The sequence below is a fragment of the Paenibacillus thiaminolyticus genome (assembly GCF_003591545.1).
In the GTDB taxonomy this organism is placed as follows: Bacteria; Bacillota; Bacilli; order Paenibacillales; family Paenibacillaceae; genus Paenibacillus_B; species Paenibacillus_B thiaminolyticus_A.
Window position 1 is genome coordinate 1 of sequence record NZ_QYZD01000017.1, and the last position, 57,671, is coordinate 57,671.

Genomic DNA, 57,671 nt, shown 5'->3' on the forward strand with positions numbered 1-57,671 from the left:
CCGCTTACGTTCACTCCCCCAATCAGTCAGGAGCGGTATATGTGTTACACTGCTTATGCGCACTGTCCCCAACGGTCAGGAGCGGTATATGTGTTACACTGCTTATGCGCACTGTCCCCAACGGTCAGGAGCGGTATATGTGTTACGCTGCTTTTGCGCACTCTCCCATTCAGTCAGGAGAGGTCTACGTGTCACGCCGCTTATACGCACTCTCCCATTCAGTTCAGGAGAGGTCTACGTGTTATGCCGCTTATACGCACTCTCCCATTTAGTCAGAAAAGGCCTGCGTGTTAGTCGCTAACGTGACTCTTCAAGTCCTCCCCAAAGCGAAAATGCAGCCGTGGACGGAAATCTGAGCCGAAGGGAGATTGCTTCAATGAATATTCAAAAGGGGCTGACCTGAGCGGATGGGAGAATGATGAAAAGAGCATTAGAGGTAGGGAACTGCCCAGGCGGCAGGCCGGTGAAATGAGTAGCTGTGGACGGAAATCTGAGCCAAAGGGAGATTACCACGAAGGATATCTGACGGAGCAATTATGCTGTAAATTTGTAAGATTGGTTAGACGTAAGGTGGAATATGTTGTGATATGATGGGGGGAAGAATGAGGAAAGCTGGTGCTTGCATTGAGAGTATTTCGTGGTCTTGTGAATCTCATTATTATTATTATACTTTGGGCGATTCTTAAAAATATTTGGGAGCCTGCTGCTTATATATTTGTGCCATTGCTTGCCATTGTGATGTTCTCCGGGCTGAACAACAGAACGGAGCAGGGGAACGCAGCAGGGCGGCACGATGAGCAGGCGGAAGCTCTGAATGAATGGGACCGGCATGATAATGACGGAGATGAGTACGATGAAGATGAGTATGGCGAAAATGAGTGCGATGAGGATGATGATGAAGAGGATGAAGATGATGAGGAGTACGACGAGCTTGTCGAGGATGCCGCGGTCATCGTAGCACAGGCGGGCTACGCTTCTCTTGAACTGTTGGAGGCCGAGCTTGACATTGGTGAGGAAGATGCCGAGTACATACTGAATGAATTGGAGGAGTATGGGATTGTTGATGAAGCTTCAAGCGATAGTTCTGTGCGGAAGGTGCTCCTAACACCGGCGGGTGTACAGGCGCTCGTGAACTCATGGCATGAGTATGAAGATGATGAGGAATACGATGGAGACGACGAGGACGAGGCGTGTTGGCATAGCTTGAGAGATGAAGGGGTGAAGAATGCGGCAGCGGTCGTGGTTGACGTGGGCTATGCTTCGGCAGAGCTGCTGCAGTCCCACCTAGCTGTCGATAGAGAGCGAGCGACGGAATTGCTGCATATTTTGGAGGATTGTCATATCGTCGGTCCAGCGAATGGACATCGCATCGAACGAAGCGTGCTTGTGACTCCTGCGTGGATGGAACGAGAGCTTGGGGAGGAAATAGACGAGGAAAAGGAAGCGAAGAATGGGATAGCAGGATTGCTTCAGCAACTCGACGCTCTACATGGCATGGAGGCGGCCAAGCTACATATCCGACAGTTAGTTGATGTCTTGTCAGAGATGAACGAGCGGGAGGATCGCGGGTTCGATACCTATGAACTACGGATGAATATGATTTTTGCTGGTCTGCCGGGCATGGGTCAGATGACGATCGCGCGTATTGTCGGCAAATTATTATATGAGATGGACATTCTCTATGAGGGGGAGGTTGTGGAGGTTCCTTTCTTCGAACTGCTAGGGTCAGATACATTCACAACCTCTACACAGGTTCACGATGCTCTTAACGGGGCTTCCGGCAACGTTGTTGTTATTCCCGATTTATACCGGCTGTCTGAGCCTGGTGCGCCGGAACAAGGCGGTGAGGCGATCCATTCTCTATTAAGCTACCTGGATCAGTGCAACGAGGAGATCGTTGTCATTTTGAGCGGGGCGCCGAATAAACTTAATAGCTTACTGGACAAATATATCGGAATCCGCACCTTTTTCCCGTATTTGATTCCGTTTTTGCGAACGGCTACGACAGCCGGCGGGAACATTGCGGATGCGAGGGCCGAGCATTTTTCCCGGTTTGAACGTCCTTCCTTACCAGAAGAACGAGTCGTACCCGAGATGCCGCCTTTAGTCTCACCGCCACGGGAGCATGCAGGGATGGAGACTGTTGCTCCGCAATCCGAACCGGTTCGGCAGAACGAGGTGGGACTTGAGCAGGATGGGGTTCGGCAGAACGAGGTAAGACTTGAGCAGGGTGGGGTTCAGCAGTATGAGGAGAGGCTCGAACCGAATGTGGTTCAGGCAGAACGGTTCGACTGGGAGGCGGAGCTGAGCCGTATCGAAGAGCTGCATGGACAGCGCGCCACGCTGGCTGAATGGGCGGAGCAGCTCCATGCCTACCACGAGCGAAAGGCCAAAGGCATGTATGCGGATGCCCCTCCGGCCTGCTTCGTGTTCAAGGGGGGGACGGAGTCTGGCAGAGCATCGCTGGCTCAATGTCTGGCAGGCCTGTATAAGCATTATGGCATTGTATCCCGGGGACATGTCGTAACCGCGGAGCTGCGGGACATACGTTCATTGCAGGAGCTTAATGAACAGCTTCAGAACCGTCTGCAGCAAGCGGAGGGAGGATTGCTTGCCGTCCATATTCACGAACTGGGCTCGGCCGCCGATCGGGTACAAGCGGAGCGGGCAGTGGCGGATGCGATGATGAAGGCGACCGATAAGATGAATGCAGACAAGGTTATCGTCATTGAAGGGACAGAAGAAGAAGTGAAGGCGTTCCTCGATGTCAGTTCGGTGCTGCGCATGCGATTCTCCAAGCAGATCGAGCTGGAGCGGGTTGCTGCTGGCAAGGCTTAACAATCACATTCAGGTGTAAGAAGGAAGAGCCGTTGAGGACAATATCTCGATGGCTCTTTGGCCTGCCGACGAGTTTCTGAATGCAGAGGAGGCCGCCAAGCAAGATGCAGTCTAAGCTCGCTTGATGCCGTGCTGCGTTGGATCCTGAATGGAGGTAAAAATGAATTTATTTAGTTTGTTGGTCATAGTTCCAATTGACTATATAGCCAGGCCATTTGGTATAATTAACCGGTAAACATGTGGAAGGATTCTTCAAAGGGGGAGAAGCATGAACCGGTTGTGAATGATGAAAAAGACGATGTGCGCCGTGCTCGTTTTGCTGATTATGGCACAAGCGATACCGCTAACGGCAGGAAAGGCCAAGGCGGAAGCGGAAGATGGACGTATGTTCATGTTCTGCCCTTTTTGGCGTTGAAGCAGTCATGGCCTTGTTCTATCTTATCAAGCGATGAAGCGAGGTAGACTTTTCCATGAAAACCCTATTCGATACGATCCATGAAAACATACGCCTTGATGAAGGCACGCATGTCATTGAGCAGATGCTTATCGCCTGTTATATGAAGCCGGGCATTGCGACGAAAGAATTGGCCCGGCGCACGATGCTGCCGGTTCCGCTTGCGACGGCCGCCAAGAAGGAGCTTATCCGCGCCGGCCTGCTCCGGCAGGACAGAGGAGTGCGCTGCACGCCTGCAGGCGATGCCTGGGTTGAGCAGGAGTGGGATTATGATGGGCTCGCTATCCCCCTGTACCATGCCTTGCTCAAGGACGATACGGCCAGGAGGACAGTATTGGCCGACTGGTGGAATGAGTGGAGGGGCATTTATGAAGCCCGGCCGCAAGCGGACGTGCAAATCGATCAATCGAAATGCACGATGGAGACCAGTCTAAAGCGGGCGATGCTGTGCTTGCGCGAGCACGCGTTGATTGGCAAGCGAGTGCTCTGCATCGGCGACGACGATCTGGTCAGCATTTCGCTAGGCCTGCTGCTGAAGCGGCTGTTCCCGGGGAGAAGCAGTCTGAGGGGCAGGATTCATGTCGTCGATATCGACGAGAGCGTTTTGCAATATATTCACGATGTCGCGAAGCGGGAGCGGCTGCCGATCATATGCCATCATGCGGATCTCCGCCAGCCGCTGCCGGAGGAATTGCACGGCCGCTTCGATTGCTTTTTCACGGATCCGCCGTATACGATGCAGGGCATGAGCTTGTTCCTGTCCAGGGGCATCAGTGCCCTCAAGCGGAGCATAGGGCTCCCTATGTTCCTGTCATTCGCGCATAAGCCACCCGGCTTCACGCTGGCGATGAAGCAGGAGTTCATTCGCATGGGGGTGATGGCACAGGAGATTATCCCGCATTTCAATGAATATGAAGGAGCGCAAATGATTGGCGGCCACGGGCAAATGATTGTGCTGAAGTCGACGGAGCGGACCGCTCCGGGCCAAGAGGAACGCTATGAAGGAGCGATATACACCGGTGAATTCAGGCGGACGGAGCGTCTGTACCGCTGCAAGCAGTGCTTCGGTACGGTCAGGGTCGGTCAGGATTTGGAGATTGGCACGATTGAACAGTTGAAGCAGCGCGGTTGCTCCCGCTGTGGGGGCTTTATCTTCGAGCTTGTAAAAAGCAGTGCGGGAGGGAGCCGCACTGCCCGCAGCCCATCAGCGGTAACACGGATAGTTGAACACGGCGGAAAAAAGAACACCGCTCTGCCGGGCAAGGGCATACGGACCGGTGTCCCTATGAGGCTCACACGCGGACGGTTTCCCGTTGCCGGACTGAGCATGGTTGGTCCGGCGACGAGGCGGCGCCGGATAAGGCGGCGCACTCCCTGAACGCGAAATGTCTGCACCCTTGACAGCGTGCCATACTGATGCGCGTCAGGGCGTAGTCGATGGCGGCGCCCGTCCGATCGAAGAAATGGTCGGCCCCGATGCGATCGGCCAGTCCGGTCCGGGATAGCAGCGTCCGCGGCTGGTCATGGATGCCGGTCACGAGCACGATGCCGCCTTGACGCTGCACGCGGCCGACGAGAGCCGATAGATTCGATTCGGCGGTGGTATCCATGTACGGGACGCGGCCCATACGCAAAATCAGCACAAGCGGGGTGTCTGCGGACTGATCCGCCAGCGACTGCTCGAATGACTGGGCCGCTCCGAAGAATAGCGGGCCTTCGACCGTGAACATGCTGATTTGCGGACAATGCCGGCCGTCCTTCACGATTCGGGAAGAGACCTTGGCCTTCCGGTCGGCCGGGTCGGGCAGCACCTTGGCGACCGTGACGCCTTCGCTCATCCGCTTCACGAACAGCACGACGGCCAGCACGAGCCCGGCCTGCACCGCCACCGTCAGGTTGAAGAAGACGGTCAGCAGGAAGGTGACGGCCAATATGAGCGAATCGGCGGTTCGGGTCCGCAAAATATGCAGAAAAGCTTTGCGTTCGCTCATGTTCCAGGCCACGACCATCAGAATCGGCGCCATGGCGGCAAGCGGAATATTCGAGGCATACGGCGCGAAGAACAGCAGCACCAGCAGCACGACAAGGGCATGCACGACCCCTGACACGGGAGAGACGGCTCCGTTCCGGATATTGGTCGCCGTCCGGGCGATAGCTCCGGTGGCGGGAATGCCGCCGAACAACGGCGTGATCATGTTGGCGATTCCCTGCCCGACGAGCTCGCGGTTGCTCTTGTGCCGATCGCCAGTCATGCCGTCGGCGACGACAGCTGACAGGAGCGATTCAATGCCGCCGAGCATCGCGATAACGAAGGCGGGCTGCAGCAGATGGACGATGCGATCCCAGCTGATCGCCGGCACCCGGAATTCAGGCAAGCCGGCCGGAATGTCGCCGAAGGTTGAGCCGATCGTGGCGACTTGGCCAGGGAAGAACCAGGCGGCAGCCAAGCTGGAGATGAGCAGTCCGATCAGCGATCCGGGAATGCGGGGCAGCCATCTCGGCGTAATCAACAGGACGGCAAGGCAGAGAGCAGCGGTCACTACGCTATATAAATTGAGCGACGGCAGCTGCAGGACAAGGGCGCGCATGTCGGCGATGAAGCCGCCCTGCTTGTCGACGTGCACACCGAGAAAATCCGCGATCTGCCCCGTAAAGATGATGACCGCGATCCCGGAGGTGAAGCCGATCGTGACCGGCCGCGGGATGAAGCGGATGACGGCTCCGAAGCGGAACAGACCCATCAGCACCAGCATGAGTCCAGCCATGAAGCCGGCGATGAGCAGGTTTTCGTATCCATATTGCAGGACGATGGCGAACAAAATCGGAATGAACGCGCCCGTCGGCCCCCCGATCTGGAAGCGCGAACCGCCCAGCAGCGAAATAAGCAGGCCCGCCACGATCGTCGTATAGAGCCCGTACTCCGGCTTGACGCCCGAAGCAATGGCAAACGCCATCCCTAACGGAATGGCGACAATGCCGACAATGCTTCCAGAAATCATATCTTTCTTCAGTGACTGCACGGTATATCCGGCATAACGTCCGCGCAACAACGGTTTCATTCACTTTCCCCACCATTTCTAAATATCTGATTATTTGAATATACAAAAAATCATATATTTCATTTCCGCTTCTGTCAAAGCCGGTGTAGCGCCGTGTATGGCGTCCAGAAAGGGAAAAGAGAGGAAACCCGAGTCCGTTACTCGAATCCCTCTCTTTTATGAAGATTCTTGCTTTTTGATGTTTTGCAGCATCGAAATCGAGTTGACAAGATGATTGTCGAAGATGCGCTTCGCCACCTGGAGCAGATCCTTAATCATCGGATCGCGCAGAGAATAAATAACCGAGGTTCCGTCCTTGACGCCGTAGACGACGTTCTTGCCGCGCAGGACCGCCAGCTGCTGCGAGACAGCCGATCCTTCGATGCCGAGGATCGACTGGATTTCGTTCACCGTCTTGTCGCCCTCGCATAGAACCTCCAATATTTTGATTCTCAAGGGGTGTGCCAACGCTTTGAAAAACTCGGCTTTGAACTGTTGAATGTCCGGATACATGGCGTACTCCCTTTGTCATGGAAAGAGTAGATATAGAATAGTGTACCACAAAACGGACGCTTCTGGAAAATGGAGGCCCAGGTGCGGGCGGCTTCCTCAGGAAGAGAGCGGAGGGGAATCATGGCCCTCTGCCGCCGCATGCTTCTTCTTCAAAATAAACCCGGTGCTCGCCGAGAGCAAGTACATGGTCCCGCCAACGATATATACTGCCTGCGGTCCCCACATATCGGCCACAGTCCCGGCGAACAGGACCGACACCCCGAACAGGACATAGGTAATCGTGCTCTGCGCCGTGAATACATTCGGCTGCTCGGCGAGCGGGGTGTATTGTTGCACATAGGTCCGCTGGGCGATATCGCGCAGCTGGTAGAACGGGCCCATCAGCAGGACGAGGGCCAGGGCGATGAAGGCTTGCGTATTGAACGCGTAGCCGTAGGCGAACAGGCTCACCCCGAAGGAGCCGACAATAATTGCGCTCACGAGATGGCGGTGGATAAGGGCAGACAGCTTGAGCGTAATCAGCCCGCCGATAATGGTGCCTGCATAGTAGGTGGCATTAATATAGCCCCACCATGCTTCATCCTTCTGCAGCACTTCCTGCGCGAAGACGAGCGTGACGCCGCCAATCCAGATGCCGCCCGCGATTCCTTCGACGATATCCATCCACGTGATAATCCGCATCTGCGGATGCGTGAAGAGAAAGGTCCAGCCGGCCAGCATGGATCGGGATCCTTTGGCCTTCCGTTCGATCTGTCCCTTGTGGGACAGGCGGACGAGAAAGAGGCAGCCTAGGAGCAGCAGCCCGGAGGACAGCTGCAGCACAAGCGAGTGGCCGAGCTTGGCGACGAGAATGCCGCCGGCGGTCCAGCCGAGCAGCGACAGCATCTGCATGCTGGTGGAGACGAGGCTGTTGGCCTGTACGCGCTTGTCCTCTTCAACAAGGCGCGGATAGAGCGCATTGGCCGCGGCGGAGGCGCAGCCTTCGACATAGCCGATAAGCACGATGCCGCCGAACGCATAGCCGAGGAATGCCGACGCAGGCAGAATCGATGACAGAGGCGCCAGAGAGAAGGCGACAAGCCCAGACAGCGCGCATTGGAGCAGCAGGAACAGCCGGGTCACGTTGGCGACCGTCAGCTTCGTGTACCAGAATGGCAGCGAGAAGCTGCTCGACAGCACGGCGATGGAGCGGACGAAGGAGACCGCTCCGGCGAAGGCCGCCGAGCCGGTTAATTGGTATACGGCGGCGATCAAAGTCATCATATAGAGCGATCCGGCCAGATTGGCAAACGATCGGCTCGATAAGAGCGAGTAAAAGGAACGATTCAAGCAAACACCTCATTGCATCGGCGGTTCGCTCGGAAGCCGTGGACCGGCCTTGGCGAATCCCGTGTTAAAGTAATTTTTTCCTATTATAGCATGTTGGGGAAATTAGACTACTTATTTTTTTCTAATAATTATTCTACTTTACTTGCCGCCCTCAGCTTTTTTTTTCTATGAACTGTCTTTCCTTTATTCGATGTTCCTGATATATTAAACCGTAAATCATAATATACTTTTGAAAAAAAATTTCAGAATGCATTTGCTTGAAGCGATCAGATCATCTGAACAGTATGCCTGCTCGAGGACATCACCAACAGGAGGGAAATACGATGATATTGAACGAAGTGCGGCAGGAGCTGCTTCGGCTGCTTGGCCCGGATCGCTTCCGTGACGATATGGAAGCGCTTATCACGCATTCGTATGATGCGACACCGATGCTTCAGACGATGCCGGATGCGGTCGTCTACCCGGACTCAACGCAGGATGTGCAGCATATTCTCCGTCTGGCGAATGAGTACCGTATTCCGATTGTTCCGCGGGGAGCGGCCAGCAATCTATGCGGCGGCACGGTACCTGTGTCCGGAGGCATCGTCGTGGCGATGACCCGGATGAACAAGCTGCTGGAGCTCGATACCGATAATCTGACGGCCACGTTCCAGCCGGGGCTGAATACGAAGCAGTTCCACCGCGAGGTCGAGAAGAAGGGGCTCTTCTATCCGCCCGATCCGAGCAGCATGGTGATCTCGACCTTGGGCGGCAACATTATGGAGGGCGCCGGCGGCTTGCGCGGCTTGAAGTACGGCACGACCAAGGACTATGTCATCGGTCTGGAGGCGGTTCTTCCTTCCGGTGAGGTCATCCGGACGGGCGGTAAGCTGTACAAGGATGTCGCCGGCTACGACTTGACGAAGCTGCTCGTCGGGTCCGAAGGGACGCTCGCCATCGTAACGGAGGCGACGGTGAAGCTTATCCCTGCGCCCAAAGTGAGACAGACGATGCTGGTTGCTTTTGAAGACATTTATGCGGCCGCGCGCTCCGTCTCGCGGATTGTGGGCGCCGGCATCATTCCCGCGACGCTGGAGTTCATGGATCAGCCGACGATACGGGTCGTGGAGGAGTACAATCATATCGGCCTGCCGACGGATATGGAGGCGGTGCTCTTGATTGAGCAGGACGGGCAGGAGCAGCTTGGGGTGGGGAAGGATATGGAGGCCATCGCCGCGATATGCCGGGAGGAAGGAGCGGCCCGCATCGATATGGCGCGGGATGAGCATGAGGCGGGGCAGTTGATGAAGGCGAGGCGCAGCGCGCTGTCGACCTTGGCGCGCATCCGGCCGACGACGATATTGGAGGATGCGACGGTGCCCCGTTCCCGCATCGCGGATATGGTCTTGGCCATTAACCGGATCGCGGCCGAATACGAGCTGAATATTTGCACCTTCGGCCATGCCGGGGACGGGAATCTGCATCCAACCTGTACGACAGATGCGAGAGACAGCGCGGAGATCGAACGGGTGGAGCAGGCGTTCGCCGATATTTTCGAGGAGGCGATCCGGCTTGGCGGCACAATCACCGGGGAACACGGCGTCGGCACCGTCAAGGCACCTTATCTGGAATGGAAGGTCGGAGAGGCGGGCATCGCCGTCATGAAAGGCATCAAGCAGGCGTTCGATCCGAACGGCATCATGAATCCGGGTAAAATCTTCGCCAAGCCCGCGCGCAAAAGGCTGGTGATTACCCGATGAGCAGCGGCAGCATGACCAACAGCGAGAACAATAAGGTGAATAATAGTATGCAAAACAGCATGCACAGCAGCGTGAACGGCATCATGCACAGCAGCGTGAACGGCAGCATGAACGGCATCCGGGATAAAGAAAGCGGGCAACGTCCGGCGGGCGCTCTGCAGCAGCAGCTGGCCCAGGCGCTCGATTACGAGCAGCTGATGAACTGCATGCGCTGCGGATTTTGCCAGCCGTCCTGCCCGACGTTCCGGGAGACCGGCCTGGAGGCCGCTTCTCCGCGCGGGCGTATCGCCCTCATGAAGGCGGTGGCGGACGGGCTGATGGAGCCGGACGCGGCGTTCAAGCAACAGATGGATCTGTGCCTGGGCTGCCGTGCCTGTGAACCGGTATGCCCCTCCGACGTCAAGTATGGCCAACTGCTGGAGCAGACGCGGGAGGTCTTGTTCGAGCATACGGAGCCGCAGCCCGGAGCGGTACCGCTGCGCCGGCTGCATAAGCTGGCGCAGCCGGTCTTCAAGCGCCACCGCCGCTTGCGGCTGATGAGCACGATACTGCAAGCGTACCAGCGCTCCGGTCTGCAGCGGCTGGCGCGGCGGGGCCGCATGCTGCGCTGGCTTCCGCAGCATATGCAGACGATGGAGCGGATTATGCCTCAGGCCGACAGCCGCGGCGTCGTGAAGCGGGCCGGCGGGGGCCGGTTCCCTGCGAAGGGAGAGCGCATCGGCACGGTCGGGCTGTTCCGCGGCTGCATTATGGACGTTCTGTTCACGGAGACGAATGTTAATACGGTGCGTCTGTTGACGGAGTCCGGCTACGATGTCGTCATTCCGGAGGAGCAGTCCTGCTGCGGCGCTTTGTTCTCCCATAGCGGCGACCGGAGGACGGCGCTGGAGTTCGCGATGCAGAATGTGAAGGCGTTCCGGGAAGCGGGCGTGGATTACATCGCTACCAATGCAGGCGGCTGCGGGGCGACGCTGATCGAATATGATCATCTATTGGCGGATGAAGCGGAATGGGATGAACCGGCGCGCCAGTTTTCCAAGCAAGTGAAGGATATTAGCGAGCTGCTGCTGCGCTCGGGCCGCTGGAGCGATCTGGCGGATCCGGCCAAGCAATCCCCGGCTGCGGATTCCATTACTTCCGTGACGGTCACGTATCAAGATTCATGCCATCTCCGCAATGTGATGCGGGCCGGCGACAGTCCGCGCCGCTTGCTGCGCATGATTCCGGATACGAAGTTCGTAGAGCTGGAAGGGGCGGAGATCTGCTGCGGTTCGGCAGGCATTTATAATCTGGTGCAGCCGCAGATGGCGAACGATATTCTCGACGCCCGAATGGACGCGGTGGACGAAACGCAGGCATCCGTTATCTTGACGAGCAACCCGGGCTGCCTGCTGCAGATGAAGGCGGGAGTGGAACGGGAGCAAGCGCATGACCGGATTCAAGTTATGCATATCATCGATTATTTTGCGGAAAAAGTGTTGAAATAATATTTTATATTTTTATAGGTGGGAGGAATGTGCGTGAATGTCATTCCATTGCAGGCCGAGTGGCTGGCTCCGATGCTTGACTTATGGAACCGGGAGTTGGGCGGGCATTTTCCGATGCGAGAAGAGCTGCTTCGGCAAAATACGTTTGAAGATGTCAATGTCTATGCGCCGGGCTCATGGCTGGCTCATAGCCCGGATGGAACGCTGCTTGGCTTCGTCGTAGCGAAGACGTGGCGGGAAGAAGATCGCGGCATGAAGCTCGGGGAAGGCGGGGGCTGGATTCAGGCCTTGGTCGTTCGTTCCGAGGCGAGGGGCCGGGGGCTGGGAAGCCGGCTGCTGGCGCTGGCGGAAGAAGCGCTGCAAGCGACCGGGGCGAATAAGGTCTTTATGGGACGGGATCCGTGGCATTATTTCCCCGGAGTTCCGGCAGCGCTCGACTCTGCCCGCCCATGGCTGGAGCGGAGAGGCTACCGCTTTTTATATGAAGTGCATGATCTGTATGCAAGCGTGAAGGATGAACCAGTTGTTCGGCCGGACTATTCCGGGGACGTGCAGGCGAGATTGCTGGAATGTAGCGATCGGGAAGAAATGCTGCGTTTTTTCCGTAGATGCTTCCCTGGCCGCTGGTATTATGAGGCGCAGTGCTATTGGGAACGCGGAGGGCAAGGCAGGGAATTCCTTGGCCTGTTCACGGAGAGCGGAGAGATGATCGGCTTCTGCCGCGTCAACGACGAAGCTTCCCCGTATATCGCGCAGAATACGTATTGGGCTCCGCTCGTCCCGGAGCCGCTCGGCGGAATCGGTCCGCTCGGCGTAGACAGCCGTTATCGCGGCAAAGGCTACGGGCTGGCCTTAGTAGAGGAAGGTATCGCCGAATTGCAGGCGCGCGGGATGAAGCATCTCGTCATCGACTGGACGGAGCTCGTTGATTTTTACGCCAAGCTAGGCTTTCAGCCGTGGAAGAGCTACGATCTGATGGCGAATTCGTGGAGCGAGGATTCGCAGGGCTGAGCGCTCTGACCGGAACAGGGAGAAGCTGTGACCAACACATGAGCACCCCCGGGCGATGCATTGCGGCATAACTAGGTGTGTGGTGGTCGGGCGGTCCCGCAGGCGGTCTGCCCATTTTCCGCCGCAATATGAGATTGTGTTCACTTGAGTCTCATCCGCGGCGGTTCTGCTCCCGATCGCTCTCTGGCGACGAACGCGGCTGCTGCGACCTACTGATCGGATACGAATGGCATTTGGCCGTCCCGCACGGTAAGATAGAAGACATCAGGATGCGATAGCAGGTACGGACAAGCATCCGAACGCGTGTCCGCGCGGAACGAAAGGGGGAACCACCCATGTTTGCTTCACCGACGAAAGGCGGCCTGATCATGCTGTCCGATATGCTGGGCAAGCTGCCTCCGTCCGAGAAGAAAATCGCGTCGTATATTTTGGCGCATCCCGTAGAGGCGATCTCGCTGACCGCTTCCGAGCTGGGAGAGAAATGCCATGCCAGCAGCGCTGCCGTCATCCGCTTATGCAAATCGCTGAAGTTAAAGGGCTTCCAGGAATTGAAGCTGCGCATCGTCGGAGATTTGAATAAGTCGGAGAGCGAAGGGTACCGCGACATCAAGCAGAATGAGCAGGTCGACACGGTATTGGCGACCATGACGAACAACAGCATTCAGGCGCTGCGGGAGACATCGGAGATTGTCAATCTTCACGATATGGCCGCGGTGGCCGAGCTGTTGATCAGGGCGCGGAACATTCATTTCTTCGGCGTGGGGGCATCGTCGATTATCGGCATGGATGCACAGCAGAAATTTCTCCGGATTAACAAGCCGGCGACCGCGTTTACGGATCTGCATGTGGCTGCGATGAATATCGCGAACATGACGGAGGAGGATGTCGTGTTCGGCATTTCCTATTCGGGAGAGACCTTGGAAGTGGTCGACCTGCTGAAGCTGGCCAATGCGAAGGGCTGCCAGACGGTGAGCCTGACCCACTACGGAGATTCGCCGGTCGCCGCGGAAGCGGGCATCAATCTGTACATCTCGGCGACGAAGGAAGCGACGTTCCGCAGCGCCGCGACGTCTTCCCGGCTTGCCCAGCTGCATATCATCGATGTGCTGTTCATGTGTGTCGCCTCCCATCAATATGAAGAGACCGTGCAATACTTGGATCAGACGCGGGAAGCGATTCGATTCATCAAGGATCGGCACGGTTAATTCAAGGACAACCCGATACTCCTCGCCACGGCCCCTCCCGTGACTTCATGCCGCGGGAGGGGCTGCGCGATCCGAGGCTTCCGCACCGCCGCCGCCTGCCTGCATATAATGTAATCCGCCCAAATGATGCTGGCGGCAGGCAGAACACGGCAAGGAGGGAACCCGGATGATGGATCGGCCGTCACTGATGAAGCGAAGAGACGAAAGGGCGAGCGCTTATACGCACGGCATCGGAATGATATGCAGTCTCGGCGCGTTGGCTCTGCTTGTGGAGGCGGGGATAAGCCATGGGACGGTATGGCATATCGTCAGCGCGGGCGTGTATGGGCTGACGCTCGTGATGATGTTCACCATATCGACGTTCATACACAGCGCCCCCGAAGGGAAGCGCAAGGCATGGCTGAAGATGGCGGATCATATGTCCATTTAGGTATTCATTGGCGGGAACTACACGCCGTTTCTGCTTGTCTACATGCGGAATGAATTCGGCTGGAAGCTGCTGGGGGCCATCTGGGGGACGGCGATTGCCGGCATCATATTGAAGCGATACTATATGGGGCGGTACAAGTGGATCTCGACGATCGGTTATCTCGCGATGGGCTGGCTCATCGTCGTGGCCTGGCCGGAACTGTCCGCCGTTCTGTCGCCGGCCGGTCTTATCCTGCTCGTAGACGGAGGAATCAGCTATTCAGCGGGGATCGTATTTTTCGTATGGGAAAAGCTTCCCTATCACCATGCAATCTGGCATCTGTTCGTGCTGGCGGGAGCGGGACTGCATTTCGTATGCATTTACCGCTATGTTATGCTCGGATGATATATAAGGAGGTGCGCCATGCCCCGCAGGAATGCGGCCAGCATGACGCCTCTCTCCATGGCGAATATTACAGATGGCGCTCCGCGTAAATGCGCATGGCGTCGCGCAGCGTCTCCGCCAGAGCGGGATGAAATCTCTCGTACAGCTGGCGGAAATCGGCGTGGTCCACGTACAATTCGCCCAGGCCGGTATAGACCTCGCGCGTCGGGGTGTAGAAGCGGCTCACCCATTGGAAGTGATCGGCGATAACCTCCTGAATCAGGTCGCTTTCCGGTGGACGGCCCTCGCGAATGAGGGCGGCGATGCGCTCGTGTATACGCTCGGACTCCTGCTGCACGTCCTGCCATTCGCTGCCCGACCAGGCGTTGGTGCGCGCCTCGCTCTCCCGGATATGGCGCTCTGCGCCTTCCCCGTATTTTTCCTTCAACTCCTCTACATACTTCTCCTGCCTGCTTCGGTCAAATCCGTCGAACCATTGCTCTGCGTTCATGGCTTGTTCTCCTTCCGTCTCGTGTATCGTGCGATCCAGCGTGGCGACCAGACGCTGCAGCCGATCGATTCGCCCAATCAGCAACTGGCGGTGCTGCTGGAGGGCTGCTTTCTGATCGAAGGTATCCGATTGCATCAAGGCCTGAATGTCCGTCAAGGGGAGGTCCAGCTCACGGAAGAACAAAATATGCTGCAGCTGCCGCAGCTGATCGTCTTCATAATAGCGATAGCCGTTCTCTCCCACATAGGCCGGCTTCAGCAAACCGATCTGATCATAATACCGCAATGTCCGGATCGTGACGCCGGACAGCTTCGATACTTCATTTACGGTGTAGGCCATAAATTCATCGCCCCCTTCATGTCTGCGCCTTCGAGATCAAATGTTCAAGCAACCTTCTTGGAGCAAAACCCCCGGTCTTTTTGAACATGCCCATTATAAAGGGTGACGCAACGTTACGGTCAATATGCAAAAAAGAAATATGCGAATGTTAAGGTCGAACCCTTGACATGGCCCCCGGATTCGGATATGATTAGGAACGTTGATGGGCTGTAAAGGTTTTTTCCTTGACGAAAGGAGTGGCCCGTATGAACGAGGAACATGTTCTGGAGAAGACGAACCGCGTCAATATGCTGTTCGATTTCTACGAACCTCTCTTGACGGAGAAGCAGCAGACGTTCCTGAAATGTTATTTTCAAGACGATTTTTCACTAGGCGAGATCGCCGCTGAATTCGGCATTAGCCGCCAGGCGGTATATGAACATATTAAGCGGGCGGAGCAGACGCTCGGCTCCTATGAGAGCAAGCTTGGATTGGTAGCGAAGTATGAACGCCGGAAGCAGCTGCTGGATGCGCTGCGCGACGAATTGAATGAGATAATGGGTATGCCCGACCCGCAGCGTGCGGAACTGCAGAAGATTATCCGTGAACTGCAGGCGTTGGATTAAGGGAACGGGGTGAATAGGAATGGCATTTGAAGGACTAACGAGCCGGCTGCAGAATGTGTTCGGCAAGCTGCGCGGCAAGGGAAAAGTAACCGAAGACGACGTCAATGAAGCGATGCGCGAGGTACGCCTTGCGCTGCTGGAGGCCGATGTTAACTTCAAGGTCGTCAAGGAATTCATCACTAAGGTGAAGGAGAAGGCGGTCGGCCAGGAAGTGATGAAGAGCTTCACGCCGGGCATGGTCATCGTTGACATCGTCAACAAGGAACTGACCGAGCTGATGGGCGGGACGGCCGCCAAGCTGGCCAAGGCGAACAAGCCGCCGACGGTCATCATGATGGCCGGCTTGCAAGGCGCCGGGAAGACGACGACGTCCGGGAAGCTGGCGAAGCTGCTGCAGAAGCAGAACCATAAGCCGCTGCTGGTCGCAGCCGACATTTATCGGCCAGCCGCCATCAAGCAGCTGGAGGTGCTGGGCGCGCAGATTAATGTACCGGTCTTCTCCCTGGGGGATCAGGTCAGCCCGGTAGAGATTGCGCGCCAGGCGATGGAGCATGCGCGCGCCAATCACCTCGACTATGTCATCGTCGATACGGCGGGCCGCCTGCATATCGATGAAGCGCTGATGGAGGAACTGAAGCAGATTCACGAGACGGTGAATCCGGACGAAGTTCTGCTCGTCGTCGATGCGATGACCGGTCAGGATGCGGTCAATGTCGCGGAGAGCTTCAACCAGCAGCTGGCGCTTACCGGCGTCGTGCTGACGAAGCTGGATGGCGATACGCGCGGCGGTGCGGCGCTGTCGGTCAAGGCCGTGACAGGCTGTCCGATCAAGTTCGCCGCTCTCGGCGAGAAGATCGATGCGCTTGAGCCGTTCCATCCGGAGCGGATGGCGTCCCGGATTCTCGGCATGGGGGACATGCTGTCGCTCATCGAGAAGGCGCAGGCGAACATCGATGCGGACAAGGCGAAGGAAATGGAGATGAAGATGCGCAATGCCGCATTTACGTTCGACGATTTCCTGGAGCAGATGCAGCAAGTGAAGCAGCTCGGGCCAATTGATCAGATTCTGGACATGATTCCGGGCATGAACAAGATGAAGCAGACGGCCAATCTGAAGGTGGATGAGCGCCAGATGGGCCGGATCGAGGCGATTGTGCGCTCGATGACGAATGAGGAGCGGCAAGATCCCGATCTTATCAATCATAGCCGCCGGAAGCGGATCGCTGCCGGAAGCGGAACATCGCTGGCCGACGTCAACCGGCTGATTAAGCAGTTCGACGAGATGCGCCGGATGATGAAGCAGTTCACCGAGATGATGGGGCCGAAGGGTCCGAAGATGATGAAGAATTTGAAGAGCAAGGCCGGCAAAGGAATGAGATTTCCTTTCCGCTGATGCATAGGGCCGGTTCCCCATAACGAGCCGAATTCCGTTAAGGAGGTGAAAGTCGTGGCAGTACGTATCCGTCTGAAACGTATCGGTGCTCACAAAGCTCCGTTCTATCGTGTCGTTGTATCTGACTCCCGCTCTCCGCGTGATGGTCGATTCATCGAGGAAATCGGTTACTACAATCCGGTAGCTCAACCGGCAGTCGTTAACATCGACGAAGAAAAAGCGTTGAAATGGCTGCAAACAGGGGCACAAGCTTCTGACACCGTTCGCAACTTGCTTAGCCAAGCTGGCGTCATGAAGAAGTTCCATGAGCAAAAATACCAGAAGTAATCTAACCGTTCGGAGGGTCGCGAATGGAAGAGTTAGTGTATGTTATCGCACGCGCTTTGGTCGATCATCCGGAGGAGGTCCGTGTGAAGGCCGTGGAGAAAGACCATATTATCGTATATGAGCTTCACGTCCATCCTGACGATGTCGGGAAGGTTATCGGGAAGCAAGGTCGCATTGCCAAGGCGCTTCGCACGGTTGTCACATCGGCAGCCGTTACGATTCCGAAACGGGTTGCCGTAGACATTATTTCTTAATCATGACGAAACGGGTTAGGATGAGATCCTAACCCTTTTTCGTATAGATGAAGCAATTGTGATACACTTATAATGCATGTTGAACTACCTTTTGGCAGACCCGTAATAGCAGGAGGATCGAGACGTTATGTCTGAACAATTGTATACCGTCGGCAAGCTGGTCAATACCCACGGCATTCGCGGCGATGTCAAAATATTGGCGAGCACCGACTTCCCGGAAGAGCGCTTCGCTTCGGGCAGCGAGCTGATTCTGCAGCACCCGGAGACGAACGAGTCGCTCACGCTCACCGTGGAACGCGCGCGGCCGCAGAAAAATGTCTACATTGTAAAATTCAAAAATTTCGACAACATCAATGACGTGGAACGCTATAAGGGCTGGATTCTCTATGTTACCGCCGAACAGCAGCAGGAGCTGCCGGAGAATGAATACTACTACCATGAGATTATCGGCTGCCGCGTCGTAACCGATGAGGAGACAGAGCTGGGCGTTATCAGCGAGATTCTGGCGCCGGGCGCGAATGATGTCTGGGTCGTCCAGCCCGCGAAGGGCAAGCCGATTCTGCTTCCGGTCATTCCGGACGTCATCCTCGACGTCGATATTCCCGGCAAGCTGGTGAAGGTCCATCTGATGGAGGGGCTTCTGTAATGCGCATCGATGTATTGACGATCTTCCCGGAGATGTGCGAGGGCGTATTCCGCTCGAGCATATTGGGGAAGGCGCAAGAAAAAGGGCTTGTCACCTTGAATGCGGTCAATTTCCGGGACTATTCCGAGAACAAACATCAGACCGTGGACGATTATCCGTACGGCGGGGGCGGGGGCATGGTGCTCAAGCCGGAGCCGATCTTCGCGGCCGTCGAAGCAATGATTGTGCAGGAGGCGGAGGCGGAGCGGACACAGCTTTGGGAGGAAGGGCACACCCCGGCGGCAGATGATTCGGATGTCCCGAATGCTCCAAATAATTCAGACAGGCCGAATGGCCCGAACAGTCTGGAACGGAAGCGGCCGCGGGTCATTTTGATGTGTCCACAGGGCGAGCCGTTCACCCAGGCAAAGGCGGAGGAGCTGGCGCAGGAATCGCATCTCATTTTGGTCTGCGGCCACTATGAAGGCTACGATGAGCGAATCCGCGAGCACCTCGTTACCGACGAGCTGTCGATTGGCGATTATGTACTGACCGGCGGCGAGCTGCCGGCTATGGTCGTTACCGACTCGGTCGTGCGGTTGCTCCCGGGCGTGCTGGGCAATGAATCATCAGCGGTGACAGATTCGTTCAGCACCGGCCTGTTAGAATATCCGCATTATACGCGGCCGGCCGATTTCCGCGGCTGGACGGTGCCCGATGTGCTGTTAAGCGGCCACCATGCGAAGGTGGAGCAGTGGCGCAAAGAGCAGTCCCTGCGGCGCACCGTGGAACGGCGTCCGGATCTGCTCGAGTCCATCGAGCTCAATGAGGCAGATCGCAAGCTGCTGGAGCGCATCATCGCGGAACGGCAAGCGAATGAAGCGAATAAGGAATAACGCAGAAGAGCACTTCCCGGGGATGTGCTCTTTTTGCCATAATATTGGATTCAGGAGTGACAGCATGCAGGAAAAGCCCGTGAACCAGGGCATAGGCCGTAGTTCATGGGCTAGGGTGTGGGAGTAAAGTGCGGCTCGTACGTCTTTAAGCCACGAACTTCTGCAGCAGATCAATCAACGGAGGAATAACCGCCCCAAGGAATTCCAATACTGCGATGAAGATTGTCATATCAATCACTCCCCGATAATTTCCAAGAAACAGTAACGTTCCTTGTACTTTCTATATCGGCAACCTGTCTCTATTTTTGAACAATTGTAACGGAAAAATTGAAAAAAATTACTTAAGGCTACATCGCTCGAGAATATCAGGAGGTTGTTGTTGGAAAGGCAGACCTTGGAGCGGTTATGGAAATAAACTAGAAAATATAGTAATTTGAAATAAAGTAGAGAGGAGGAATATTTTAAGAGAAACTTAAAGTATAGTATGATTATTTTGGTTTCGTCATTATTTTCGAGGCGACTTCATTGCGGCTTCCACATCACCTGACAAGACGTATACGCTGAACGCCTATCTCGTCAATGCGGGAGGAGCTACTCCCGAGTATTTACATAACGCAAGACAACAAACAGACCGCCGGAGAACTTCTCCAGCGGTCTTCTTTTACTCGGCATCCTCTAACGTTAGCTCGATAACGGTATCGAAGTCGTCCGGCAGCTGGGCCGTCGGAATATTGACGAACAGATAATCCGGATAGTCGACCGCATTCCACGGCGTCTGAATGTTGACCTCGGCTCCGTCGGCGAGCAAGCACGCTTCCTTCACGCGGCCATTCAAGCCTTGCAGCGCGATCGGCCCGATTCCCCGATCCAAAATATGAGCGTACAGCTTATTGCCTTTTTGCGTGTACCGTCCCCATTCCGGCTTGCTCAACGCAGCTGCTCCACAACCGTAAATGCTGTCGCCGTTCGCCCGCATCCAGGCTCCGACTTCATCCAGCACGTCAAGCGACAGCTGGGGTATCTCGCCCTTCGCATTCGGCCCGACATTCAGCAGCATGTTCCCATTCTTGCTCACGCATTCGACGAGGCCGCGGACCACCTGCTTCGGTGTCTTGTAGTCGCGGTCATGCGCGTGGTAGCCCCAATGATGATTCAGCGTAATGCACGCCTCCCACGGAATCGGCTTCCCGTCTTCGTTGACGATGCCATGCGGCGGAAGCAGCTGCTCCGGCGAAGCGAAGTCGCCCGCATAGGTTGCCGGCTCGCGGGCCTTGATATTGCCGCCCAACCGATTGTCAATCAACACATTCGGCTGCAGCTCGCGAATCATCTTTACCAGCTCGGTCGCCTTCCATTTCTCCCCGGTCATATCCTCGTAAGAGAAATCGAACCAGAGTACGTCGATCGTCCCATAGTTGGTCAGCAGCTCCTTCACCTGGCCGTGCATATAGTCAAGATAGCGGCTGAAGTCCTGCGGGCGGTCCTTGAATTTCGCGTTGTCCCGCATCGGATGCTGGCGATCGCCATAGGCCGGATAGTCCGGGTGATGCCAGTCGATAATTGAGTAATAGAAGCCGACCTTGAGTCCTTCGGCCCGGAAAGCGTCTGCATATTCGCGAATCAGATCGCGGCCCGCCGGTGTATTCGTCGCTTTATAGTCAGTCAAGGCGCTGTCGAACAGACAGAAGCCGTCATGGTGCTTGGTCGTCATGACCGCATATTTCATGCCTGCGGCTTTGGCGGCCTTGGCCCATGCCTTCGGATCATAATTCACCGGATTGAAGCTGTTGAAATATTTCTCATAATCCTCGACCGGGATGCGCTCGAAGCTGCGAACCCATTCGCCTCGGGCGGGGATCGCATATAATCCCCAATGGATAAACATGCCGAAGCGATCGTGATTGAACCATTGTATGCGCTGCTCGCGTGCGGTTAACGTCATCGTTGCTCTCTCCTTTGCTTTCATTTGTCCCCATTGTACGACGGAGCGGTTATAATGAAGATAGAGAGAATTCATTCGTTTTTGGACAAAATTAAGATTATGGAATGGAGCATGCGAGCATGGGGAAGCCGGATCTGCTGCAGCGCTATCTGGCCAATGTACGGCTGAGCGTGACCGACGCATACTACACGAAATGCAATCCCGGCTGGTGCGAAACCGACTTCGTGCCGGAGTTCAACCGGATGTATCTGATACGAGGCGGGGAAGGGCGAATCGAGATTGACGGAACGGCCTATTATCCCGGGCCTGGCCACATGGTCATTATGCCTGCCCGCGTTATCCAGTCCTATGGAACGATAAGCGCCGATACATACGAAAAATATTGGTGCCACTTCACGGCCCTGATCGGCGAGCGCCATTTGTTCCAGTCGATGCGGATTCCGTATTGCCTTACGCTGTCGGACGACGTGTTCCGGGAGGCGGAGAGCCATTTCCAACGGCTCATCCGGTGCCATGCGCGCGGAGACTGGACGGCGGAGCTGAACAAGCAGGCGATGCTGATCGAGCTGCTCAGCCTGTATTTCCGGACGACGGGGCTGGAACGCATTGATCTGCCTTCCTCTCAGACGCTGGACAAGCTGAATGTGGCCCTGCAGATGATGCACGAGCATCTGTCGGAGCGGCTTAATGTGCAGCAACTGGCTGAGCGGGTCCATTTTCACCCGAATTACTTCATTACCTTGTTCCGGGAGCATATGGGAGAGTCGCCGGTTCAATATATGAATCGGATGAAAATCGAGCGGGCAAAGCACCTGCTGCTGACGACGGCGTTGACGGTGACCGAAGTGGCCGAAGCGGTTGGCCTGGATGTATATTATTTCTCTCGTTTGTTCAAAAATAGTACCGGATTCAATCCAACGTCGTTCAAAGCGGCGCATAAAACGGAGGCGAAGTGAACTGATGATGGCGGATACGGAGAACAAGATGCGGCTGTTTATCGGCGTGCCGCTGGGCGAGTCTGCCAGCGCCGCCCTCGACAACTGGGCGAAGCAAGCGCGGCGCCAGTGGACATTTTCCCGCTGGGTCCATCCGGTGGACTACCATATCACGCTGCAATTTCTCGGTGATACTCCGGAGTCGAAGCTGGCCCCGCTGCTGGAAGGGCTGAACCGGACGGCGGCGCACAGCGGGCCGTTCCGGCTGACCTTGAGCGAATGGGGCACGTTCGGGCTTCCTGCCTCGCCACGGGTACTGTGGGCGGCCGTCGCCGGAGATATCGATAGGCTTCATGAACTGCATCATCAGGTTCTGAAGACGACGGCTCCGCTAGGCTTCCTGCCGGAAGCGAGGCCATATCGGCCGCATATTACATTGGCCCGCAAGTATAAGGGAGCGGCTGCATGGGACCCGGGCATGCTGGAGGCAGATACGAGCGGCGCGGCAGCAGAGTGGACGGCGGATCGCTTCTGTCTGTTCCGAACGCATATGCAGGCTGCGCCGATGTACGAGCGGCTGGGCGAATTCCGGCTATCCGGTACTTCCGGTTCATAAAAAAGGGCTTGTTTTCACCCGCAGGACGTCCGGGGAAAACGGGCCCTTTTTCACATATATTTACGGGTTTACCACCTTTATAATAAAAAAGACCTGTCCTATCGGCATTTTTCGCCATGAACAGGCCTTTTCTTGTCTTCGTTTGAGAGGACAGTACAGACAGGAGGGATGAGACACATTTTGAACAAGCGCATATATGCCGTTAACTGTCGGGAAATGCTGTTATCGTACCGGTATGACGACACTGTGCCCTGCCGCCGTTACTGTGAATGGATAGGAGGAGAGACTAATGAACAGATTCGCATCTCGTGCAGGTCTGCTGCTGCTTATCGTATCTGCCGCCCTGTTGGCCGGCTTCAAGCAAGTGGACGAACCGCAGCAGGCGACATGGGTATGGCAGGCCGAGCGTATCGTATCGGAACCGGAGCAATTATTGTCTTTTGCCAAAAATAATCAAATTGATGTGATGTTCTTGCACATCCACCCGGATGTTCCGGACTCGGCATATCGCCAATTTATTCGGCAGGCCGCCAAGGAAGGCATTGAAGTGCATGCGCTGGCGGGCGATCCGACATGGGCGCTGCCGGAGTACCGCGGGCGGATGCTGGATTTTCTGCAGAAAATTCAACGTTACAACGCACAGGTTGCGGAAGATGAGCGGTTCCGGGGAATCCACCTAGACATTGAGCCGTATGTGCTGCCGCAATGGCAAGAAGACGCGAATGAAATCATTCATGGATGGATGGACAACCTTGACGTCTTCCTCGATGCCGGACGGAAGGAAGGCAGCCTCGAATTCGGCGTGGACATCCCGGTATGGTTCGACGGATACGCCGGAACCGACCCGTCGGATGCATCCTTGGCGGAAGCGGTCATGAAGCGGTTTGATTACACGACGCTGATGGCGTACCGTCACGAGCTGGAAGGAGGTAATGGAATCCTGGCCCTCATTCGCGAGGAGATGGCTATCGGGGATCGGCTCGGCACGAAGGTATTGGTCGGGATCAACGCCAAGCCGATGCCGGGAGAAGAGCATACGACCTTCGCCAATCAGGGGGCGGCGGCCATGAACGACGCTTTGAAGCAGATCGGCGCTTCCTTGGCGGGGCATCCTTCCTATGGAGGGACGGCCGTGCACGATTACCGCTATTGGAATGATCTGCTGGCGCAGCAGCCGAATGTGCCCGATCCGACGGAGCCCGATCCCGGCCCGGAACCCGATCCTGACCCGGAGCCTGATCCTGGCCCGAAGCCCGATCCTGGCCCGAACCCTGATCCTGGTGCGAAGCCCGATCCTGACCCGAACCCTGATCCTGGTCCGAAGCCTGATCCGGAGCCGAACCCCGACCCGGGACAGCCTGAACCCGATCCGGATCCCGACTGGATCCCGGACGCCTCGCCGATTGAACGCGTCAAGCCCATTGTCGGCACCTATATTTGGCGGGCCGAGCTGGCGATTTACCAGCCGGATGAGATCATCGCCTTTGCCCGGGACAAAGGCATCAATCTTCTGTACGTCCGGTTGGATCTGGAGCAGCCGTACGAAGTCTACCGCTCGCTTGTGAAGAAGGCGCATGAAGCGGGCATCGAGATGCATGCCATGGGCGGCCATCCCGGCTGGGCGCTAGAGGATAATGCGCCGCGCATTCGCAGGCTGATCGACTACGTGAAGAAGTATAACCGCGCCGCGGAAGCGGATGAACGGTTCCACGGCATCCATCTGGATGTGGAGCCGTACGTGCTCCCGGATTGGTCGAGCAGCAAGGAGGAGGTGCTGCGCCAATGGACGGCCAACATGAAGATGTTCGTACAGGAGACGAAACGGAACTCGAATCTCGAGACGAGCATCGATTTGGCTGTGTGGCTCGATCGGACGCTCCTGCCTGACGGGCCGGAGCAGTCGGTAAGCGAATGGATGATCCGGACGATGGATCATGTGTCGCTGATGGCGTTCCGCAACACGGTAGACGGCTCGAACGGCATTGCGGCTGTTGTCCGCGATGAGATGCGCATGGCCGATCGGCACGGGAAGCCGCTCATCGTCACCGTCGAGATGAAGCAGAGCCCGGAGGGCGGCCATATTTCCTTTTTCGACAAAGGCAGCGCCGAGATGGAGAAGCAGCTCTCCCATCTTCCTGGACTGTTGGGCGAGTTCACCGCCTATATCGGCAACGCGGTGCATGCCTATGATTATTGGAAGGAAGCCGAGCCTTGAGGCGGCTTCTCTTGGCCGCTTGTGGCCGTTAATCTGTCCAAGCAAGACCACTTTCCCTTCAGGGTATGGTATCCTTGATGGAGAAAGTGGTCTTTTGTATGTGCGGCCGAAGCCGCGTTCAGGATCGCGTGAAAGCGATGCCGGCTTGCGTATGCGAGTAATCGTTCCCATGCCATAATTCGATTAGTGTATAGGAGAAATACGATGCCAAGATATGAAGCGACTCGCGAACAGATTCGCCGCAATCCTTCGTTCTATCCATTTGAGCCATGCAGTGAGAATGAGATAGCAAGAGAACGGATAGAAGGCGTTCCGGAGGACTACATTGACTTTTTGAGGGAAATCGGTTGCGGGGATGACGGTTGTTCGAACCGAACCAATAAGCTTGCTTGCGACAGCACGCAAAAAATCGCTTGCTTTCAAGCACAGTGCATCATAACGGCAATGGTGCGCTGTTTTATTAAGGGAAAACGGATCATACTTAATAATGACGTCATACGCTGGATAATACTCGTTTGCACGAGCAGACTGAAAATAAGAGGAATACATAAATTATTTTCTTGTAATCGGTTGGCCGGTATGCTAGAATTATTTCTGTTGTTTGGAATACGGTGGTCCTCTATATTCGATGAGGTTGAGCGCATGGGGCGCTCCCGAGATGTATGAACACCTGTGTGGAAGGAGGGAGTCCAAGATGAATATCGTTCAAGCGATTACGCAAGACCAGCTTCGCAAGGATATTCCTAGCTTTCGTCCCGGCGATACTTTGAAAGTATATGTAAAAGTTATCGAGGGATCTCGCGAGCGTATCCAGTTGTTCGAAGGTGTGGTCATTAAGCGTCGTGGCGGCGGAATCAGCGAAACATTCACCGTTCGTAAGATTTCTTACGGCGTAGGTGTTGAGCGTACGTTCCCGCTTCATACGCCTAAAATCGATAGAATCGAAGTGGCTCGCCGTGGTAAAGTGCGTCGTGCGAAGCTTTATTATCTTCGCAAACTTCGCGGTAAAGCAGCGAGAATCAAAGAAATCCGTTAAGGAAACGGGGGCTTGCTTAGCTGCAAGCCCCTTTTGCTATTTTAGTCCACGTAAGTGGTCGAAGCTTGCATGTTCGCCTGCCGATAGCGTATGATATGACTGCATAGCAGCAATTCGAGGAAAGCGGGGCACTGCCGATGGATCAACACGACCAAATGATGCAACCGAATGCGGCGGAAGAGCCGCCAACCAAAAAGCCGCAAGCGAAAAACGAGCTTCTGGAGTGGGTGAAAGCGATTGCGATCGCCGTTGTGCTCGTCGTCATCGTGCGATGGCTGTTATTTGCTCCGTTTATCGTAGACGGTCCTTCCATGGAACCGAATTTTTGGACGGGCGAGCGACTTATTGTGAATAAAGTTTTGTATGATTTTCGCGAACCGAAGCACGGGGAAGTGGTCGTCTTCCACGTACCGGAGGAGAATCGCGATTTGATTAAGCGGGTTATCGGCGTGGCCGGGGATACGATTGAATACCGCGGCGACGATCTGTACGTCAATGGGAATAAGGTTGAGGAACCTTACATACAAGAAGCGCTGGACGAAGCCCATAAAAATGGCGAGCTGTACAATGACCGCGATTTCCCGAATGATCTGATTCAAAAGAACACGGTGCCGGAAGGGCATATTTTCGTGATGGGAGATCATCGGAATAACAGCACGGATAGTCGCATGCTTGGTTTTATTTCGTTGAAGGACGTCATCGGAAGAGCGGATGTTATTTTCTGGCCGCTGCCGCATGCGAAGCTTGTACAACACCACTAGGCAGGCAGAGACTGAATCATCAGGAGGTGGATGCCGATGACTATCCAATGGTTCCCCGGGCATATGACACGCGCCCGGCGGCAGATCCAGGAGAAGCTCAAGCTCATTGATGTCGCCATCGAGCTATTGGACGCGCGGTTGCCTATGTCCAGCCGCAATCCGATGATTGGCGACATTTTGCAAAATAAGCCGCGGCTCATATTATTGAACAAGGCGGATCTGGCCGATCCGGACATGAATGCGCGTTGGCTGCAGGTGTTCCGTGGCGAAGGCCATGCCGCGCTCGCGATCGACGCCTCGACAGGCACGAACGTCGCCCAGATACCCGGCGAGGCCCGGAAGCTGCTGGAGGAGAAAATTCAGCGCCAGATCGCCAAGGGGATGAAGCCGCGTCCGGTACGGGCGCTTATCGTCGGCATACCGAATGTCGGCAAATCGACGCTCATCAACAAGCTGGCTGGCCGCAGCGTGGCGGCAACCGGCGATCGGCCGGGCGTCACCAAAGGGCAGCAGTGGATCAGGGTTGGCTCCGAGATGGAGCTGCTCGATACGCCGGGCATTTTGTGGCCTAAGTTCGAGGACCAGGAAGTCGGCTACCGGCTCGCGGCGACCGGAGCGATCAAGGATGAAATACTGAATGTCGAAGATATCGCGTTCTATGCGATCAAGCAACTGGCTGACCAGTACCGGGATCGCCTCAATGAACGCTACGGCCTCGATATTCCGCCGGAAGGCGGCCGGGAGCAGGATGAGATTGTCGAGATAATGGAAGTGATTGGACGCAAGCGAGGATGTCTGATGGCCGGCGGACGCATCAATCTGGAGAAAGCCTCAAGCCTCATCCTGCGCGATCTGCGCGGAGGCAAGTTGGGCCGGATTACGCTCGAGGAGCCGTACTCCTTCCTCGTCAATGAGAACGGGAACTGAACGGAAAGCGCCGTATGCGCCGATTTATCGGACGCGCGGCGTTTTTTTGATCTGCGGCACGACGTCGTCGCCCGCTGCCTATTTCCTTGCGGCCAACAGTGAAGAAGGCGCAGTGTTGACGTAGGCAGCTATTCTCCCATCGAGTCAGGGGAACTGTATGTGTGGAGAACTGCTTATGGACAATTTCCCGTCGGGTCAGGAGACCATGAATGTATAGGGAGCTGCTTATGCATAATCTCCCATCGGGTCAGGGAGCGTGTGTGGGGAGCTGCTTATGTACACTCTCCCGTCGGGTCAGGAGACCATGAATGTGTAGGGAACTGCTTATGTACGATCTCCCATCCGGTCAGGAACGTGTGTGGAGAGCTGCTTATGTACAGTCTCCCATGGGGTCAGGGAAGTGAAGGTGTGGAGAGCTTCTTATGTACGATCTCCTATCGAGTCAGGGAACATGTGTGTGGAGCTTCTTATGTACAATCTCCCGTCGGGTCAGGGAACGCGTGTGAGCTCTTATTAGCACTCTCCTCTTAGGTTAGAAATAGGTAAGCTAGCAGCACTTTTTATGCAATTCCAGTCGGAGTTTCGGCTACTAGTTTTGAATATTTGAAAGAAGCGGCGCTTTAGAAAATCTGACGGAGAGGGATAATGGGTGAAAGGATGGGAGAGGGCAAGAAGCAACCTGACTCGTTGGGATATTGGCCAAAAGAACAGCCGGGGGATGTGGCCGCTCACCAGCACTCGAAGGGAAGTCATCTGCATGGAAAGGGAGGCAAGCAAGTTCCAATTCGGGAGGGGGATTATTCCATTAGCAGAACATATGTCGTTATTTGGCGTATAGATAGATGTTAGATACGAGCGTTACGGGATGCTCTGCCAACCGGAGCGGATAAGGAATAAGTTGAGGAGAAAACAAGGCGAGTGAAATGCAGGAAGAGGGGAAGATAATGGGTCAGCGCAAGACAGTGGATGCGGAAGCTGAAGCGATAGATCTGACCGCATGGGAGAAGCGGTTATGGGAGGAAGGGCTTCAGTATGTGGCCGGCATTGATGAGGTCGGGCGAGGCTGCCTGTTCGGCGATGTAGTCGCGGCGGCCGTCATACTGCCCGCGGGTGTCGTTATTGAAGGGATAAATGATTCGAAGAAGCTATCGGCGAAAAAACGGGAGGCGCTCTACGAAGAGATAACGGAATGCGCGATCGCTTGGTCTGTTGCGCAGGTCGACGCGTCTACCATTGATCGCATTAATATTAAGCAGGCTTCGCGCCTGGCTATGAAGCAGGCCGTCGAGGGGCTCGGCATCCGTCCCGATATGCTGCTGATCGACGCGGAGCGCATCGATTGCCCGCTGCCGCAGGAAGCGATTGTGAAGGGGGATGCGAACAGTCAATCCATTGCGGCCGCCTCGATTATCGCCAAGGTAACGCGCGATCGGCTGTGTGCGGGCTTGTGGGATGAGCTCTACCCCGATTATGGCATTGCCGTACATAAAGGATATGCAACGAAGCTGCATCGCGAGCATTTGGAACGGCTTGGTCCGTCGCCGATGCACCGCAAGTCGTTCCTGAAGTCGCTCTTCCCGGAGGAGGAGCAGTTGAGCCTGTTCTAAGCATGTACGGGCCCAATGGCCTCTGGACCGGCTTATATTCCGGCCTCCGTCTGCCGATATAGAAGTATATTGTTCTTGAGGAACGGGGGTTGGCCTGTGAATATTTCGCAGATGGTGCGCGGCTTGGTTGGGGAGGCGAGACCTGGCGAGCAGCGGACATTAGAATTGAAAAGCGGCCAAGTGGTGCGCGGCACCGTCGCTAGTGTGGCCGAGAACGGACGCGAGGCTGTCATTCAGATTAACGGGGTGCCTGTGCGCGCTGTGCTTGATACGCCAATGCGCCCGGGGCAGACGGCTTGGCTCCAAGTGCAGGGCCAGCAGGCGGACGGCATGATCATGCTGAAGGCGGCTGACGGTCCTGCATTTGCTCAACTGCCCTCGATAGAGGAAGCGTTGAAGCAATCCGGCCTTCCGGACGAGGGCTGGGCGCGAAGACTGCTCCACGAACTGCAGAAGGGCGGTGTGCCGCTGACGAAGGAGCTTGCTTCGCGGCTAGCGCAGGCATTAGCCGCCAAGCCTCAGGGTGTTCCGGCTGAGCAGTGGATGCAGGCGGCCGGTCTTGCATTGCGCCGCCAGCTGCCGTTGAGCGGCGAGACGCTGCGTGGCCTGCAGCAGGCGATGTTCGGCAAGCCGCTCAATGATTTGCTTGCCGGCTTTCAGCGTGCGGGCGAGGCTGCGCTTGCCCGGAGCGCAGGAGGACCGGCAGGAGTGGCAACTCCTTGGGCTGCTCCACTTCGGGAAGCGCAGGCGCTGGTGCGCGACATTATGGCGTCGCTTCCGCGAATGGACTCCGCTCCCGGCGCCGGGCCGAACGGCCAGACGCCAGCTCCCGCCGCCACGGGCGGGAACCCGGCGGCGCAGGCTGCATCGGCTGCGGGGCAATCCCCTGAAGGCAGTTCGCCAGCTGTGAACGCCGCCCCGAATGCCGGCAGCGGCCCCGCTGCCGGGACGGCTGCCACAGGTACTCCGCTAACGGCGTCTGCAGCGGCTGGGCCTGTGGCCGCAACGGCCGTCACTGGGGGCGAAGGCGGAGCTGCGGCTGCCGGTGCGGCGGGCCAGACATCCGCCGCGGGTGGGGGCGCCTGGATTGGGCGCCTGCTGCAGCTGCTCGGCGTGCCGCATGAGCAGCAGGTGCACCGTGCAGCCGTCCTGGAGATGACGGCCGCAGGCAGTGGGGCGCCGCAAGGTGACGGCGTCCCGGGGCGCGGCGCGTCGGCGGAGAGCACCGCCGTCCGGCCGCAGCCCGGCTCAGCCGCGCCACCAGCGGCTGGCGCGGCTTCAAGCGCAGCGGCGCAGGCCCCGGCGATGCCGGGAACGCCTGCATCGCCGGAGGCGGCAGCGCGCCCTCAAGCGACGCAAGTGCCCGCGTCGGGCGGCACGCCGGAGAAGGCTCCGGCCGCCGAGCCTGGAGCCGCAGCGCGTGCCGCGGCCGCCACAGCGCCGGAAGCGGCTCAGGCGCCGCCGCAGCAGAGCGCGGCCCAGACGACTGCCGCGCCGGCGGAGTCGCTGAAGAGCGCGCTGCTTCAGCTCCTCCAGAGCGAGGCGTTACCGCCGGCTGTGCGCGAAGCGGCGCAGCAGCTGGTCCATCAGATTACGGGCCAGCAGCTTCTTCTGACAAGCGACCGGCAAGCGCCGTTCACGCATGTAACCTTGTTCGTGCCGCTCGTAACGCCGGACGGCCAGCAGACGGCCGCTGTCCACATTCAATCTCGGCAGAGCCGCCGTGGCGAGCTGGAGTCGGACAACTGCCGCCTCTGGTTCGATCTGAACATGAAGGCGCTGGGCCGGACGCTCGTCGACGTTCAGGTCGTGGAACAGGCCGTGGCGCTTCATATTCATCAGACGGATGAGGCCATCGGAGAATGGCTGGGCGGATTCCGCGGCGAGGTGGAAGAAGCGATGAATCGAATCGGTTATCAATTGTCGGCCTTCCGCATTTTGCCGATGCCGGACACGAAGGTGGACGAGCCGAAGAACCGGCCCGAGATTGATATGGACGATTATGCGCTTCAGCCGTACAAAGGGGTAGATATCAAAATATGAAAGACCCGGAAGCAGCATCCCGGACATCCGGGCGTTATCAACGGAAGACGGCGGTGGCGCTGTCTTACAAGCCGGAGCAGCATGAGGCGCCGGTTATCGTTGCCAAAGGGCAGGGACAGCTCGCCGAACAGATATTGGAGAAGGCGAAGGAGAGCGGCGTGCCGATCCAGGAGGACGCTTCCTTGGTGGAGGTGCTCTCCAAGCTGGACATCGACCAGCAGATTCCGGCCGAACTGTATCATCTGGTCGCCGAAGTGCTGACCTTCATCTATCGGACCGATCAACGGGCGGAGAAAGGGTGGAAGCGTCATGAATGAGTTCCGCCGCGGCGCAGGGAGCTTCAAGCAGGATAAGCGGACCGAGAAAAATAAGCAGATCGTGAAAAAACGGAGCGGCGGCCTCAACCGGAAGGAGAAGGGGGCTGCCGCGGAACGGATGGCAGCCGAGCGGCTTCAAGCGCTCGGCTATCGCATTATTCACAGGAATTGGCGCTGCCGCACGGGCGAGATTGACATCATCGCGCGGGACGGCAACTGCTGGGTTTTTGTTGAGGTTCGCAGTCGATGCGGCCTTGCCGGAGCGGAGGAGGCGGCCGAAGCGATTGATTGGCGGAAGCAGCACAGGGTAAGAGCCGTGGCCGAAGTGTACGTGAACCGGTATCGGCTCCATGAAGCGGAGATCCGCTTCGACGCTGTTGCAGTTGCCCTGGGTGGACACCCCTCCAATCCCCCGGATATTACCGTGTTTCGCAATGCATTCTGAGGCGTTTAGCTGAGAATGATCCCGCATGTTGCTTGGACAAGTACCGGATCGTTTCGCCAACACTTTGATGGGGAGACCTGAATTGTAGACGTAACGAAATTAAGAGTACTAGGGTCAGGGAGAACAGTAGAAAGAAGAACGTAAAAAAATCTGGAAATGAAAGTGGCCACTAAGAATTACTTTTCCGAACCAACTGAGCAGTTCTCGGCGATTTATAATGCACATAAGTAGATCGAACGATCCGTTACCGTTTAACCGGAGCTGCTGCGTCATCATTAATCTCTGAATTGGTCAAACAGTGATTGCGATTTATACATAATAAAAAGCGTTTGCTTTTAAGGGGGTTTAATGTTTTATTCTCTTAAAAGGGTTGTTATGGAATATTTTAATGCATATCCAAGTGGTAAAGTACCGATATGACATCATGTTAATCGACATCTCCTTGCTAATTTCCTCAATTAAGCTTTTTACTGCGGTGGTAGTTCCCTATTAAAATCTCTCATAATCAAAGTACTAGCTAAAAGTGCTGTGTTGCTAGCTATCTGATCATATATGCCTAGACAAGCTCCATAATAAATTGCGGTAATGAGCCCAAAAATTCCGTTGTTTGAATGGAGGTAACCGGAAATGAAAACACATATATTGGTTAGAGCACTGTTATTCGGTATATTTGCATACACATTGAGTTTCTTATTTGATGGTATTTTTGATGTAAAGGAAATAATAGCTCCTATGATTTTTATTCTTCTCTGTGTAAATGAGTACTACTACAAAAAAATGAAAACTGAAAATAAATAAAGTGACCTATAATATGCATATTAAATATGACTTTATATGGAAAAATTAAAATTGGGAGGGGATATCGATGTGGCGTCTATATGTGGTTTTTAAGATTATAGTCTAAGGTAATGATTTCTCTTGTATTAATTTTTCGATGATGTTTTCAACCAAATTTAATTTACGCAGATAGTCAGCTTGTTTTACCTATTAAGCCTTCTAAGGCACCTAGTGCTAAAGTAAGCTTTGATGATATTGATACAATAAATGCAAATATTGGATTAAATAAAAATCAGGTTCGTGAAATTAGAGATGTTCAGGTTATTGAAAATATAAGAAGCGAATTTTTAACAATTCTGAGCATCAGGCTTTTACTGGGCTCAATAAAGATGAGTTGGAAGAACTTTAAACCAAGTATTTTACCTTGGTTTTTGAAGGCACAAAAGCAGATGTTGAAATACTCAAAAATGGAAACAAACAAGATTAAGAGAGACTGAAAAAGGAATTTCAAAATACAACGTTGATGCTCAGGAGAAATCAGACAAAACCTTTATAAGTGATGCATTTTCTGTTGTTAGCCACACCAACAGCATCTGCGCTGGATTGTAAGCCAGCAGCGAAACATGTTCATAGGTTTCAATACCATACTGTGTAGCTGTTGGTCTGGTTGTGGTCTCCAGTTCGTTATGCAATTGGTATGCAGTAAATGTGACTAAGCACTTGTGTTCAAAGAGTTTGTCGCCGCTCGCTCCCCTTGGGGGATGAGAGCGGCGTTTTTTATTTTCAGCGCCCCTCGCGGAATGCGGCATACAGAGGCAAAGTTGCGTAAGAAGTTACCCCTCCTTGCGCCGATCGAGCGAGCGGTATTGAATCGCTTCCGCGACATGGGCGGGACCGATTGAATCCAGTTCCTCCAGATCGGCAATCGTCCGTGCGAGCTTCAAGAGCCGATCGTGGGCCCGCAGGCTTAATCCCAATTGATCATAAGCCTGCTGCAGCAGTTGCTCCGCCTCCGGCGATATCGCGCAGTGCCGGCGCAGCAGGGAGCCGGACAGCTCGCTGTTGAAGCGTAGCTTCAAGCCTGCGTAGCGCTGTGCTTGGCGCTGGTGAGCTTGAAGCACCATGGAACGCATCTCAGCGGAAGACAAAGAGGGCCCTTTCCAGTCCGTGACAGGTGAGCGGGGCACCTCGACCTGCATATCGATCCGGTCGAGCAGCGGTCCGGACAATTTGGCGCGATATTGGGCCAGCCGCATCGGGGTGCAGCGGCAATCGCGCTCGGATGACGAGCTATACCCGCAAGGACATGGGTTCATGGAGGCGGCTAGCATGAAATGGGCGGGGAAACGGTATACCGCCCGCGCCCGTCCGATCGTGACATGCCGCTCCTCCAGAGGCTGCCGGAGCACCTCCAAGGCCTGCCGTGGGAATTCGGGGAGCTCGTCGAGGAAGAGCACTCCGTGATGAGCCAGACTGACCTCACCTGGCTTCGGAATCGAGCCTCCGCCGATCAGGCCGGCGGAGGAGATGGAGTGATGCGGAGCCCGGAATGGGCGCTCCCGTATCAGGCCGCCGTCCGCCCGATCCCATTTGCCGGATACGCTGTACAGCTTCGACACCTCCAAGGCTTCGTCGTCGCTGAGCGGAGGCAGAATCGTCGGGAGTCGGCGGATGAGCATCGTCTTCCCGGTGCCCGGCGGCCCCGTCAGCAATATATTGTGCATGCCGGCAGCAGCCACGACGAGGGCCCGCTTCGCATGAAGCTGTCCAAATACATCGGCGTAGTCTTCAGCACGATTCGATAGTACGTGCTCCCCTTCTCCCTGACGTGGCGTTCCTGAATTAGCAACGGCAGACCAAGGGGCGAGGTCCTCCAGTTGGAGCAGCTCATGCAGATGGCGCAGAGGATAAATGTCCAGCCCTTCGACGAGAGCGGCTTCCTCCGCATTGTCGGAAGGAACGAGCATCCGCTTGAAACCTTGCTTGCGAGCTTCATCAGCCAGCGACAAAATACCCGGAACCGGCCGGGTCGATCCGTCCAGCGCCAGCTCCCCGACTAGCAGCATGTCGCGCAGCGGATCGGATGGCAGCTGCCCGCTCGTGCACAGAAGCCCTGCAGCGATCGCCATATCGAAGGACGTTCCTTCCTTGCGCACGTCGGCTGGCGCAAGATTGACAGTGATTCGCGCAAGCGGGAACTTCCAGCCGCTGTTGCGGACGGCCGCGCGGACCCGCTCGACCGATTCGCGGACCGCCGCATCGGGCAGACCGACAAGATTCACGTTCGGCAACCCTGGCGAGATGTCGATTTCGACATGGATAAGCCGACCGTCGACACCGCATATCGATGCACTCCACAATTTTCCATACATGTAAAAACACCTCTCCTTCCATTATCGTGGCCGCAAAGGCCGGATGCAGGGGAAAGGTGCTTCCTTATCGTCCCTAAATATATTAATATTATAGGAGTATGCCAGCTCCTCCGTCAATGGATATGAGATTCATCTCATTAATAGATGATAATGATATCAAAAAAATGTCCTTTCTGCTCGAATTAGAGAGGAAAGCGTTTTTGAAACATGATACAATATTGGAGGACTGTATATATTTTCCGCGGAAGAACGCGTTTTCGAAGCGATGGAAGCGGTTCCGCGTTCACGGCCGCGCCAGGAGACGGAGAGTACAGCAGGTTCTATCAGCTGATACGGTCTATCATGCTACCGGCTCCAATGGCTACGCGTCGCTACACGGCCTAAGAGGCTAACGATGGGTTAGGGGGATGCACAATGAATATTCATGAGTACCAAGGCAAGGAAGTATTGAAGCAATACGGCGTTGCGGTTCCGAACGGCAAGGTTGCTTTTACGGCAGATGAAGCCGTTGAAGCGGCGAAGGAGCTCGGAACGTCCGTTGTCGTGGTGAAAGCTCAGATTCATGCAGGCGGTCGAGGCAAGGCGGGAGGCGTCAAGATTGCGAAGAACCTGGACGAGGTGCGCACATACGCGTCGGAACTGCTCGGCAAAGTGTTGGTAACGCATCAGACAGGCCCGGAAGGCAAGGAAATCAAGCGCTTGCTCATCGAGCAAGGCTGTGACATCAAGAAAGAATATTATGTCGGCGTCGTAGTTGATCGTGCAACCGGCCGCGTCGTGATGATGGCTTCGGAGGAAGGCGGCACCGAGATCGAGGAAGTGGCGGAGAAGACTCCGGAGAAAATTTTCAAGGAAGTCATCGACCCGGCTGTCGGCCTACAAGTGTTCCAGGCGCGCCGCCTCGCTTATGCGATCAATATTCCGGCAGAACTGGTCAACAAATCTGTCAAATTCATGCTGGCGCTCTATCAGGCGTTCGTTGAGAAGGATTGCTCCATCGCGGAGATTAATCCGTTGGTCGTAACCGGCGACGGACAAGTGATGGCGCTTGACGCGAAGCTGAATTTCGACTCCAACGCGCTGTTCCGCCACAAGGACATTCAAGAGCTGCGCGATCTCGACGAAGAGGACGAGAAGGAAATTCAAGCATCCAAGTTCGACTTGAGCTACATCGCGCTGGACGGCAATATCGGCTGCATGGTGAACGGCGCCGGACTTGCGATGGCGACGATGGATATTATTAAATATTACGGCGGCGAACCGGCCAACTTCCTTGATGTAGGCGGCGGAGCCACGACAGACAAGGTAACGGAAGCATTCAAGATCATTTTGTCGGATGACCAAGTAAAAGGAATCTTCGTCAACATCTTCGGCGGCATTATGCGCTGCGACGTCATTGCGAACGGCGTCGTGGAAGCTGCGAAGCAAATCGGACTGGATCGTCCGCTCGTCGTCCGCCTGGAAGGGACGAACGTCGATCTCGGCAAGCGCATCCTGAACGAGTCGGGATTGAACATTGTCGCGGCGGACTCGATGGCGGATGGAGCGCAGAAAATTGTCGCTTTGGTTCAATAATTTTGTCGACGAGGAGATGAATGAGCGATGAGCATCTTAATTAATAAAGATACGAAGGTTATTACGCAAGGGATTACGGGCTCGACGGGAATGTTCCATACGAAGGGGGCCTTGGAATACGGAACCAATATGGTGGGCGGCGTAACGCCGGGCAAAGGCGGAACGAAGATCGACATCGAGCTCGACAACGGGCACATCGTCTCGCTTCCAATCTTCAATTCGGTCATCGAAGCGAAGCACGAGACCGGTGCGACGGTGAGCGTCATTTACGTGCCACCGGCGTTCGCGGCGGATTCGATTATGGAAGCCGTCGATGCGGAGATCGATCTGGTTATCTGCATCACGGAAGGCATTCCGGTACTCGACATGGTCAAGGTGAAACGCTATATGGAAGGCAAGCGGACACGCCTTGTCGGTCCGAACTGTCCGGGCGTCATTACGCCGGGCGAATGCAAGATCGGCATCATGCCGGGCTACATCCATACTCCAGGGCATGTTGGGGTCGTCTCCCGGAGCGGAACGTTGACATACGAAGCGGTTCATCAATTGACGACGCGCGGCATCGGCCAGTCGACAGCTGTCGGTATCGGTGGAGACCCGGTCAAAGGATCGGAATTCATCGATGTGCTTCATATGTTCAATGAAGATCCGGATACGTATGCCGTGATTATGATCGGCGAGATCGGCGGTACGGCCGAGGAAGAAGCCGCCGAGTGGATCCAGGCCAACATGAAGAAGCCGGTCGTCGGCTTCATCGGAGGAGCTACTGCGCCTCCGGGCAAGCGAATGGGCCATGCCGGTGCGATCATTTCTGGTGGCAAGGGCACGGCTGCCGAGAAGACGGCCAAGCTGGAAGCCTGCGGCATCAAGGTGGCGCCGACGCCAGCGGAAATGGGCAGCACACTCGTATCCGTGCTGGAAGAACGCGGCCTGATTGAGCAATGCACGACACAGCCGCAGACACAAGCTTAATCATACTTACATTTATCCATATATATTGAAGCGATAGGTAAGCAACCTTTCTTAAGTTCGAACGATTTCGAGCGGAGGAAGGTTGCTTTGCTTTTTATATCCTTGGAGTACTTCACCCGGCTTGAGTTGTCAGGAGAAACACCGAGGTACCCAAAAATCCTGTAAAACTGCAGTTTTTTGTCGCAGGGTGTCACGGTCGTCTTCACATTCCTGCAAAAGTGCAGGAATTCAGCATCTTTCGATAAAAATGCGAACTAATTAGCGTAAAAGATGCACTTTTGCAGTAATTTTACCAAGTACGAAGTCAAATGGTGGAAATTGATGTAGATTTGCAGGATTTCAACTCGACTAAGCGAATTGGGCGAATTGTGCCAACTGGACATCAGTGTGCGGACTGCCCCAACTGGGTGGGCATGCGACCAGCACCGCCCGGATGTACAAAGTGGACTAAGCGAACAGCACCGCCCGGATGTACCAAGTGGACTGAGCGAACAGCACCGCCCGGATCGACCGGGCGGACTACACGAACCGCGCAGCGGAACAAACTAGTTCAGCCAGATATGCGAGTCTCGGGTATACAAGTCCTGGACACATGAGCCGTAGCCAACAATGACCGCGAATGAATTGCTTAATAATATCTTTTTACCCAGATATTGCAAAGAAAGCGTAGGTCATGCTTGCATTCTGATCTTATCTCAAGCAAAATAAGGGAAGCGGACAGCATGCTTCCCGGAAAGTGAAGGAGAGTTGCTGAAATGGGCAATTGGACGGAACGGGAGCTCGTGTTTGCGTTAAATGAAATCATTGGTATCGGCTGGCATACGATTCGCGCGTTAGGGGATCGCGTCGGATTTACTGGGTTGGCAGATTGGTTGAACCGTCCGGCATCGGATTGGGCAGAATTAGGGATAAAGCCCTCGATGGCGAGGAAGCTTGCGGGAGGCTTCCGGGCAGACAGGCTGGAAGATAGGCTGGAGCTGGCAAATACCGCTAAGATTGAGTGGATTACCCGCTGGGATGAAGGCTATCCTCCGCTGCTGCAGGAGATTCCGCAGCCGCCTTGGATATTGTACGGGAAAGGGGATTGGACCGTTCTGTCCTCCGATGCGATTGCTATTGTAGGAACGCGCAATCCTACCGTCTATGGCAAGAAGGTCGCCCTTCAATTGGCCGAGCAGTTAGGATGCGCCGGGTTCCTTATCGTCAGCGGATTGGCCAGAGGCATCGATGCTTGCAGTCATGAAGGCGCTCTCATCCAGGGGCGGACCGCTGCAGTGATGGGTACGGCCTTCGATCGCATCTATCCATATGAGAATGCGAACTTGGCGAGACGAATCGCCGAATCCGGCATCGTCATCACCGAATACCCGCTTGGCACCCCGTCTCATCCCGGCTTGTTCCCCCGGCGCAACCGCATAATTGCCGGCCTGACGCTCGGCACGGTCGTCGTGGAGGCTGCCATGGGCAGCGGCGCGCTTATCACCGCGGATTTTGCGACGGAATCGTTTAGGGAAGTTTTTGTCGTGCCGGGGCCCGTTACGTCGCCCAAATCGGCGGGCCCGCTATTTCTCATGAGGAATGGGGCCAGACCGATTGCGCATGCCGAAGATATAATGGAAGAATTGAAGGCGCGGTTGACAACAGTCACTTTGCCGTACAATAATGGAACGGTCGGCTTCACCGAGAGCGAACCGCTCACCGAGGAGGAGCGCCGGATATGCGAACTGATTCGCCTGGAAGGCAGTACATTTGAGGAACTGCTCCTTGCGAGCGGCCTCCCATTTGCGGAGCTGCATCGAATTTTGTTATCCTTACAATTAAAACAGAGAGTTCGGGAGGCCCAGGGAGCCGTATACCATTCGATATGGATATGAAGAGGAGATTGGAGAGGAGGGTGCGCCTATGGCGGATTCATTAGTCATTGTCGAGTCGCCTGCGAAGGCGAAGACAATCGGGAAATATTTAGGCAGCAAATATATCGTCAAAGCGTCTATGGGACATGTGCGTGATTTGCCCAAAAGCCAGATGGGCGTTGAAATAGAGCAAGATTTCGCCCCGAAGTACATCACGATTCGCGGCAAGGGCAGCGTGCTCAAAGAATTGAAAGATGCAAGAAAGAAAGTGAAAAAAGTGTATCTCGCGGCTGACCCCGACCGCGAAGGAGAAGCGATCGCTTGGCATCTGGCGCATGCGCTCGAACTGGATGAGACGGAAGCCTGCCGCGTCGTTTTCAATGAGATTACGAAGCAGGCCGTGAAGGATGCGTTCAAATCGCCGCGTCAAATCAATATGGACCTTGTTCATGCCCAGCAAGCGCGACGCATTCTTGACCGGCTGGTCGGGTACAAGATCAGCCCTCTTTTATGGAAGAAGGTGAAGAAAGGGCTGTCAGCAGGGCGGGTGCAGTCGGTATCCGTGAAGCTGATTATTGACCGTGAGAATGAGATCGACGCCTTCATCCCGGAAGAGTATTGGACGATAACCGCCAAGCTGGAAGCAGGCAAGTCCAAGTTCGAAGCCAAGTTCTACGGCATGAATGGTGTGAAGATGGAGCTGGCGAACGAGGCCGAAGTGAATGAAGTGCTGGCAGCACTGCAGAAGCAGGCCTTTGTCGTCTCTGAGGTGAAAGAGAAGGAGCGGCTTCGCCATCCGTCCGCTCCCTTTACGACGAGCTCGCTGCAGCAGGAAGCTGCGCGGAAGCTGAATTTCCGTGCGGCTAAGACAATGTCCGTTGCGCAGCAGCTGTATGAAGGGGTGGACCTGGGCAAGGAAGGCACGGTCGGTCTCATCACCTATATGCGTACAGACTCGACGCGGATATCGCCGACGGCTCAAGAGGAAGCTAAGGAATATATCGGCTCTCAGTTCGGTACGGAATATGTGCCGGAGACGCCGCGGCAATATGCCAAGAAGGCCGCCAATGCGCAGGATGCGCACGAGGCGGTTCGCCCTACGTCCGTGCTGCGCAGTCCGGATCAGATGAAGCCGTTCCTCAGCCGCGATCAGCATCGCCTCTACAAGCTTGTATGGGAACGGTTCGTGGCGAGCCAGATGACGTCCGCCGTTATGGATACAATGACGGTCGATCTGCAGGCGGGAGACGTTACATTCCGCGCCAACGGCTCCAAGGTGCGCTTTCCCGGGTTCATGAAGGTCTATGTCGAAGGGAACGACGACGGCACGGTCGAGGATGACAAATTGCTTCCTCCGCTCAAGACGGGCGATAAGCTCAAGCAGGAAGCGATCGAACCGAAGCAGCATTTCACTCAGCCGCCGCCGCGGTATACCGAGGCGAGACTGGTGAAGACGCTGGAGGAACTTGGCATCGGGAGACCGAGCACCTATGCCCCAACACTGGAGACGATCCAGAAGCGAGGCTATGTAGCGATCGAGGAGAAGAAATTCGTTCCGACCGAGCTGGGCGAACTGGTCATCCAGCTGATGGAGGAGTTTTTCCCCGAGATTCTGGATGCTGAATTCACCGCCCATATGGAGGAAGATCTCGACCATGTGGAAGAGGGGCAGCAGGACTGGGTGCAGGTGCTCAGCGATTTCTATGAATCGTTCGAGAAGCGGCTTCAGGTTGCCGAGGAAGAAATGAAGGAAGTCGAAATCGAGGACGAAGTGTCCGATGAAATATGCGAGAAGTGCGGACGCCATTTTGTGTACAAGATGGGCCGCTTCGGCAAATTTTTGGCCTGCTCCGGATTTCCGGATTGCCGCAACACGCGTCCGATTGTGAAGGATACGGGCGTAGCCTGTCCGAAGTGCAAGGAAGGCAAGCTGGTCGAGCGCCGCAGCAAGAAGGGACGCGTCTTCTACGGCTGCGATCGTTATCCGGATTGCGATTATGTGATGTGGGACCGGCCATCGGTCAAGCCATGTCCGTCCTGCGGCAGCTTAATGGTCGAGAAGCGGAGCAAGCAAGGAACGAAGCTGCAGTGCACGCAGTGCGATCATCATGAAATGTTGCAGGACAACGAGGATGACTAATCGTGGGCAAGCATACGATGAAATAAAGGGATACTGCAGCAGGTGCAGGCAACCGAGGGGGATGTAAGACAGATGGATAAGCCGAGAGTAACCGTTATCGGTGCGGGCTTGGCCGGCAGCGAGGCGGCATGGCAGGCTGCGCAGCAGGGAGTTGCGGTGACGCTCTATGAGATGCGGCCGGTGAAGCAGACGCCGGCCCATCATACAGGCCAGTTCGCGGAGCTGGTATGCAGCAATTCCTTGCGCGCGAACGGACTAAGCAACGCGGTGGGCGTATTAAAGGAAGAAATGCGGCTTATGAATTCGCTTATTATGCAAGCGGCGGATAAGCATGCGGTTCCGGCCGGAGGCGCGTTGGCCGTCGATCGGGACGGATTTTCCGGGGAGATTACAAGGCTGCTGAGCGAGCATCCGCTCGTCGATGTCCGCAATGAGGAAGTAACGGAGATTCCGGAGGACGGAATTACCGTCATTGCTACCGGGCCGCTGACATCCCCGGCATTGTCCGACCAGATTAAGTCGCTGATGGATGAGGAATACTTTTATTTTTACGATGCGGCTGCGCCGATCGTGGAGAAGGATTCCATCGACATGAGCAAGGTGTTCCTGGCTTCCCGCTATGACAAGGGAGAAGCGGCGTATTTGAACTGCCCGATGAACGAGGAAGAGTTCAATGCGTTCTACGAGGCGCTTGTTACGGCCGAGACGGCGGAATTGAAGGAGTTCGAGAAGGAGATTTATTTCGAGGGCTGCATGCCGATTGAGATCATGATGCGCCGCGGGAAGCAGACGGCGCTGTTCGGGCCGATGAAGCCCGTCGGGTTGACGGATCCGCGCACAGGCAAGACGCCGTATGCGGTCATCCAGCTCCGTCAGGACAATGCTGCGGGTACGCTCTATAATATGGTGGGCTTCCAGACCCATCTTAAATGGGGCGAGCAGAAGCGGGTGTTCCAAATGATTCCGGGCCTGGAGAATGCGGAATTCGTCCGTTACGGCGTTATGCACCGCAATACCTTCATCAATTCGCCGAAGCTCCTGGAAGCGACCTATCAATTCAAGGGCCGTCCGTCGCTTTTCTTTGCAGGGCAGATGACCGGGGTGGAGGGCTATGTCGAATCGGCTGCTTCGGGACTGCTGGCTGGCTTGAATGCGGCCCGTTATGCCATAGGGAACGAACCGGTCCTGCTTCCGGAGGATACGGCGCTCGGAAGCATGGCGCGTTATATTACGACAGCCGATTTTAAGCATTTCCAGCCGATGAACGCCAATTTCGGCCTTTTTCCGCCGCTTGGGCAGCGGATCCGCAACAAAAAAGAGAAGAACGAAGCGCTGGCCCATCGCGCTCTCCATTCTTTGAAGGCTTACCGGGACGAATCGGGTCTGTTCAACACATAATAGTTTGTGCAGCGGAAAGGAAGCGGATCGCCACGGAACGGTGCCGTTTCCTTTTCATTTATTGATTCTATGGTCCTAGCCGATGAATAATAGACAGGAGGTTGAGCTTCAGTGGAATATCAATTTCATGCCACGACCATCTGCGCCGTAAGACATAACGGGCAGGCCGCCATTGCGGGAGACGGTCAAGTAACCTTTGGGAACAATATGATTATGAAGCAGCATGCGCGCAAGGTGCGGCGTCTGTACCGCGGCCAGGTACTGGCGGGATTCGCCGGATCGGTCGCCGATGCCATTACCCTGTTCGAGAAGTTCGAAGGGAAGCTGGAGGAGCATCATGGCAACCTGCAGCGAGCAGCTGTCGAATTGGCGAAGGATTGGCGCCAGGATAAGGTGCTTCGCAAGCTGGAGGCGCTGATGATTGTGATGGACGCGCAGCATGTGCTGCTCATTTCGGGCGGTGGAGAAATCATCGAGCCGGATGACGAAGTGATTGCCATCGGCTCCGGCGGATCGTTCGCGCTGGCGGCGGCCCGTGCCCTCAAGCGGCATTCGACGCATCTGTCCGCGCGTGAAATGGCTGAAGCCGCCTTGCATATAGCGGCAGAAATTTGCGTATTTACGAATGATAATCTCGTTGTCGAAGAGCTGTAACGGAATAAGGGAGCTACGATAGATACGGGTGGAGGGATAAGATGAATCAACAAGCATGGACACCACGGCAGATAGTCACGGAACTGGATAAGTATATCGTCGGACAGAAAATGGCTAAACGGGCCGTCGCTGTCGCGCTTCGCAATCGCTACCGGCGCAGCCTGCTGGATGAGTCGATCCAGGATGAGATCGTCCCCAAAAACATTCTCATGATCGGACCGACGGGTGTAGGGAAGACCGAGATTGCCCGCCGTCTGGCGAAGCTCGTCAATGCTCCGTTCGTGAAGGTGGAAGCGACCAAATTTACGGAAGTGGGTTATGTCGGACGGGATGTCGAGTCGATGGTCCGCGATCTGGTGGAGACGGCGATCCGCATGGTTAAGCTGGAGCGCACCGAGAAAGTCAAAGATAAAGCGGAAGAGATGGCGAATGAGCGAATCGTAGAAATATTAGCCCCTAGCTCCAAGGAAAACAAATCGCAGCGCAATCCGTTCGAAATGCTATTCGGCCAAAACCAGTCCCATGCGCAACAGGAGGAGAAGGAGCCAGAGCCCGGATTGCAGGAAAAGCGGAGAAAGGTGCGGTTCGACCTGCTGTCAGGCAATCTCGAGAATGACACCATCGAGATCGACGTCGAGGACGCGGCGCCGAACATGCTCGATTTCCTGTCCGGCCCGGGCAATGAGCAGATGGGCATGAATATGCAGGAAATGTTCGGCAGCCTCATTCCGAAGCGGATGAAGAAGCGCAAGCTCACGATCAAGGAAGCAAGGAAGGTGTTGACCCAGGAAGAGGCCGCGAAGCTCATCGACATGGATGACGTCATTCAGGAATCGATTCGCCGTGCCGAGCAGTCGGGCATCATCTTTATCGATGAGATTGACAAGATTGCCTCCAGCGGGCGCGGATCGGGGCCTGACGTGTCCCGTGAGGGCGTTCAGCGCGATATTTTGCCGATTGTAGAGGGTTCCACCATCATGACCAAGTACGGGCCTGTGAAGACGGACTACGTGCTCTTCATTGCTGCTGGAGCGTTCCATATCGCGAAGCCGTCCGATCTCATTCCCGAGCTGCAGGGACGTTTCCCGATTCGTGTCGAATTAACCAGCTTGTCGCTGAACGACTTTGTCTCGATTCTGACGGAACCGAAGAATGCAATGACGAAGCAGTATGTCGAATTGTTGAAGACGGAAAACATCCAGATTGAATTCACGGATGATGCGATACGGGAAATTGCCCGCATTGCGGCCGATGTCAATCAAAATACGGAAAATATCGGAGCTCGGCGCCTGCATACCATTATGGAGAAGCTGCTGGAGGATCTGTCGTTCGAAGCGCCAGAGCTGACGCTCGATCAATTCCGGATTACGCCCGAGTATGTGCGGGAGAAGCTGTCCGATATCGCGCAAAACCGGGACCTGAGCCAGTATATCCTATAAAAATCATGCGAAATTTCCCCTTTTTGGGACTACAGCCAACGAGGGGATCCATTCGACAAAATATTAAAAAAAAGCCCTGACTTTTAGTCCAAAGATAGGGCTTTTTTCTTATTGTGTTATAACCCAAAGTTTAAGATGATAAGTATGGCGTTAATTATCTTCTTCTGTCAAAAAATGATGATTACTCAACATTTTCATTGAATAATCAGCTAGATTTATTGGATTATGGAAATCCCCTCCCATAGTTCGACAGGATCGGGCAAAAGAACTAAGTTTTTTGTCGAAAGAGAAGGAGAAACGTCGCAAGTAGAGAATATGTGTTTATATGTGAATTTTTAACTAATCAGGAGGGATGATTGTGAACTTGTTGAGCGGCGTACATATGCAGCGGCTGGAGGGCGCGATGCAAGCTTCCACGGCTCGGCAGAATGTGATCAACGCGAACGTGGCGAATGTCGATACGCCGTACTATAAACGCTCCGAAGTACAGTTCGAGTCGCTGCTTCGTGATCAGATGACCGGCGGGAGTCTTGTCGGTCGCCGCACTGATCCGCGGCATTTCTATATCGGACCTTCGAACGGAGTGCCAGCTCCGCAAGTAGTGCAGGATGAGAGCACGGTGATGGGGAATGACCGCAACAATGTTGACATTGACCGGGAAATGGCGCTTCAGGCCGAAAATCAATTGAAATATTATACGCTTATTCAACAGTTGAACCATAACATCAACATGCTTCGAACCGGTATGGATGTAAGGAGGTAACGGTACCGTATGAATATTTCTAACAGCTTCAACATCAGCTCGTCCGGACTCACGGCCCAGCGCCTGAGAATGGACGTCATCTCCTCGAATATCGCGAATATGGAATCGACGCGCGCGCAATATGTCAACGGGAAGTTCGTTCCGTATACGCGCAAGGTTGTCGTCATGTCGCCCCTGGAGTCTTCCTTCAAGCAGACCTTGCAAGAAGCGATGCAGGGCCAGCGCAATGCCAATGGGGTCAAGGTGTCCCAGATTAAGGAAGATACCTCAACGCCGTATAAAATCGTCTACAATCCGTCCCACCCGGACGCGGACGAGCAAGGAAATGTCTACATGCCAAATGTCGACATCATGAAGGAAATGGTCGACATGATCTCTGCCACCCGCTCTTATGAAGCGAACGTAACGGCGCTGAATGCGTCCAAATCCATGATTATGAAGGCATTGGAGATTGGCAAAGGCTAGTCCAAGCCTGCTTGCTAACAAGAGCCGTTCATTGCCACAGGGGGAAAACAAATGATACAAAATACGATGATTCCATTGAGCATGACATCTCCGGCGACATTACCGGCGGCGATATCTCCAACGACGAAAGCCGACACACCGGCTGAAGTGACCAAGGCATTCAGTCATTTTCTTACGAATGCACTTCAGCAAGTTGATGCACAAGAGAAGCAAGTCCATGAGATGGGCGACAAGTTTATATTGGGCGAAGTTGATGTCGATCAGCTTCAGATTGCCTCCGAACGTGCGCTGCTCAGCCTGCAATTGACGACGCAAATACGCAACAAGGTCATCGAAGCGTATCAAGATATTATGCGCATGCAAATGTAACAGCGGTAGTGTCTTACATCGTTCTGGAGGGTGACGTGAAGTGAATGAAACCATTGGCCGGTATCGGGATCGAATAACCCAATACTGGAATCAATTCAGTAAAAAGCAGAAAATCCTTCTGCTGTCCACGATCGCATTTGTAATCTTGGCTATTGCTATTTTAACGGCACAGCTGACAAAAACCGAGTATGAGCTTGCTTTTGAAAATCTTAACGCGAATGATGCTGCTGGCATCATAGAATATCTGAATTCGAACCGGATCCCGTACGAGCTCAGCGGCGACGGCAGCAAAATATCCGTACCCAGCGCCTCGGCAGCAAAAGTTAAGGTCGACATCGGGGCTCAGGGCATCGTCAAGAACGGTTCCATTGGCTTCGAATCGTTCGGCGCCGACGGACTGATGGGCGGAATGACGGACAACGTATTCGATGTTCGTTACAAGAACGCCCTCAACGGCGAAATCGAAAGATTGCTGCGCCTAATGAATGGTGTTCAAGACGCCAAGGCCATTATTAATCTTCCGAAGGAGACGGTCTTCGCAACACCAGAGCAGGAGCAGGCGTCGGCCTCTATTGTGTTGAAATTTAAGCCCGGATATCAGCCGAATCAGGCGGCGGTCGACGGATACTACAATCTGGTCAAGACCGCGGTTCCCAACTTGGCGGTTGACGATATCACCATCTCGAGCGATGAAGGGCCCATGTTCGCTTCCGACTCGCAAGGCGGCGCGTCCAAGAGCATCTTCGGCGAGGTGGATGAGCAGCTCAAGATTCAGCGTAAGTATGAGAATGATATCCGCATGAAAATACAAGAATTCCTTGGCGCCTATGTACCAGCGGACAAAGTAAGCGTATTGGTATCCGCAAAGCTGAATTTCGATAAAGTACAAAAGCAGGAAGATCTTGTCACCCCGGTTAATACGGAGGAGATGAAAGGAATCGAAATCAGCGTCCAGGAGCTGCAGGAATCCTATAGCGGCAAAGGCACGCAAAATGGCGGCGTCGCAGGCGTCGGAGACGGCGAAGTACCGAACTATCCTTCCGCTTCGGGAAGCGGGGATACGACATCCGAGAAAAGCCAGCGGACGATCAATTATGACGTGAACCGCATCAAAAATCTGATTGAGTCCAGTCCGTATGCCGTAAAAGATCTGACCATACACGCAGCGGTTGACGCGAACAATATGGAGCCTACCCAAATCGATGCGATTGAAAAGGTGCTTCGTTCAATCGTCGCCGCACAGTTAAAAGATTCAGGTGCTACATATACAGACGAAGAATTGACACAAAAAGTTTCAGTTATTACCCAAAATGGTGCTAAAGATGGGGGAACAGCCACTGCCAGCACGGTTCCGAACTGGGTTTGGTATGGCGCGGGTGCGCTTGCATTACTAGTTGTCGTAGGCGGAATTGCCTATGCGGTCGTCCGCCGCCGCAGACGAACGGAAGAAGTCTATGCGGACGAGCTGTCTCCGCTTCCTACTCATGTTGAGCTTCCATCCATTGATTTAGAGAATCTGACAGGCGAGCATCAGGTGCGCAAGCAATTGGAAATGCTGGCGAAGAAAAAGCCGGAAGAGTTTGTGAAATTGCTGCGTACGTGGCTCGTTGACGAATCGAGGTGAGCAACGTGACAAGAGGAAGCGGAGTCTTGACCGGCAGACAGAAAGCGGCGATTTTGCTCATCACGCTCGGACCTGAGGTGTCAGCCCAAATCTTTCAGCACTTGCGGGATGAGGAAATCGAACAATTAACGTTGGAAATTGCGAATGTTCGCAAGGTGGATGCGGTGGAAAAAGAGTCGGTGATGAGCGAGTTCCATCAAATCTGCCTGGCGCAGGAGTACATATCCCAGGGCGGCATCGGTTACGCCAAGGAAATTCTCGAGAAGGCGTTGGGCTCGCAGAAAGCAGTCGATATTATCAACCGCCTGACCGCCACGCTGCAGGTCAGACCGTTCGACTTTGCGCGCAAGGCGGAGGCGTCGCAGATTTTCAACTTTATTCAGAATGAAAATGCGCAAACCATCGCTCTCGTGCTTTCTTATTTGCAGACGGAGCAGGCATCGACGATCCTGTCTTCCCTTCCGCAGGAGAAGCAGGCCGAGGTGGCGCGCAGAGTTGCCTTAATGGACAGCACGTCCCCGGAAGTGATCAGCCAGGTCGAGCGCGTGCTGGAACAGAAGCTGTCGTCGACCGTGACTCAGGATTATACAAGCGCAGGCGGAATCGAGTCGGTCGTCAAGATTTTGAACGGCGTCGACCGCGGTACTGAGCGCACGATTCTGGATTCCTTGGAAATTCAGGATCCGGAGCTGGCGGAAGAAATCAAGAAGAGAATGTTCGTATTCGAAGATATCGTCAATATCGACAACCGTTCTATCCAACGCATCATTCGGGATATTGATAATGCCGACCTGCAGCTTGCGCTCAAAGTGGCAAGCGAGGAAGTGCGCGAAGCGATTTTCCGCAACATGTCCAAGCGGATGGCCGATACGTTCAAGGAAGAAATGGAGTTTATGGGACCGGTTCGGCTGCGCGACGTGGAAGAGGCGCAGACGCGGATTGTGTCGACGATTCGCCGCTTAGAAGAGTCGGGTGAGATTATCATCGCACGCGGCGGAGGAGATGATATCGTTGTCTAATGTCATCAAATCGACTCAATATGTTCCGCTGGAGCAAATGAGATTGATTGAAGCGGTGCGGCGTCATCAGCAGCAGCGGACCGAAGAGGAGGCTGCGGCAGCGCCGGAGCCGTTGACCCGGGAGACGCTGCTGAGCCAGGATGAACAGCTGGCCGAGCTGAGGCAATCGATTCTTGATGATGCGCAATCATTCGCTGAGGAGCATCTCCGGCAATCGACCGATGAGGCGGAGCGGATGAAGGAAGAAGCGCAAAGCCAGATAGAAGCATGGTGGGAAGAACGGCGCCGGCAGGACGAGCAGTTGATCGAATCTACCCGGAACGAGAGCTATGAGACCGGATATCGGGAAGGCATAGAGCGCGCGGAGCAAGAGATTAAGGAAGCGTACGAGCGGAAAATCGCGGAAGCCGAGGCAGTGCTGCGCCAAGCTTATCAGGCGAAGGAACAGTTAATCCAGGAGGCGGAGCCGTTCGTTGTCTCTCTCAGCTGCGCAGTTGCAGAGAAGATCATTCAGAAGCAGCTGTCTGTCGAACCGGAGATTGTGCTGGAACTGGCCCGCAAGACGCTGTCCCGCAAGCGGGAAAGCGGAACGATCACGCTTTGTGTCTCACCCGAGCAGTTCGCCTATGTGCATGCGGCAAGGGAAGAGCTCAGTCTGGTGGTCGACTCACAAGCAGAACTGCAGATTATCCCGGACTCCAGCGTGAACGACGGGGGATGTGTCGTCCGGTCTGCGCTCGGCAGCATCGATGCGCGGATTGACACACAGTTGGCGGAGATTAAAAAAGCGCTGATGCAGGTAGCGATGCAGCATGAGGAGCAGAGTGGCCATGACGCATGAGGTGAGATGGAACACGGAGAAATATGTCGACTACTTGTCCCAAATCGACCCGGTCCGCGTCAATGGCAAAGTGACGCAGGTTATCGGTCTGACCGTGGAGTCGGAAGGCCCTGACGCGAGTGTAGGAGAAGTTTGCTATATATACCCGACCAAGGGGAGCAAGCCGCTGATGGCGGAAGTTGTCGGATTCCGCGACAACAAGGTGCTCCTGATGCCGCTCGGAGAGCTGCAGGCGATAGGTCCGGGCTGTGATGTCGTGGGCACCGGGAAACCGTTGACCGTTCCGGTCGGTTCGGAGCTGCTCGGGAAAGTGCTGGACGGATTGGGACAGCCGCTTGACGGCTCCTTCCTCCCGACACGGATGTCCAGCTATTCGACGACGGCCGTTCCATCCAACCCGCTGGCCAGGCCGCGTGTGCTGGATCCGATCGGCGTCGGCGTACGGGCGATCGACGGTCTGCTGACGATCGGCAATGGTCAGCGCGTCGGCATATTCGCCGGCTCCGGGGTAGGCAAGAGCACCCTCCTCGGCATGATCGCGCGCAATACGGCGGCCGATGTGAACGTGATCGCCCTCATCGGCGAGCGCGGCCGCGAAGTGCTGGAGTTCATTGAGCGCGATCTCGGTCCGGAAGGGCTGGCGCGGTCGGTCGTTGTCGTCGCGACTTCGGATCAGCCGGCGCTGGTCCGCATCAAGGGCGCGCTGATCGCGACCACGATTGCGGAATATTTCCGGGACCGCGGCATGAACGTAATGCTTATGATGGATTCGGTAACCCGTTACGCGATGGCGATGCGGGAAGTCGGACTGGCTATCGGGGAGCCTCCTGCGACCCGGGGATATACGCCTTCCGTCTTTGCCAGCCTGCCGAAGCTGCTGGAGCGCTCCGGAACAGGACCGTCAGGCTCGATTACAGCCTTCTATACGGTTCTCGTCGATGGAGACGACATGAACGAGCCGATTGCCGATGCCGTGCGCGGGATTTTGGACGGTCATATCGTCCTGAACCGGAATATCGCGAACAAAGGACATTTTCCCGCGATCGATATTCTTGCCAGTGTGAGCCGGGTGATGAAGGATATCGTGCCCCGCGAACATCAATTGGCGGCAGAGCAGCTGAAGCGGCTTCTCGCCGTGTACCGCGAATCTGAGGATTTGATTAATATCGGCGCATATCAGCGGGGAAGCAACCCCGCCATAGACGAAGCACTTGAATTTATAGATGACATTCATGCGTTCACGAAGCAGAGAGTCGATGAAAGTGCTCCTTACAACGAGACGATTGAACGATTATTAATGCAATTTCCAGGAGGATGAGTGACCGGTGCGTGGCTTTCAATACGCTTTGCAAAAAGTGCTTGACTTGAAGACCAATGAGAAAAAGCAGGCGGAATGGATATTGTCCGAAGCAGTGGGAGATCTGATGACGAAGGAGAGCCAGCTTCAGCAGTGCACGGCAGATCTCCTGCACGCTCGCGAAGAGCTTCAGCGTCATGTGGATGCTCGCGCATCCGCATCCAGCCTTCAGGTCTGGCAGCAATATATCGCCTATATGGAATCGCAGGTTGACCTGGCGAACGAGCGGGTCAGCGCCGCGGAAGCCAACGTTCAGAACAAGCAGGGCGAGCTGGCCGTACGGATGACCGACGAAAAAGTGTGGACCAAGGCCAGGGAAAAGGCGGAAGCGCAATTCAACCAGCAACTGGCTGCGTGGGAACAGAACGAATTGGACGAACTGGCGACCGTTCGCTACCATATGGCAGCCCGCTAGGAGAAATGTCAGGTGCGGCAGTTCGGTCCCGCCGCTTCAGCAGGAGGGATGAGAGTGGCAGAGATGAATCAGGAATCAATGGAAAAGGAAAGTGGATATTCGGGCTTTGAACGGTTTTTGTTCTTTGCGACCCCCATATTGTTTACGATCATTTTGTTAGCCGTGCTGCTCACGCTGTTCAATGCGAACTGGCGCAATCAGATGATAGCCTTGGCGGAAAATATCCCGATCGTAAATGAATGGATTTCTTCCGATAAGGATAAAGCCGAGGGCAAAGAACCCGGCAAAGCGAAGAAAGAGAACAAAAACATTCAAAAGGAACAGGAAGAGCAGATTGCCGAACTGAAGGCGCTGCTGGCTTCCAAGGACGCTGACCTCCGCAATCTGGCCGATGCGCGCAAGACGCTCGAGGAGCAGGTCGCGAATCTGAATAAGGAAATCAAGGATTTGCGGGCCGAACGGCGCGAAGAACAGGTAACGGAAGAGCAGTACGCGCAGCAGGTGAAGGATCTGGCGAATCTGTACGCCAAGATGATGCCGAGCAAATCGGCTCCGATTCTGGAGAACTTGGCGACAGAGGAACTCGTGCTTGTGCTGGATGCGATGAAGCAGGAGGACCGCGCGAAGATACTGGAAAAGATGAATCCGAAGGTAGCCGCTGATGCGTCGATCCGGCTCAAGGATGTGAAGCCGGCGGACAACCTGGAGGTCCGCGCGCTGCAGGCGCGCCTCAAAAAGAATGAAGCGACGAAGGAAGCGCACAATGGCCTTGATCAGACGCAGCTCAGCCAGACCTTCTCGAGCATGACGCCGAAGAGTGCGGCCAGCATTTTGCTCGAAACGGCGAAAATCAGTCCGGAAAAGGCGCTGAACGTACTGAATTCGGTCGATGACGCGACCCGCTCCCGCTTGCTGAATGCGATGACAGAGGAGGACAAGCAAGCGACGGCCAAGCTCGTCGCGAAGCTGCTTCCAAGCAAATGATAGACATCTACGAATGCTTGAAAGGAGGTGAAAAAATGACAGGAACAATTATGAATATTTCGGCCGGAAGCGCAGCTCCGATGATGGGCGGCACGCAGGCCAAGGCTGGAGCGGCCGATGGCGGCGCCGGATTCTTGACCGTGCTCTCGCAATGCATGGATACATCGGGCGAGGGGGCGGGAGGCTTGGCTTCGCTGTTCAACCTGGGCGAAGGGACGGGCAATATACCAGCCTTGCCGGAAGAAGCAGCCGAGGTTGCTGAAGCCTTGCTTCAACCGCTGCTTGAGTCGTTGCAGTCGGCGGATGATGAATTGGAGAGCAATCCGGAGCTGTTCGCCGCGCTGCAGCAATGGGTGATGCAAGCCCAGCAATGGCTGAACGGACAGCAGCCGAATGCGGAGGACTCTAATGCATCGGCACAGAGCCCGTCCGTCCTGATCGAGCAGCCGTCCACGATTGCGATCGCGGTGCGCGATGTGCTCGCTCAACTGACCGGTCTGCTGGAAGGGAAGCAAGCGGATGCTCCGTTGATGACTCAGCTTGCCGGGAACGGACAAGCGGCGGCTGTGGTGTCGGCTGTCGTGCAGACCCAGACGCAGGCGACGTCCGAACGGCAGGCGCAAGGCGCAGGCTCGGAGCTTCCCCATGCGGCAGCAAGCGCCAAGGGGGAACAGGCACAGCCTGCCGAGGCGATACGATGGATGGCGCGGCTCGCTGACATGTTGAAGCAGGAAGGCGCAGCTAACGCCCCGACGGCTCCTGCCGCAGCCAATGCGGCACGTGCGGCAGCAGCGGTGCAAGCCCAGTCTGTGGCGCAAGCGGAAATCGTGCCAACAGCATCGGCCGGAGCGAAGCCAGCGTCAGAAACCGTGAGCGGCCCAGATCACGCACAGCCGGAGCCGCAGCTTGGACAAGTCATGCAGGCAGGCCAATGGGCCCTGCGTCAGGAAGGACTCAACTCGACGAAGCCGTTGCCCGTCATCCACGCGGACCGATTCGCGGACGAAATGGCCGGCTTCATGGTGAAGCAGCTGCGATTCAGCCGGATCGGAGGGATGTCGGAAGCGAAGATTTCCCTGTATCCGGAGCATCTGGGACAGGTAGAGGTTCGATTGACGATTCAGAACGGCCAATTGACGGCCCGCTTCTTGACTGAGCATCTGATGGCGAAGGATATGCTGGAACAGCAAATGTCCATGCTTCGCGGCGCACTGCAATCCCAAGGAATTCAAGTGGAGAAGATTGAAGTATCCCAGCAATCGTCGAATGCATTGAATTCTTCCCTGTTCCAGGAGGAGCGGAGACAGCAGGATACCCACCGCCAGCAATCGTCGGAACGGGGGGCGAAGCAGGGCAAGCGCCTGACCCTTGATGAGCTTGCCGGTACGGCAGAGGCCGGAGGGGACCTGGGGGCAGAGCAACTGCTTGGCGGGAATTCCACCTTCAGCGCAAGCGTGTAACTATTGGTAGATAACAATCAGGGAGGTACGGCCAATGGCATCAGATGCAGCAGTCGGCAAAGTCGTCACCTGGCCGAACTACAGCACAGAGAACGTGGCGCAGGCCAGCAAGAAGGATGGTCAGACGCTAGGAAAAGATGAATTTTTGAAAATTCTGATTACGCAGCTGCAAAATCAGGATCCGATGCAGCCGATGCAGGACCGGGACTTCATCGCGCAGATGGCCCAATTCAGCTCCGTCGAGCAGTTGATGAACATCCAGACCCAGCTCGGCAGCCTGCACCAGGCGCTCGGCATGTCTTCCAGCCTTATCGGAAAAGAGATAACATGGTACGGTACTTCCGAAGATAAGGAATATCAGGTAACGGGTCAGGAAGATACGAATCCGGTACTGAGAACGGGCATCGTCGAGTCGATGATTATCCGCGACGGCGTGTCCTACGCCAAGGTCGGCAAGTATGAAGTTGAGTTGAGCACGATCGCGGAGATTCGTGAACCGGGAGAAGCCCCAGGCACGGAAGAGCCGGAACAACCAGGACAGCCAGAGGAACCAGAACAGCCTGGACCGCCTGAGGAAGAGTCTCCTGGCGGAGCAGCGGAAGGCCAGTCATGAACCTCGGAGGCCCAATTGGGCATTTAGGCCCGACAGCACCGATACAGGCCGTCCAGCAGCCTGAACGGCTGAAGCAGGCCCGGCAGAGCGAGAGCAAAGCAAGCTTCCAGCAGCTCTTTCAACAGGAGCTGCAGCGGACGAACGAGGTCCGCTTCAGCCAGCATGCGAGAACCCGCATGACAGAGCGCGGCATGAACCTGACTCCCGAGCTCGTGGCCAAGATGAATCAGGCGATGAAGCAGGCCGAGGAGAAGGGGGCGCGGCAATCGCTCGTCATCATGAATAACCAGGCCTTCATCGTCAATGTGCCGTCCCGTACCGTCATTACGGCTTTGGATGAAGCGACGCGGCAGAATCATGTTTTTACGCAGATCGACAGCGCCATTCTCCTCAATGATTGAGGCATGGCGGGTCTAGAGGCTGGACCGCAAGGGAGCCTTGGCTCATGGAACGACCGAAGTGAGCCCTTTATTTAGAGGAATTCAATAACCTTTGAACTTGTACCATTAAGACATTGGAGGTAATACGATGATTCGATCGATGTATTCCGGCGTATCCGGCATGCGCGGATTTCAGACGAAACTGGACGTCATTGGCAATAACATTGCCAACGTCAATACGGTTGGCTTCAAAGGCAGCCGCGTCATGTTTAAGGATATTATGAGCCAGACGATTGAAGGCACGACCGCTCCGAATGATAACAGCGGCGGGGTGAACGCCAAGCAGATTGGACTCGGCGTCTCCCTCGCTTCCATCGATACCGTGCATACGCCAGGAAGCGCGATGACGACGAATCGCCCGCTCGACATGCGCATCGACGGCGACGGCTTCTTCGCCGTCTCGCTAGGTGATGATCAGGAGGTTCCGTTCCTGACGCGCGCAGGCGATTTCCATCTGGATGCGAACCGGAGGCTGGTCACCGCAGACGGCTTGAGCGTACTCGATTCCGGCGGCGGGGTGATCGAGTTGGAAGATGATATCGTCGCCTTCTCCATCTCGCAGACCGGTGAGATCATTGCGAAGCGGGAAGACGGCACGACAGAAGCGACGGGCGTCCAGCTCGGTGTAATCAAGGTCGTCAACCCGGAAGGCCTCGAGAAAATCGGGGGCAACCTGTACCGCTTGACCCCGAACGCGGTCGAGGAGGGTGAAGCCGAGATCGTCACCGCGAACGATCCGGAGGCGGGCACCGGCGCGATTATCACAGGTCAGCTCGAAATGTCGAACGTCGACCTGACGGGCGAGTTCACGGAGATGATCGTGGCCCAGCGCGGCTTCCAGGCGAACTCGCGCATCATTACGACATCCGATGAAGTATTGCAGGAAGTCGTCAATCTGAAGCGATAATGCGGAAGTAATCCGTTCCGAGCCCTGATGCCGCGCCTGTGAACGGCCGGCATCGGGGCCTGGAATGAAGAGGCAAAGGAGGATTTGGATGATATCCGTCACGCGATTGAACGGTTCTCCCATGTGGGTGAACGCCCTTCTCATCGAAACCGTGGAAGAGACGCCGGACACGTATGTTACGTTAACGACGGGGAAGAAGTTCATCGTACTGGAGAAGGGGCCGGAAGTGATAGGACGGATTGAACAGTATGTTCGCTCTGTCGGTATCATTGCCGGAACGAAAAAGACAGAACCATCGGAGGGACAACCATGAAACGAATGATGCCGTGGATGATCACACTCCTGCTTGCGCTGACCTTGATCGCCCTGGTCGTGATTATGATGATCAATACGAATGGTAAAGGCAACGCGCCTGGAGCACAGCAAGTGCAGACTGTAAGATTATCCGCCGATGAAATCGTGGAGATGACGTCAACGATGACAGACATCAAAACGAATCTGGCAGATCGCAGCTATATCGTATTGACCGGCTTCGCGTTCCAAATGGACACCAAGAAGACAAAGGAGCAGTTCGACAAGATCAAAGATGTTCGCATCAAGCCTCTCATTCTCAGAACCTTGGCTGATATGAAACCGGAAGACTTGCAAGGTATGAAGGGTCAGGATCAGCTGTGTGCCAAGTTGCTCGAACTGATTAATAAGCAATTGCCGGAAGGCAAGGTCGTTCAAGTGGACTTGACGGACTTTATACTTTCGCCGATTTGACGGCAGATTGACACACATGTTCAGCTGATTCCTGTAAGGGGGTGAAACGATTGGTAGACGTGCTATCGCAGAACGAGATTGACGCATTGCTCGCGGCGCTGTCCTCGGGGGAAATGGATGCGGAAGAGCTAAAAAAAGAGGAAACACAGCGTAAAATCCGTTCGTACGATTTCAAGCGTGCCGTTCGTTTTTCTAAAGACCACATTCGAAGTTTGACACGCATCCATGAAAATTTCGCCAGATTTTTGACGACATATTTTTCCGCGCA

Annotated in this window: 51 protein-coding genes and 2 pseudogenes (1 of these 53 running past the window's edge); 47 read left to right on the plus strand and 6 right to left on the minus strand. The window is 55.3% G+C overall.

What is annotated here, in order from left to right; genetic code table 11:
* Positions 1 to 615 precede the first annotated feature (615 nt).
* The gene (locus DQX05_RS17835; protein ID WP_147385201.1) at positions 616 to 2,838 is read left to right on the plus strand and encodes a DNA translocase FtsK; all 2,223 of its coding nucleotides are present in this window, start codon (positions 616 to 618) and stop codon (positions 2,836 to 2,838) included.
* Between the two features lie 470 nt (positions 2,839 to 3,308).
* A complete protein-coding gene (locus DQX05_RS17840; protein WP_310735679.1) occupies positions 3,309 to 4,670 on the plus strand; it encodes a bis-aminopropyl spermidine synthase family protein in 1,362 nt (453 codons plus the stop codon).
* Here the strand turns inward: DQX05_RS17840 and DQX05_RS17845 are convergent.
* From DQX05_RS17845 to DQX05_RS17855, 3 genes are all read right to left on the minus strand, one after another.
* On the minus strand, positions 4,585 to 6,351 hold the full coding sequence (locus DQX05_RS17845) for a SulP family inorganic anion transporter (protein WP_119794871.1): 1,767 nt from the start codon (positions 6,349 to 6,351) through the stop codon (positions 4,585 to 4,587). The two genes, DQX05_RS17840 and DQX05_RS17845, sit on opposite strands and share 86 nt — an antisense overlap.
* A 156-nt stretch (positions 6,352 to 6,507) precedes the next feature.
* Complete coding sequence (locus tag DQX05_RS17850) at positions 6,508 to 6,843, minus strand: ArsR/SmtB family transcription factor (RefSeq protein ID WP_006676633.1); 336 nt, start codon at positions 6,841 to 6,843, stop codon at positions 6,508 to 6,510.
* Between the two features lie 96 nt (positions 6,844 to 6,939).
* Positions 6,940 to 8,172 (minus strand): MFS transporter, encoded by a 1,233-nt coding sequence (locus tag DQX05_RS17855; protein ID WP_119794872.1) that lies wholly within the window; start codon positions 8,170 to 8,172, stop codon positions 6,940 to 6,942.
* A gap of 323 nt (positions 8,173 to 8,495) precedes the next feature.
* On the opposite strand from DQX05_RS17855, the gene DQX05_RS17860 reads away from it, so the two are divergent.
* From DQX05_RS17860 to trhA, 5 genes and pseudogenes are all read left to right on the plus strand, one after another.
* Entirely contained in the window at positions 8,496 to 9,911 is a 1,416-nt protein-coding gene (locus DQX05_RS17860; RefSeq protein ID WP_119794873.1) for an FAD-binding oxidoreductase, read from the plus strand.
* A gap of 107 nt (positions 9,912 to 10,018) precedes the next feature.
* On the plus strand, positions 10,019 to 11,398 hold the full coding sequence (locus DQX05_RS17865; RefSeq protein ID WP_119794968.1) for a (Fe-S)-binding protein: 1,380 nt from the start codon (positions 10,019 to 10,021) through the stop codon (positions 11,396 to 11,398).
* 27 nt (positions 11,399 to 11,425) lie between these two features.
* On the plus strand, positions 11,426 to 12,409 hold the full coding sequence (locus DQX05_RS17870) for a GNAT family N-acetyltransferase (RefSeq protein WP_119794874.1): 984 nt from the start codon (positions 11,426 to 11,428) through the stop codon (positions 12,407 to 12,409).
* Between the two features lie 335 nt (positions 12,410 to 12,744).
* Positions 12,745 to 13,614, plus strand: a complete 870-nt coding sequence (locus DQX05_RS17875; RefSeq protein WP_119794875.1) for a MurR/RpiR family transcriptional regulator — start codon at positions 12,745 to 12,747, stop codon at positions 13,612 to 13,614.
* 187 nt (positions 13,615 to 13,801) lie between these two features.
* Positions 13,802 to 14,428, plus strand: a pseudogene (gene trhA, locus DQX05_RS17880) (PAQR family membrane homeostasis protein TrhA).
* Between the two features lie 67 nt (positions 14,429 to 14,495).
* Here the strand turns inward: trhA and DQX05_RS17885 are convergent.
* Positions 14,496 to 15,257 carry a MerR family transcriptional regulator gene (locus tag DQX05_RS17885; protein ID WP_119794876.1) on the minus strand — a complete coding sequence of 254 codons (762 nt, stop codon included), beginning with the start codon at positions 15,255 to 15,257 and terminating at the stop codon, positions 14,496 to 14,498.
* A 245-nt stretch (positions 15,258 to 15,502) separates the two neighbouring features.
* On the opposite strand from DQX05_RS17885, the gene DQX05_RS17890 reads away from it, so the two are divergent.
* The 7 genes and pseudogenes from DQX05_RS17890 to DQX05_RS33230 all read left to right on the plus strand — a co-directional run.
* Positions 15,503 to 15,862 (plus strand): putative DNA-binding protein, encoded by a 360-nt coding sequence (locus tag DQX05_RS17890; RefSeq protein WP_087443022.1) that lies wholly within the window; start codon positions 15,503 to 15,505, stop codon positions 15,860 to 15,862.
* A 19-nt stretch (positions 15,863 to 15,881) separates the two neighbouring features.
* Positions 15,882 to 17,255: a signal recognition particle protein gene (ffh, locus tag DQX05_RS17895; protein WP_087443023.1), complete on the plus strand. Its 1,374-nt coding sequence runs from the start codon at positions 15,882 to 15,884 to the stop codon at positions 17,253 to 17,255.
* Between the two features lie 54 nt (positions 17,256 to 17,309).
* The gene (rpsP, locus tag DQX05_RS17900) at positions 17,310 to 17,582 is read left to right on the plus strand and encodes a 30S ribosomal protein S16 (RefSeq protein ID WP_006676643.1); all 273 of its coding nucleotides are present in this window, start codon (positions 17,310 to 17,312) and stop codon (positions 17,580 to 17,582) included.
* Positions 17,583 to 17,605: 23 nt separating this feature from the next.
* Entirely contained in the window at positions 17,606 to 17,836 is a 231-nt protein-coding gene (locus DQX05_RS17905; RefSeq protein ID WP_087443024.1) for a KH domain-containing protein, read from the plus strand.
* A 127-nt stretch (positions 17,837 to 17,963) separates the two neighbouring features.
* A complete protein-coding gene (rimM, locus tag DQX05_RS17910; RefSeq protein ID WP_119794877.1) occupies positions 17,964 to 18,482 on the plus strand; it encodes a ribosome maturation factor RimM in 519 nt (172 codons plus the stop codon).
* Positions 18,482 to 19,357, plus strand: coding sequence for a tRNA (guanosine(37)-N1)-methyltransferase TrmD (trmD, locus tag DQX05_RS17915; protein WP_119794878.1), 876 nt, complete (start codon positions 18,482 to 18,484; stop codon positions 19,355 to 19,357). The genes rimM and trmD overlap by 1 nt, the downstream gene beginning before the upstream one ends.
* 506 nt (positions 19,358 to 19,863) lie before the next feature.
* Positions 19,864 to 20,103: pseudogene (locus DQX05_RS33230) on the plus strand (DUF5412 family protein); the annotation flags it as partial.
* Here the strand turns inward: DQX05_RS33230 and DQX05_RS17920 are convergent.
* Positions 20,019 to 21,323 (minus strand): alpha-L-fucosidase, encoded by a 1,305-nt coding sequence (locus DQX05_RS17920; protein WP_397335660.1) that lies wholly within the window; start codon positions 21,321 to 21,323, stop codon positions 20,019 to 20,021. The pseudogene DQX05_RS33230 and the gene DQX05_RS17920 sit on opposite strands and share 85 nt — an antisense overlap.
* A 95-nt stretch (positions 21,324 to 21,418) precedes the next feature.
* On the opposite strand from DQX05_RS17920, the gene DQX05_RS17925 reads away from it, so the two are divergent.
* The 10 genes from DQX05_RS17925 (at position 21,419) to DQX05_RS17980 (ending at position 32,201) form a co-directional block, all read left to right on the plus strand.
* Positions 21,419 to 22,255: a helix-turn-helix domain-containing protein gene (locus DQX05_RS17925; RefSeq protein ID WP_119794880.1), complete on the plus strand. Its 837-nt coding sequence runs from the start codon at positions 21,419 to 21,421 to the stop codon at positions 22,253 to 22,255.
* 4 nt (positions 22,256 to 22,259) lie between these two features.
* Entirely contained in the window at positions 22,260 to 22,850 is a 591-nt protein-coding gene (gene thpR, locus DQX05_RS17930; RefSeq protein WP_119794881.1) for an RNA 2',3'-cyclic phosphodiesterase, read from the plus strand.
* A gap of 289 nt (positions 22,851 to 23,139) precedes the next feature.
* Positions 23,140 to 25,065 (plus strand): SGNH/GDSL hydrolase family protein, encoded by a 1,926-nt coding sequence (locus tag DQX05_RS30350; RefSeq protein ID WP_147385202.1) that lies wholly within the window; start codon positions 23,140 to 23,142, stop codon positions 25,063 to 25,065.
* Between the two features lie 694 nt (positions 25,066 to 25,759).
* Positions 25,760 to 26,101 (plus strand): 50S ribosomal protein L19, encoded by a 342-nt coding sequence (gene rplS / locus DQX05_RS17945; protein ID WP_087441463.1) that lies wholly within the window; start codon positions 25,760 to 25,762, stop codon positions 26,099 to 26,101.
* Between the two features lie 137 nt (positions 26,102 to 26,238).
* Positions 26,239 to 26,862, plus strand: a complete 624-nt coding sequence (gene lepB / locus DQX05_RS17950) for a signal peptidase I (protein WP_119794883.1) — start codon at positions 26,239 to 26,241, stop codon at positions 26,860 to 26,862.
* A 36-nt stretch (positions 26,863 to 26,898) separates the two neighbouring features.
* Positions 26,899 to 27,789, plus strand: coding sequence for a ribosome biogenesis GTPase YlqF (gene ylqF / locus DQX05_RS17955; protein WP_119794884.1), 891 nt, complete (start codon positions 26,899 to 26,901; stop codon positions 27,787 to 27,789).
* Positions 27,790 to 28,733: 944 nt separating this feature from the next.
* Entirely contained in the window at positions 28,734 to 29,396 is a 663-nt protein-coding gene (locus tag DQX05_RS17965) for a ribonuclease HII (RefSeq protein ID WP_119794970.1), read from the plus strand.
* Between the two features lie 96 nt (positions 29,397 to 29,492).
* The gene (locus tag DQX05_RS17970) at positions 29,493 to 31,439 is read left to right on the plus strand and encodes a DNA ligase (RefSeq protein ID WP_119794886.1); all 1,947 of its coding nucleotides are present in this window, start codon (positions 29,493 to 29,495) and stop codon (positions 31,437 to 31,439) included.
* Positions 31,436 to 31,756, plus strand: a complete 321-nt coding sequence (locus DQX05_RS17975) for an EscU/YscU/HrcU family type III secretion system export apparatus switch protein (protein WP_119794887.1) — start codon at positions 31,436 to 31,438, stop codon at positions 31,754 to 31,756. The genes DQX05_RS17970 and DQX05_RS17975 overlap by 4 nt, the downstream gene beginning before the upstream one ends.
* Positions 31,749 to 32,201, plus strand: a complete 453-nt coding sequence (locus tag DQX05_RS17980) for a YraN family protein (RefSeq protein ID WP_119794888.1) — start codon at positions 31,749 to 31,751, stop codon at positions 32,199 to 32,201. The genes DQX05_RS17975 and DQX05_RS17980 overlap by 8 nt, the downstream gene beginning before the upstream one ends.
* Positions 32,202 to 33,811: 1,610 nt before the next feature.
* Here DQX05_RS17980 and DQX05_RS17990 read toward each other — a convergent pair.
* The gene (locus DQX05_RS17990; protein WP_119794890.1) at positions 33,812 to 35,350 is read right to left on the minus strand and encodes a YifB family Mg chelatase-like AAA ATPase; all 1,539 of its coding nucleotides are present in this window, start codon (positions 35,348 to 35,350) and stop codon (positions 33,812 to 33,814) included.
* 414 nt (positions 35,351 to 35,764) lie between these two features.
* On the opposite strand from DQX05_RS17990, the gene sucC reads away from it, so the two are divergent.
* The 23 genes from sucC to fliM form a co-directional block, all read left to right on the plus strand.
* The gene (sucC, locus tag DQX05_RS18000) at positions 35,765 to 36,925 is read left to right on the plus strand and encodes an ADP-forming succinate--CoA ligase subunit beta (RefSeq protein WP_119794892.1); all 1,161 of its coding nucleotides are present in this window, start codon (positions 35,765 to 35,767) and stop codon (positions 36,923 to 36,925) included.
* A gap of 27 nt (positions 36,926 to 36,952) precedes the next feature.
* The gene (gene sucD / locus DQX05_RS18005; RefSeq protein WP_119794893.1) at positions 36,953 to 37,897 is read left to right on the plus strand and encodes a succinate--CoA ligase subunit alpha; all 945 of its coding nucleotides are present in this window, start codon (positions 36,953 to 36,955) and stop codon (positions 37,895 to 37,897) included.
* 755 nt (positions 37,898 to 38,652) lie between these two features.
* Entirely contained in the window at positions 38,653 to 39,771 is a 1,119-nt protein-coding gene (gene dprA / locus DQX05_RS18010) for a DNA-processing protein DprA (RefSeq protein ID WP_119794894.1), read from the plus strand.
* Positions 39,772 to 39,799: 28 nt separating this feature from the next.
* A complete protein-coding gene (gene topA / locus DQX05_RS18015; protein ID WP_119794895.1) occupies positions 39,800 to 41,890 on the plus strand; it encodes a type I DNA topoisomerase in 2,091 nt (696 codons plus the stop codon).
* Between the two features lie 42 nt (positions 41,891 to 41,932).
* Positions 41,933 to 43,288 (plus strand): FADH(2)-oxidizing methylenetetrahydrofolate--tRNA-(uracil(54)-C(5))-methyltransferase TrmFO, encoded by a 1,356-nt coding sequence (gene trmFO / locus DQX05_RS18020; protein ID WP_259392092.1) that lies wholly within the window; start codon positions 41,933 to 41,935, stop codon positions 43,286 to 43,288.
* A gap of 111 nt (positions 43,289 to 43,399) precedes the next feature.
* The gene (gene hslV / locus DQX05_RS18025) at positions 43,400 to 43,942 is read left to right on the plus strand and encodes an ATP-dependent protease subunit HslV (RefSeq protein ID WP_006286690.1); all 543 of its coding nucleotides are present in this window, start codon (positions 43,400 to 43,402) and stop codon (positions 43,940 to 43,942) included.
* A 41-nt stretch (positions 43,943 to 43,983) separates the two neighbouring features.
* Positions 43,984 to 45,381, plus strand: a complete 1,398-nt coding sequence (gene hslU / locus DQX05_RS18030) for an ATP-dependent protease ATPase subunit HslU (RefSeq protein ID WP_119794897.1) — start codon at positions 43,984 to 43,986, stop codon at positions 45,379 to 45,381.
* Positions 45,382 to 45,739: 358 nt separating this feature from the next.
* A complete protein-coding gene (gene flgB, locus DQX05_RS18035) occupies positions 45,740 to 46,144 on the plus strand; it encodes a flagellar basal body rod protein FlgB (protein WP_119794971.1) in 405 nt (134 codons plus the stop codon).
* Positions 46,145 to 46,153: 9 nt separating this feature from the next.
* Complete coding sequence (gene flgC, locus DQX05_RS18040) at positions 46,154 to 46,609, plus strand: flagellar basal body rod protein FlgC (protein WP_119794898.1); 456 nt, start codon at positions 46,154 to 46,156, stop codon at positions 46,607 to 46,609.
* Between the two features lie 51 nt (positions 46,610 to 46,660).
* A complete protein-coding gene (gene fliE / locus DQX05_RS18045) occupies positions 46,661 to 46,978 on the plus strand; it encodes a flagellar hook-basal body complex protein FliE (protein WP_119794899.1) in 318 nt (105 codons plus the stop codon).
* 40 nt (positions 46,979 to 47,018) lie between these two features.
* Positions 47,019 to 48,602, plus strand: a complete 1,584-nt coding sequence (fliF, locus tag DQX05_RS18050; RefSeq protein ID WP_119794900.1) for a flagellar basal-body MS-ring/collar protein FliF — start codon at positions 47,019 to 47,021, stop codon at positions 48,600 to 48,602.
* Between the two features lie 5 nt (positions 48,603 to 48,607).
* Positions 48,608 to 49,621, plus strand: coding sequence for a flagellar motor switch protein FliG (fliG, locus tag DQX05_RS18055; protein ID WP_119794901.1), 1,014 nt, complete (start codon positions 48,608 to 48,610; stop codon positions 49,619 to 49,621).
* Positions 49,614 to 50,462, plus strand: coding sequence for a FliH/SctL family protein (locus DQX05_RS18060; protein WP_119794902.1), 849 nt, complete (start codon positions 49,614 to 49,616; stop codon positions 50,460 to 50,462). The genes fliG and DQX05_RS18060 overlap by 8 nt, the downstream gene beginning before the upstream one ends.
* Entirely contained in the window at positions 50,452 to 51,780 is a 1,329-nt protein-coding gene (fliI, locus tag DQX05_RS18065) for a flagellar protein export ATPase FliI (RefSeq protein WP_119794903.1), read from the plus strand. The genes DQX05_RS18060 and fliI overlap by 11 nt, the downstream gene beginning before the upstream one ends.
* A 7-nt stretch (positions 51,781 to 51,787) precedes the next feature.
* Positions 51,788 to 52,234: a flagellar export protein FliJ gene (gene fliJ / locus DQX05_RS18070; protein ID WP_119794904.1), complete on the plus strand. Its 447-nt coding sequence runs from the start codon at positions 51,788 to 51,790 to the stop codon at positions 52,232 to 52,234.
* 48 nt (positions 52,235 to 52,282) lie between these two features.
* Positions 52,283 to 53,218, plus strand: coding sequence for a MotE family protein (locus DQX05_RS18075; protein WP_259392093.1), 936 nt, complete (start codon positions 52,283 to 52,285; stop codon positions 53,216 to 53,218).
* A gap of 35 nt (positions 53,219 to 53,253) precedes the next feature.
* Positions 53,254 to 54,678, plus strand: a complete 1,425-nt coding sequence (locus DQX05_RS18080; RefSeq protein WP_182914808.1) for a flagellar hook-length control protein FliK — start codon at positions 53,254 to 53,256, stop codon at positions 54,676 to 54,678.
* A 34-nt stretch (positions 54,679 to 54,712) separates the two neighbouring features.
* Positions 54,713 to 55,291 (plus strand): flagellar hook capping FlgD N-terminal domain-containing protein, encoded by a 579-nt coding sequence (locus DQX05_RS18085; protein ID WP_119794907.1) that lies wholly within the window; start codon positions 54,713 to 54,715, stop codon positions 55,289 to 55,291.
* Positions 55,288 to 55,692: a TIGR02530 family flagellar biosynthesis protein gene (locus tag DQX05_RS18090; protein ID WP_119794908.1), complete on the plus strand. Its 405-nt coding sequence runs from the start codon at positions 55,288 to 55,290 to the stop codon at positions 55,690 to 55,692. The genes DQX05_RS18085 and DQX05_RS18090 overlap by 4 nt, the downstream gene beginning before the upstream one ends.
* Positions 55,693 to 55,819: 127 nt before the next feature.
* Positions 55,820 to 56,638, plus strand: a complete 819-nt coding sequence (gene flgG / locus DQX05_RS18095; protein ID WP_119794909.1) for a flagellar basal body rod protein FlgG — start codon at positions 55,820 to 55,822, stop codon at positions 56,636 to 56,638.
* An 88-nt stretch (positions 56,639 to 56,726) separates the two neighbouring features.
* Positions 56,727 to 56,951, plus strand: coding sequence for a flagellar FlbD family protein (locus tag DQX05_RS18100; protein WP_119794910.1), 225 nt, complete (start codon positions 56,727 to 56,729; stop codon positions 56,949 to 56,951).
* Positions 56,948 to 57,403, plus strand: a complete 456-nt coding sequence (locus DQX05_RS18105; protein WP_119794911.1) for a flagellar basal body-associated FliL family protein — start codon at positions 56,948 to 56,950, stop codon at positions 57,401 to 57,403. The genes DQX05_RS18100 and DQX05_RS18105 overlap by 4 nt, the downstream gene beginning before the upstream one ends.
* Positions 57,404 to 57,453: 50 nt before the next feature.
* On the plus strand, positions 57,454 to 57,671 hold the start of the coding sequence (fliM, locus tag DQX05_RS18110; RefSeq protein ID WP_119794912.1) for a flagellar motor switch protein FliM. The gene runs 781 nt beyond the window's last position; 218 of the gene's 999 nt are visible here — the first part of the coding sequence; its start codon is at positions 57,454 to 57,456; its stop codon lies off the right edge, out of view.

Coding starts and splice junctions, on each gene's coding strand:
- DQX05_RS18100 (WP_119794910.1), top strand. CDS start 56,727: ATGATATCCGTCACGCGATTGAACGGTTCTCCCATGTGGGTGAACGCC.
- DQX05_RS30350 (WP_147385202.1), top strand. CDS start 23,140: ATGAACAGATTCGCATCTCGTGCAGGTCTGCTGCTGCTTATCGTATCT.
- topA (WP_119794895.1), top strand. CDS start 39,800: ATGGCGGATTCATTAGTCATTGTCGAGTCGCCTGCGAAGGCGAAGACA.
- DQX05_RS17905 (WP_087443024.1), top strand. CDS start 17,606: ATGGAAGAGTTAGTGTATGTTATCGCACGCGCTTTGGTCGATCATCCG.
- rimM (WP_119794877.1), top strand. CDS start 17,964: ATGTCTGAACAATTGTATACCGTCGGCAAGCTGGTCAATACCCACGGC.
- DQX05_RS17920 (WP_397335660.1), bottom strand. CDS start 21,323: ATGAAAGCAAAGGAGAGAGCAACGATGACGTTAACCGCACGCGAGCAG.
- DQX05_RS18075 (WP_259392093.1), top strand. CDS start 52,283: ATGAGAGTGGCAGAGATGAATCAGGAATCAATGGAAAAGGAAAGTGGA.
- DQX05_RS17965 (WP_119794970.1), top strand. CDS start 28,734: ATGGGTCAGCGCAAGACAGTGGATGCGGAAGCTGAAGCGATAGATCTG.
- DQX05_RS17990 (WP_119794890.1), bottom strand. CDS start 35,350: ATGTATGGAAAATTGTGGAGTGCATCGATATGCGGTGTCGACGGTCGG.
- thpR (WP_119794881.1), top strand. CDS start 22,260: ATGATGGCGGATACGGAGAACAAGATGCGGCTGTTTATCGGCGTGCCG.
- rplS (WP_087441463.1), top strand. CDS start 25,760: ATGAATATCGTTCAAGCGATTACGCAAGACCAGCTTCGCAAGGATATT.
- DQX05_RS18080 (WP_182914808.1), top strand. CDS start 53,254: ATGACAGGAACAATTATGAATATTTCGGCCGGAAGCGCAGCTCCGATG.
- flgC (WP_119794898.1), top strand. CDS start 46,154: ATGAATATTTCTAACAGCTTCAACATCAGCTCGTCCGGACTCACGGCC.
- DQX05_RS17885 (WP_119794876.1), bottom strand. CDS start 15,257: ATGGCCTACACCGTAAATGAAGTATCGAAGCTGTCCGGCGTCACGATC.
- ffh (WP_087443023.1), top strand. CDS start 15,882: ATGGCATTTGAAGGACTAACGAGCCGGCTGCAGAATGTGTTCGGCAAG.
- dprA (WP_119794894.1), top strand. CDS start 38,653: ATGGGCAATTGGACGGAACGGGAGCTCGTGTTTGCGTTAAATGAAATC.
- ylqF (WP_119794884.1), top strand. CDS start 26,899: ATGACTATCCAATGGTTCCCCGGGCATATGACACGCGCCCGGCGGCAG.
- flgG (WP_119794909.1), top strand. CDS start 55,820: ATGATTCGATCGATGTATTCCGGCGTATCCGGCATGCGCGGATTTCAG.
- sucC (WP_119794892.1), top strand. CDS start 35,765: ATGAATATTCATGAGTACCAAGGCAAGGAAGTATTGAAGCAATACGGC.
- DQX05_RS17890 (WP_087443022.1), top strand. CDS start 15,503: ATGAACGAGGAACATGTTCTGGAGAAGACGAACCGCGTCAATATGCTG.
- DQX05_RS17975 (WP_119794887.1), top strand. CDS start 31,436: ATGAAAGACCCGGAAGCAGCATCCCGGACATCCGGGCGTTATCAACGG.
- DQX05_RS17865 (WP_119794968.1), top strand. CDS start 10,019: ATGAACGGCATCCGGGATAAAGAAAGCGGGCAACGTCCGGCGGGCGCT.
- lepB (WP_119794883.1), top strand. CDS start 26,239: ATGGATCAACACGACCAAATGATGCAACCGAATGCGGCGGAAGAGCCG.
- fliE (WP_119794899.1), top strand. CDS start 46,661: ATGATACAAAATACGATGATTCCATTGAGCATGACATCTCCGGCGACA.
- hslU (WP_119794897.1), top strand. CDS start 43,984: ATGAATCAACAAGCATGGACACCACGGCAGATAGTCACGGAACTGGAT.
- DQX05_RS17980 (WP_119794888.1), top strand. CDS start 31,749: ATGAATGAGTTCCGCCGCGGCGCAGGGAGCTTCAAGCAGGATAAGCGG.
- fliI (WP_119794903.1), top strand. CDS start 50,452: ATGACGCATGAGGTGAGATGGAACACGGAGAAATATGTCGACTACTTG.
- DQX05_RS17845 (WP_119794871.1), bottom strand. CDS start 6,351: ATGAAACCGTTGTTGCGCGGACGTTATGCCGGATATACCGTGCAGTCA.
- sucD (WP_119794893.1), top strand. CDS start 36,953: ATGAGCATCTTAATTAATAAAGATACGAAGGTTATTACGCAAGGGATT.
- DQX05_RS18085 (WP_119794907.1), top strand. CDS start 54,713: ATGGCATCAGATGCAGCAGTCGGCAAAGTCGTCACCTGGCCGAACTAC.
- DQX05_RS17850 (WP_006676633.1), bottom strand. CDS start 6,843: ATGTATCCGGACATTCAACAGTTCAAAGCCGAGTTTTTCAAAGCGTTG.
- DQX05_RS17875 (WP_119794875.1), top strand. CDS start 12,745: ATGTTTGCTTCACCGACGAAAGGCGGCCTGATCATGCTGTCCGATATG.
- DQX05_RS17925 (WP_119794880.1), top strand. CDS start 21,419: ATGGGGAAGCCGGATCTGCTGCAGCGCTATCTGGCCAATGTACGGCTG.
- trmD (WP_119794878.1), top strand. CDS start 18,482: ATGCGCATCGATGTATTGACGATCTTCCCGGAGATGTGCGAGGGCGTA.
- DQX05_RS17840 (WP_310735679.1), top strand. CDS start 3,309: ATGAAAACCCTATTCGATACGATCCATGAAAACATACGCCTTGATGAA.
- DQX05_RS17870 (WP_119794874.1), top strand. CDS start 11,426: ATGTGCGTGAATGTCATTCCATTGCAGGCCGAGTGGCTGGCTCCGATG.
- DQX05_RS17860 (WP_119794873.1), top strand. CDS start 8,496: ATGATATTGAACGAAGTGCGGCAGGAGCTGCTTCGGCTGCTTGGCCCG.
- DQX05_RS18090 (WP_119794908.1), top strand. CDS start 55,288: ATGAACCTCGGAGGCCCAATTGGGCATTTAGGCCCGACAGCACCGATA.
- DQX05_RS18105 (WP_119794911.1), top strand. CDS start 56,948: ATGAAACGAATGATGCCGTGGATGATCACACTCCTGCTTGCGCTGACC.